This is a genomic window from Pantoea sp. Mb-10 (assembly GCF_021272205.1).
Lineage (GTDB): Bacteria > Pseudomonadota > Gammaproteobacteria > Enterobacterales > Enterobacteriaceae > Pantoea.
Map to the genome: position 1 here is coordinate 1 of NZ_JAJSDX010000003.1, position 56,592 is coordinate 56,592.

Annotated in this window: 58 protein-coding genes, 5 tRNA genes and 1 other annotated feature (1 of these 64 only partly in view); of the genes, 21 read left to right on the forward strand and 42 right to left on the reverse strand. The window is 55.2% G+C overall.

Going from position 1 to position 56,592, the window contains the following annotated elements; all coding sequences use genetic code 11:
• Positions 1-337: 337 nt before the first annotated feature.
• From clpB to rluD, 3 genes are all read right to left on the reverse strand, one after another.
• Positions 338-2,911, reverse strand: a complete 2,574-nt coding sequence (gene clpB, locus LU196_RS06050) for an ATP-dependent chaperone ClpB (RefSeq protein ID WP_232758889.1) — start codon at positions 2,909-2,911, stop codon at positions 338-340.
• Between the two features lie 124 nt (positions 2,912-3,035).
• Positions 3,036-3,764, reverse strand: a complete 729-nt coding sequence (gene yfiH / locus LU196_RS06055) for a purine nucleoside phosphorylase YfiH (RefSeq protein ID WP_232758888.1) — start codon at positions 3,762-3,764, stop codon at positions 3,036-3,038.
• Positions 3,761-4,741, reverse strand: a complete 981-nt coding sequence (rluD, locus tag LU196_RS06060) for a 23S rRNA pseudouridine(1911/1915/1917) synthase RluD (protein ID WP_232758886.1) — start codon at positions 4,739-4,741, stop codon at positions 3,761-3,763. Before rluD ends, yfiH begins: the two co-directional genes overlap by 4 nt.
• A gap of 130 nt (positions 4,742-4,871) precedes the next feature.
• Between rluD and bamD the strand changes: the two genes are divergently transcribed.
• From bamD to pheA, 4 genes are all read left to right on the forward strand, one after another.
• The gene (gene bamD / locus LU196_RS06065; protein ID WP_232758884.1) at positions 4,872-5,600 is read left to right on the forward strand and encodes an outer membrane protein assembly factor BamD; all 729 of its coding nucleotides are present in this window, start codon (positions 4,872-4,874) and stop codon (positions 5,598-5,600) included.
• A 257-nt stretch (positions 5,601-5,857) separates the two neighbouring features.
• Positions 5,858-6,184, forward strand: a complete 327-nt coding sequence (gene raiA / locus LU196_RS06070; protein ID WP_232758882.1) for a ribosome-associated translation inhibitor RaiA — start codon at positions 5,858-5,860, stop codon at positions 6,182-6,184.
• Positions 6,185-6,280: 96 nt separating this feature from the next.
• Positions 6,281-6,405: a sequence feature (Phe leader region), on the forward strand.
• Positions 6,282-6,329: a pheA operon leader peptide PheL gene (gene pheL, locus LU196_RS06075; protein WP_232758919.1), complete on the forward strand. Its 48-nt coding sequence runs from the start codon at positions 6,282-6,284 to the stop codon at positions 6,327-6,329. It overlaps the preceding feature by 48 nt.
• Before the next feature lie 22 nt (positions 6,406-6,427).
• Positions 6,428-7,591: a bifunctional chorismate mutase/prephenate dehydratase gene (pheA, locus tag LU196_RS06080; RefSeq protein WP_232758880.1), complete on the forward strand. Its 1,164-nt coding sequence runs from the start codon at positions 6,428-6,430 to the stop codon at positions 7,589-7,591.
• A gap of 35 nt (positions 7,592-7,626) precedes the next feature.
• Here the strand turns inward: pheA and tyrA are convergent, their stop codons facing one another.
• The 7 genes from tyrA to ffh form a co-directional block, all read right to left on the reverse strand.
• Positions 7,627-8,745, reverse strand: a complete 1,119-nt coding sequence (tyrA, locus tag LU196_RS06085; RefSeq protein WP_232758877.1) for a bifunctional chorismate mutase/prephenate dehydrogenase — start codon at positions 8,743-8,745, stop codon at positions 7,627-7,629.
• 6 nt (positions 8,746-8,751) lie between these two features.
• Complete coding sequence (locus LU196_RS06090) at positions 8,752-9,831, reverse strand: 3-deoxy-7-phosphoheptulonate synthase (RefSeq protein ID WP_232758875.1); 1,080 nt, start codon at positions 9,829-9,831, stop codon at positions 8,752-8,754.
• A gap of 514 nt (positions 9,832-10,345) precedes the next feature.
• Positions 10,346-10,693: a 50S ribosomal protein L19 gene (gene rplS, locus LU196_RS06095; protein WP_031374778.1), complete on the reverse strand. Its 348-nt coding sequence runs from the start codon at positions 10,691-10,693 to the stop codon at positions 10,346-10,348.
• A 42-nt stretch (positions 10,694-10,735) separates the two neighbouring features.
• Positions 10,736-11,500: a tRNA (guanosine(37)-N1)-methyltransferase TrmD gene (gene trmD, locus LU196_RS06100; RefSeq protein WP_232758873.1), complete on the reverse strand. Its 765-nt coding sequence runs from the start codon at positions 11,498-11,500 to the stop codon at positions 10,736-10,738.
• 35 nt (positions 11,501-11,535) lie between these two features.
• Positions 11,536-12,084 (reverse strand): ribosome maturation factor RimM, encoded by a 549-nt coding sequence (gene rimM, locus LU196_RS06105; RefSeq protein WP_232758871.1) that lies wholly within the window; start codon positions 12,082-12,084, stop codon positions 11,536-11,538.
• An 18-nt stretch (positions 12,085-12,102) separates the two neighbouring features.
• Entirely contained in the window at positions 12,103-12,351 is a 249-nt protein-coding gene (gene rpsP, locus LU196_RS06110) for a 30S ribosomal protein S16 (RefSeq protein WP_007893313.1), read from the reverse strand.
• A gap of 142 nt (positions 12,352-12,493) precedes the next feature.
• Entirely contained in the window at positions 12,494-13,855 is a 1,362-nt protein-coding gene (gene ffh / locus LU196_RS06115; protein WP_232758870.1) for a signal recognition particle protein, read from the reverse strand.
• Between the two features lie 165 nt (positions 13,856-14,020).
• On the opposite strand from ffh, the gene LU196_RS06120 reads away from it, so the two are divergent.
• A complete protein-coding gene (locus LU196_RS06120) occupies positions 14,021-14,815 on the forward strand; it encodes an inner membrane protein YpjD (protein WP_232758868.1) in 795 nt (264 codons plus the stop codon).
• A gap of 12 nt (positions 14,816-14,827) precedes the next feature.
• A complete protein-coding gene (locus LU196_RS06125; protein ID WP_232758867.1) occupies positions 14,828-16,114 on the forward strand; it encodes an HlyC/CorC family transporter in 1,287 nt (428 codons plus the stop codon).
• Positions 16,115-16,167: 53 nt separating this feature from the next.
• On the opposite strand, the gene luxS is transcribed toward LU196_RS06125, so the two are convergent.
• The 17 genes from luxS to mltB all read right to left on the reverse strand — a co-directional run bounded on the left by luxS (position 16,168) and on the right by mltB (position 28,727).
• Complete coding sequence (gene luxS / locus LU196_RS06130; RefSeq protein ID WP_232758865.1) at positions 16,168-16,683, reverse strand: S-ribosylhomocysteine lyase; 516 nt, start codon at positions 16,681-16,683, stop codon at positions 16,168-16,170.
• 150 nt (positions 16,684-16,833) lie between these two features.
• Positions 16,834-18,438 (reverse strand): glutamate--cysteine ligase, encoded by a 1,605-nt coding sequence (gene gshA / locus LU196_RS06135; protein WP_232758863.1) that lies wholly within the window; start codon positions 18,436-18,438, stop codon positions 16,834-16,836.
• A gap of 31 nt (positions 18,439-18,469) precedes the next feature.
• Positions 18,470-18,871: a YqaA family protein gene (locus LU196_RS06140; RefSeq protein ID WP_255697790.1), complete on the reverse strand. Its 402-nt coding sequence runs from the start codon at positions 18,869-18,871 to the stop codon at positions 18,470-18,472.
• Between the two features lie 23 nt (positions 18,872-18,894).
• On the reverse strand, positions 18,895-19,461 hold the full coding sequence (gene yqaB / locus LU196_RS06145; protein WP_232758860.1) for a fructose-1-phosphate/6-phosphogluconate phosphatase: 567 nt from the start codon (positions 19,459-19,461) through the stop codon (positions 18,895-18,897).
• Positions 19,462-19,813: 352 nt separating this feature from the next.
• Positions 19,814-19,890: transfer RNA gene (locus tag LU196_RS06150), tRNA-Arg, on the reverse strand.
• A 57-nt stretch (positions 19,891-19,947) separates the two neighbouring features.
• Positions 19,948-20,024, reverse strand: a tRNA-Arg gene (locus LU196_RS06155).
• A gap of 56 nt (positions 20,025-20,080) precedes the next feature.
• Positions 20,081-20,157 (reverse strand) — tRNA-Arg (locus LU196_RS06160).
• Positions 20,158-20,231: 74 nt separating this feature from the next.
• Positions 20,232-20,308 (reverse strand) — tRNA-Arg (locus LU196_RS06165).
• 9 nt (positions 20,309-20,317) lie between these two features.
• A tRNA-Ser gene (locus tag LU196_RS06170) sits at positions 20,318-20,410 on the reverse strand.
• A 318-nt stretch (positions 20,411-20,728) separates the two neighbouring features.
• Positions 20,729-20,914: a carbon storage regulator CsrA gene (csrA, locus tag LU196_RS06175; RefSeq protein ID WP_067433158.1), complete on the reverse strand. Its 186-nt coding sequence runs from the start codon at positions 20,912-20,914 to the stop codon at positions 20,729-20,731.
• 247 nt (positions 20,915-21,161) lie between these two features.
• Positions 21,162-23,789 carry an alanine--tRNA ligase gene (alaS, locus tag LU196_RS06180; protein WP_232758858.1) on the reverse strand — a complete coding sequence of 876 codons (2,628 nt, stop codon included), beginning with the start codon at positions 23,787-23,789 and terminating at the stop codon, positions 21,162-21,164.
• 135 nt (positions 23,790-23,924) lie between these two features.
• A complete protein-coding gene (locus LU196_RS06185) occupies positions 23,925-24,437 on the reverse strand; it encodes a regulatory protein RecX (RefSeq protein ID WP_232758856.1) in 513 nt (170 codons plus the stop codon).
• Positions 24,438-24,543: 106 nt separating this feature from the next.
• On the reverse strand, positions 24,544-25,611 hold the full coding sequence (gene recA, locus LU196_RS06190; RefSeq protein ID WP_232758854.1) for a recombinase RecA: 1,068 nt from the start codon (positions 25,609-25,611) through the stop codon (positions 24,544-24,546).
• Between the two features lie 94 nt (positions 25,612-25,705).
• Positions 25,706-26,200 (reverse strand): nicotinamide-nucleotide amidase, encoded by a 495-nt coding sequence (pncC, locus tag LU196_RS06195; RefSeq protein WP_232758852.1) that lies wholly within the window; start codon positions 26,198-26,200, stop codon positions 25,706-25,708.
• A 98-nt stretch (positions 26,201-26,298) separates the two neighbouring features.
• Positions 26,299-27,078, reverse strand: a complete 780-nt coding sequence (gene tam / locus LU196_RS06200) for a trans-aconitate 2-methyltransferase (RefSeq protein ID WP_232758850.1) — start codon at positions 27,076-27,078, stop codon at positions 26,299-26,301.
• A gap of 143 nt (positions 27,079-27,221) precedes the next feature.
• A complete protein-coding gene (locus LU196_RS06205) occupies positions 27,222-27,557 on the reverse strand; it encodes a zinc ribbon domain-containing protein YjdM (RefSeq protein ID WP_232758848.1) in 336 nt (111 codons plus the stop codon).
• A gap of 84 nt (positions 27,558-27,641) precedes the next feature.
• Positions 27,642-28,727 (reverse strand): lytic murein transglycosylase B, encoded by a 1,086-nt coding sequence (gene mltB / locus LU196_RS06210; protein ID WP_232758846.1) that lies wholly within the window; start codon positions 28,725-28,727, stop codon positions 27,642-27,644.
• Between the two features lie 468 nt (positions 28,728-29,195).
• On the opposite strand from mltB, the gene LU196_RS06215 reads away from it, so the two are divergent.
• Genes LU196_RS06215 through LU196_RS06275 form a run of 13 tightly spaced genes read left to right on the forward strand, consistent with a single transcriptional unit; the run spans position 29,196 to position 39,822 of the window.
• Positions 29,196-29,660 carry a hypothetical protein gene (locus LU196_RS06215; RefSeq protein ID WP_232758845.1) on the forward strand — a complete coding sequence of 155 codons (465 nt, stop codon included), beginning with the start codon at positions 29,196-29,198 and terminating at the stop codon, positions 29,658-29,660.
• A gap of 32 nt (positions 29,661-29,692) precedes the next feature.
• Positions 29,693-30,172 (forward strand): type II secretion system protein N, encoded by a 480-nt coding sequence (locus tag LU196_RS06220; protein ID WP_232758843.1) that lies wholly within the window; start codon positions 29,693-29,695, stop codon positions 30,170-30,172.
• Positions 30,173-30,191: 19 nt separating this feature from the next.
• Positions 30,192-32,156 (forward strand): type II secretion system secretin GspD, encoded by a 1,965-nt coding sequence (gene gspD, locus LU196_RS06225; protein ID WP_232758841.1) that lies wholly within the window; start codon positions 30,192-30,194, stop codon positions 32,154-32,156.
• A complete protein-coding gene (gspE, locus tag LU196_RS06230; protein ID WP_232758839.1) occupies positions 32,153-33,619 on the forward strand; it encodes a type II secretion system ATPase GspE in 1,467 nt (488 codons plus the stop codon). Before gspD ends, gspE begins: the two co-directional genes overlap by 4 nt.
• Entirely contained in the window at positions 33,619-34,806 is a 1,188-nt protein-coding gene (gene gspF / locus LU196_RS06235; RefSeq protein ID WP_232758837.1) for a type II secretion system inner membrane protein GspF, read from the forward strand. The genes gspE and gspF overlap by 1 nt, the downstream gene beginning before the upstream one ends.
• A 32-nt stretch (positions 34,807-34,838) precedes the next feature.
• Positions 34,839-35,273, forward strand: a complete 435-nt coding sequence (gene gspG / locus LU196_RS06240) for a type II secretion system major pseudopilin GspG (RefSeq protein ID WP_304622730.1) — start codon at positions 34,839-34,841, stop codon at positions 35,271-35,273.
• Positions 35,260-35,748 (forward strand): prepilin-type N-terminal cleavage/methylation domain-containing protein, encoded by a 489-nt coding sequence (locus LU196_RS06245; protein ID WP_232758834.1) that lies wholly within the window; start codon positions 35,260-35,262, stop codon positions 35,746-35,748. The genes gspG and LU196_RS06245 overlap by 14 nt, the downstream gene beginning before the upstream one ends.
• Positions 35,745-36,104 (forward strand): type II secretion system minor pseudopilin GspI, encoded by a 360-nt coding sequence (gene gspI, locus LU196_RS06250; RefSeq protein WP_232758833.1) that lies wholly within the window; start codon positions 35,745-35,747, stop codon positions 36,102-36,104. Before LU196_RS06245 ends, gspI begins: the two co-directional genes overlap by 4 nt.
• Positions 36,101-36,652 carry a type II secretion system minor pseudopilin GspJ gene (gene gspJ, locus LU196_RS06255; protein WP_232758831.1) on the forward strand — a complete coding sequence of 184 codons (552 nt, stop codon included), beginning with the start codon at positions 36,101-36,103 and terminating at the stop codon, positions 36,650-36,652. The genes gspI and gspJ overlap by 4 nt, the downstream gene beginning before the upstream one ends.
• Positions 36,649-37,536, forward strand: a complete 888-nt coding sequence (locus LU196_RS06260; protein WP_232758829.1) for a type II secretion system protein GspK — start codon at positions 36,649-36,651, stop codon at positions 37,534-37,536. The genes gspJ and LU196_RS06260 overlap by 4 nt, the downstream gene beginning before the upstream one ends.
• Before the next feature lie 3 nt (positions 37,537-37,539).
• Positions 37,540-38,592 carry a type II secretion system protein GspL gene (gene gspL, locus LU196_RS06265; RefSeq protein ID WP_232758827.1) on the forward strand — a complete coding sequence of 351 codons (1,053 nt, stop codon included), beginning with the start codon at positions 37,540-37,542 and terminating at the stop codon, positions 38,590-38,592.
• The gene (locus LU196_RS06270; RefSeq protein WP_232758825.1) at positions 38,589-39,053 is read left to right on the forward strand and encodes a hypothetical protein; all 465 of its coding nucleotides are present in this window, start codon (positions 38,589-38,591) and stop codon (positions 39,051-39,053) included. The genes gspL and LU196_RS06270 overlap by 4 nt, the downstream gene beginning before the upstream one ends.
• A complete protein-coding gene (locus LU196_RS06275) occupies positions 39,043-39,822 on the forward strand; it encodes an A24 family peptidase (protein WP_232758823.1) in 780 nt (259 codons plus the stop codon). Before LU196_RS06270 ends, LU196_RS06275 begins: the two co-directional genes overlap by 11 nt.
• Here LU196_RS06275 and gspS read toward each other — a convergent pair.
• Positions 39,812-40,150, reverse strand: a complete 339-nt coding sequence (gene gspS / locus LU196_RS06280) for a type II secretion system pilot lipoprotein GspS (RefSeq protein WP_232758821.1) — start codon at positions 40,148-40,150, stop codon at positions 39,812-39,814. The two genes, LU196_RS06275 and gspS, sit on opposite strands and share 11 nt — an antisense overlap.
• 281 nt (positions 40,151-40,431) lie before the next feature.
• On the opposite strand from gspS, the gene gbpA reads away from it, so the two are divergent.
• On the forward strand, positions 40,432-41,865 hold the full coding sequence (gbpA, locus tag LU196_RS06285; RefSeq protein ID WP_232778280.1) for an N-acetylglucosamine-binding protein GbpA: 1,434 nt from the start codon (positions 40,432-40,434) through the stop codon (positions 41,863-41,865).
• 222 nt (positions 41,866-42,087) lie between these two features.
• Positions 42,088-44,643 (forward strand): DNA mismatch repair protein MutS, encoded by a 2,556-nt coding sequence (gene mutS, locus LU196_RS06290; RefSeq protein ID WP_232758817.1) that lies wholly within the window; start codon positions 42,088-42,090, stop codon positions 44,641-44,643.
• Positions 44,644-44,718: 75 nt separating this feature from the next.
• Here the strand turns inward: mutS and rpoS are convergent, their stop codons facing one another.
• From rpoS to LU196_RS06360, 14 genes are all read right to left on the reverse strand, one after another.
• Entirely contained in the window at positions 44,719-45,711 is a 993-nt protein-coding gene (gene rpoS, locus LU196_RS06295) for an RNA polymerase sigma factor RpoS (RefSeq protein WP_232758816.1), read from the reverse strand.
• A gap of 50 nt (positions 45,712-45,761) precedes the next feature.
• The gene (gene nlpD, locus LU196_RS06300) at positions 45,762-46,928 is read right to left on the reverse strand and encodes a murein hydrolase activator NlpD (RefSeq protein WP_232758814.1); all 1,167 of its coding nucleotides are present in this window, start codon (positions 46,926-46,928) and stop codon (positions 45,762-45,764) included.
• A gap of 165 nt (positions 46,929-47,093) precedes the next feature.
• Complete coding sequence (locus LU196_RS06305) at positions 47,094-47,720, reverse strand: protein-L-isoaspartate(D-aspartate) O-methyltransferase (protein WP_232758812.1); 627 nt, start codon at positions 47,718-47,720, stop codon at positions 47,094-47,096.
• Entirely contained in the window at positions 47,714-48,475 is a 762-nt protein-coding gene (gene surE, locus LU196_RS06310; protein WP_232758810.1) for a 5'/3'-nucleotidase SurE, read from the reverse strand. Before surE ends, LU196_RS06305 begins: the two co-directional genes overlap by 7 nt.
• Positions 48,476-48,681: 206 nt before the next feature.
• Entirely contained in the window at positions 48,682-49,725 is a 1,044-nt protein-coding gene (truD, locus tag LU196_RS06315) for a tRNA pseudouridine(13) synthase TruD (RefSeq protein ID WP_232758808.1), read from the reverse strand.
• A complete protein-coding gene (gene ispF / locus LU196_RS06320) occupies positions 49,722-50,195 on the reverse strand; it encodes a 2-C-methyl-D-erythritol 2,4-cyclodiphosphate synthase (protein WP_304622731.1) in 474 nt (157 codons plus the stop codon). Before ispF ends, truD begins: the two co-directional genes overlap by 4 nt.
• Positions 50,195-50,911, reverse strand: coding sequence for a 2-C-methyl-D-erythritol 4-phosphate cytidylyltransferase (gene ispD, locus LU196_RS06325; protein ID WP_232758805.1), 717 nt, complete (start codon positions 50,909-50,911; stop codon positions 50,195-50,197). The genes ispF and ispD overlap by 1 nt, the downstream gene beginning before the upstream one ends.
• A 3-nt stretch (positions 50,912-50,914) precedes the next feature.
• Entirely contained in the window at positions 50,915-51,232 is a 318-nt protein-coding gene (gene ftsB, locus LU196_RS06330) for a cell division protein FtsB (protein WP_232758803.1), read from the reverse strand.
• Between the two features lie 159 nt (positions 51,233-51,391).
• Positions 51,392-51,712: a DUF3561 family protein gene (locus tag LU196_RS06335; RefSeq protein ID WP_232758801.1), complete on the reverse strand. Its 321-nt coding sequence runs from the start codon at positions 51,710-51,712 to the stop codon at positions 51,392-51,394.
• A 54-nt stretch (positions 51,713-51,766) separates the two neighbouring features.
• On the reverse strand, positions 51,767-52,372 hold the full coding sequence (cysC, locus tag LU196_RS06340) for an adenylyl-sulfate kinase (protein WP_232758799.1): 606 nt from the start codon (positions 52,370-52,372) through the stop codon (positions 51,767-51,769).
• Positions 52,372-53,799 carry a sulfate adenylyltransferase subunit CysN gene (gene cysN / locus LU196_RS06345; protein ID WP_232758798.1) on the reverse strand — a complete coding sequence of 476 codons (1,428 nt, stop codon included), beginning with the start codon at positions 53,797-53,799 and terminating at the stop codon, positions 52,372-52,374. The genes cysC and cysN overlap by 1 nt, the downstream gene beginning before the upstream one ends.
• A 10-nt stretch (positions 53,800-53,809) precedes the next feature.
• Positions 53,810-54,718, reverse strand: coding sequence for a sulfate adenylyltransferase subunit CysD (cysD, locus tag LU196_RS06350; protein ID WP_232758797.1), 909 nt, complete (start codon positions 54,716-54,718; stop codon positions 53,810-53,812).
• 9 nt (positions 54,719-54,727) lie between these two features.
• On the reverse strand, positions 54,728-56,143 hold the full coding sequence (cysG, locus tag LU196_RS06355; protein ID WP_232758796.1) for a siroheme synthase CysG: 1,416 nt from the start codon (positions 56,141-56,143) through the stop codon (positions 54,728-54,730).
• 418 nt (positions 56,144-56,561) lie between these two features.
• Positions 56,562-56,592: the final stretch of a phosphoadenylyl-sulfate reductase gene (locus tag LU196_RS06360; protein WP_232758795.1), read on the reverse strand. It continues 704 nt past the right edge of the window; 31 of the gene's 735 nt are visible here — the last part of the coding sequence; its start codon lies beyond the right edge, outside the window; it ends in the stop codon at positions 56,562-56,564.

A 56,592-nucleotide genomic window follows, 5' to 3' on the forward strand; every position in this document is an offset into this window, starting at 1 on the left:
ACAGATTGTCTGATAAATTGTTAAAGAGCAGTGCGACGCGGCGTGGAGCCTGCTGTCGCGAGGTGGCGTATATTACGCTTTCCTCCTTCAGAGTCAAACACTTTTTTCAGCGTTTTTCTCCGGCGGGCCGAATCACTCCGCGCCCTGCTGAGCCGTCTGCGTTGCCGCTTTGCCGTCTCAGTGGTGGCGCATTATAGGGCGTTAATTCCGGCTGACAAGTGCTAATTTAAAGTTTTTGCTCAACCGCTCACTTTCCAAACAACACGCTTTAAAAAGCAACATAATGGGATTCATCACACAAAAAAACGGGCCGGTTGGCCCGTTTTGTACGCTGCATTTATTGATGAGCAACGATTTCCCCCGCTTCCACATCCATTTCAATCGGTTTCCCCGGGACAAAAGCGCCTGAGAGGATCTTCTGCGCCAGCGGGTTTTCAATTTCTTGCTGAATGGCACGCTTCAAGGGCCGAGCACCATAAACCGGGTCGTAGCCATTTTTGCCCAGTAGCTTCAGCGCCTCATCGGTGATGTTTAACTGATAGCCCCGCTCTTCCAACCGTTTATAAAGACGCTGCAGCTGAATTTGTGCGATAGACGCAATATGCTGCTCACCCAGCGGATGGAAGACCACGACCTCATCAATACGGTTAATGAACTCCGGCCGGAAGTGATTACCGACCACCGACATCACCACCTCTTTCATGGCTGGATAATCCAGCGTGCCAAAGCGTTCCTGGATCAGATCCGAGCCGAGGTTCGATGTCATGATCACAACCGTGTTCCGAAAATCGACGGTGCGTCCCTGTCCATCCGTCAATCGACCATCGTCCAGCACTTGCAACAGAATATTGAACACGTCCGGATGCGCTTTCTCGACTTCATCCAACAAAATCACCGAATAAGGGCGGCGGCGTACGGCCTCAGTGAGGTAGCCTCCCTCTTCATAACCCACGTAGCCGGGAGGCGCACCAACCAAGCGCGACACCGCATGTTTTTCCATAAACTCCGACATATCGATACGCACCATCGCATCGTCACTGTCGAACAGGAAGTTGGCCAGCGCTTTACACAGCTCGGTTTTACCCACCCCCGTCGGCCCCAGGAACAGGAAAGAACCAATGGGTCGATTGGGATCGGAGAGCCCCGCGCGGCTGCGTCGAATTGCGTTTGATACCGCCTCGACGGCTTCGTTCTGCCCAATGACGCGCGCGTGCAGATCGCTTTCCATGCGCAGCAGCTTGTCGCGCTCACCTTCCATCATTCGCGCCACCGGAATCCCGGTCCAGCGCGCCAGCACATCGGCGATCTCTACCTCTGTCACGCGGTTGCGTAACAACTTCATGGTTTTGCCTTCAGACTGTGTTGCAATGGCGAGCTGCTTTTCTAACTCAGGGATCTTGCCATATTGCAGCTCTGACATCTGACCAAGGTCGCCCACGCGTCGCGCCTGCTCAAGTGAAAGGCGCGCCTGCTCCAGTTCCGCTTTTATGTTTTGCGTACCGGTTAGTGCGGCTTTCTCCGCGCGCCACTCCTCTTCGAGGCCCGCATAGTCGCGCTCTTTTTGCTCCAGCTCTGATTCGAGCATCTCTAGCCGCTTCACGCTGGCATCGTCTGACTCTTTCTTCAGCGCCTGCTGCTCTAGTTTGAGCTGAATAATACGCCGCTCGAGGCGATCCAACGGTTCAGGTTTTGAGTCAATCTGCAGACGGATGCTGGATGCCGCCTCGTCTATCAAGTCAATGGCTTTGTCCGGCAGCTGGCGATCGGCGATATAGCGGTGCGACAGCGTAGCGGCAGCAACAATGGCCGGGTCGGTAATCTGCACATGGTGGTGCAGTTCGTAACGCTCTTTCAGCCCACGCAGAATCGCGATGGTGTCTTCCACGCTGGGCTGGGCGACAAACACTTTTTGGAAGCGACGCTCAAGCGCGGCATCCTTTTCGATGTATTGGCGATATTCATCCAAGGTGGTAGCGCCAACGCAGTGAAGTTCACCCCGTGCCAGCGCGGGTTTCAACATGTTTCCCGCGTCCATTGCGCCGTCGGCCTTACCCGCCCCCACCATGGTATGCAGCTCATCAATAAACAGAATGACATTACCTTCCTGTTTAGCGAGGTCGTTCAGCACACCTTTCAAGCGTTCTTCAAATTCACCGCGGTATTTTGCTCCTGCCACCAGCGCGCCCATGTCCAGAGCCAACACTCGGCGGCCCTTCAATCCTTCCGGCACTTCGCCGTTGATAATGCGCTGCGCCAGGCCTTCAACGATGGCAGTTTTACCCACACCTGGCTCCCCGATCAGAACCGGGTTGTTTTTGGTGCGCCGTTGCAGGACCTGAATAGTGCGTCGAATTTCCTCATCTCGCCCAATAACCGGATCCAGCTTGCCTTGTTCCGCACGCTCGGTGAGATCAATGGTGTATTTTTTCAACGCCTGACGCTGATCTTCAGCCCCTTGGTCGTTCACGCTGTCTCCTCCACGTAATTGTTCGATCGCTTGCGTGATTTTGTCCGTGGTGGCGCCAGCGGATTTCAGCAGATCGGCCAGCGACCCACGCGAATCCAGCGCAGCCAGAACAAAGAGTTCAGATGAGATAAAGTTGTCACCGCGTTTTTGCGCCAGCTTATCGCATAAATTAAGCACGCGGATTAAGTCGGCCGAGGGCTGCACATCGCCGTCCGTGCCTTCCACTTGCGGCAGACGACTCATTGCCTGTTCGATACTTGTGCGCAGCGTGGCGATATCAACACCCGCATTGCGCAGCAGCGGCAAGACAGATCCGCCTTCCTGATTAAGCAATGCGCTCATCAAGTGAAGGGGTTCAATGAATTGGTTATCATGTCCCAGAGCAAGGGACTGTGCATCGGCGAGGGCCAACTGGAATTTATTGGTAAGACGATCCAGACGCATAATTCCTCCAAAACAGGTCAGAATGCTACTGGAGATTAAAATGAGGTCATCCCTCAAATTTTCAAGTTTAATGACCTGCGCTGTGAGCGAAAAATACGCTACTGGATCGTCTTGCGGCGTAAGGTTATCTCAGCCAGATTAAAGTTGCCATACGTCCGGTGACGCCATCGCGTCGCCAGGAGAAAAAATCATCGCTTTCGGTGTAAGTACAACGCGTCACGCCACTGATGGCATTCACGCCCGCCGCGCTAAGCCGCTGGCGCGCCAGCAGCCATAAATCGGCAAAATAGTTGTCTCCAACTGCGCGGAAAGCCTGCTGTGCTGCGGGGTCAAACGTCATGAAAGCGTCGCGAACTTCCTCGCCGACCTCAAACGCCTGCGGGCCAATAGCGGGCCCCAGCCAGACCAAGATATCTGCAGGTGAACAGTGAAACTGCGCCAGTGTCTTTTCAAGGACGCCGTTGCACAGGCCGCGCCAGCCTGCGTGGGCAGCCGCCACTTCCTTACCGTCTTTGCTGCAAAACAGCACGGGCAAGCAATCCGCCGTCATCACCGCGCACACGACGCCCGATTCACGCGTTATGGCTGCATCTGCATCAGGCAAGATAACTTCAGAGGGCAAACGCACCACATCCGTACCGTGTACCTGGTTTAACCACTGCGGCATAGACGGCAGCAGTGCCTCAACGACCAAGCGCTGGCGGTTTTCTCTCACGTGGCTTTCTATATCCCCCACGTGCACCCCAAGGTTGAGCGAATGCCAGGGTTCGGCACTTACGCCGCCGTGACGCGTGGTGGAGCATGCCCGGACGCACGCGGGAGCCGGCCAGTCCGGGATGATCCAATGACTCACAGCCAGTCCATCTGATCGCGAAACTCATCGGTGTCGGCTTTCAATGCGTCAATCAACGCAACCATGTCCTGCGGCAATGGTGCGTGCCACTCCATTTCAATACCGGTTATTGGATGATAGAGACGGAGCATGGTGGCGTGCAGCGCCTGGCGATCAAACCCGCGCAGCGCAGTGATAAATGCTTCAGACGCGCCTTTGGGCGGGCGCGGACGGCCGCCATACAGCGGATCGCCCACCAGCGGATGGTTGATGTGCGCCATGTGTACGCGAATTTGGTGGGTACGGCCGGTCTCTAAGCGTAAACGCAGACGCGTATGGGCACGGAAGTGCTCCATAATGCGATAATGCGTTGTTGCCGGTTTGCCCATGGGATGCACGGCCATGTGCGTGCGTTTGGTGGCGTGCCGTGCCATCGGCTCATTGACGGTGCCGCCCGCGGTCATCGTGCCGATGGCTACCGCTTCGTATTCACGCGTGATTTCACGCAGCTGCAACGTTTCCACCAAATGCGTTTGGGCGGGGACGGTTTTTGCCACCACCATCAGACCGGTGGTGTCTTTATCAAGACGGTGCACAATGCCCGCGCGCGGCACATCGGCAATCGGCGGATAGTGATAAAGCAGTGCGTTAAGTACCGTGCCGTCTGGATTGCCTGCACCGGGGTGCACCACCAAATCGCGCGGTTTGTTGATCACCAGAATATCGTCATCTTCATAAACGATATTGAGGGGAATATTTTGCGCCTCCCAGCGCTGCTCTTCTTCGATCTCCGCCTCGATCACAACGTGCTCACCGCCCAACACTTTCTCTTTGGGTTTATCGATGATGGCACCGTTGACGCTGACCCGGCGCTCGAGGATCCACTCTTTTATGCGAGAGCGTGAATAATCAGGGAACAATTCCGCCAAAGTTTGATCTAAGCGTTGTCCAAGTTGTGCTTCGGACACCGTTGCGGTGAGGTGAACTTGTTGTGCCATATACAGCTTCTTCGTTAACGTTGGGTTTTCACGGCGATGCCGTTTAATATAATGTGCTATCGTACCTGGTAATAACCGGGAGCTATACGGACAGCTTCCGCCATAACATTTTGAGGATAATCATTTCGTCATGACGCGTATGAAACATCTGGTGGCTGCTGCCACATTGAGCCTGGCACTGGTGGGTTGTTCTGGCTCATCTGACCCAGTCCCAGACAGCCCGCCGTCTGAAATCTATGCCACAGCCCAGCAAAAGCTGCAGGACGGTAACTTTAAAGCGGCGATTAAGCAACTGGAAGCGCTCGATAACCGCTATCCCTTTGGTCCCTACTCGCAGCAAGTACAGCTGGATTTGATCTACGCGTATTATAAAAATGCTGACCTGCCGCTCGCGCAAGCAGCGATCTCTCGCTTTATGCGCCTGAACCCGACGCATCCTAACATCGATTATGTGATGTACATGAAAGGTCTGACGGACATGGCGCTGGATGATTCGGCGCTGCAGGGCTTCTTTGGTATTGACCGCTCCGATCGCGATCCTACCCATGCACGCGACGCCTTCCGGGATTTCTCCCAGCTGCTGCGCAACTACCCGAACAGCCAATACGCAGCTGATGCGCAAAAGCGCCAAGCCTTCCTGAAGGAGCGTCTGGCGAAGTATGAACTTTCGGTGGCGCAATTCTATACCAAACGGGAAGCATATGTCGCCGTTGTTAATCGCGTGGAAGCCATGATGAAGGATTACCCTGACACAGACGCAACGCGTCAGGCACTGCCATTAATGGAAAACGCGTACCGCCAGCTGCAGTTAACTGCAGAAGCCGATAAGGTTGCAAAAATTATCGCTGCAAATCAGTAACGATAACAGGCCCACAAAAAAGCAGCCCTTATGGCTGCTTTTTTTTATTCCGCTCAAGTATTTTCGTTCCGGTTAACTCGTCAATCTTGCCGCCTAATGACTGCACTTTCAAGGGAATTCCCTGTGTTTCCGAGCCTCTCTCACAATTCATCTTGATTGACAAAAAGTGACATTTTTTTGTGATCTAAATCACATAAAAATGTCATCTTCGCGGTATGCTGGATCTACCAAGACGGAAATGACAGAGAGGTTTAACGATGATTCTGAACATTACCAGCAAACAAATGGAAATCACTGCGGCAATCCGCAACCATGTCGAAGACCGTCTCGCCAAGCTAGAAAAATGGCAAACTCACCTGATTAATCCGCACATTGTGTTATCGAAAGAGCCGAAAGAATTTGTGGCCGACGCCACCATCAATACACCTAACGGCACGCTGGTTGCCAGCGCGAAACACATTGATATGTACACCGCCATCAATGACTTGATTGCGAAGCTGGAGCGACAGCTCAACAAAGCTCAGCATAAACCTGAAGCGCGTCGCGCCACGGCCAGCGTGAAAGATTTTATTCCAGCCGAATAAATCACTCGGTTCTACCCACGCGCCTCCGGGCGCGTTTTTTATTGACAGCGTGAAATCCCAGCGGTTAATCTCAATCCACTTTTACCAGGAAATCACGATGAAATCTCAGCCGTTCTTCTTCGCCTTCTTTTTTACCTTCCCCTGACTGGGAGGCGATGCGTCGTGCGAAAATGAAAGCGAAGACGAACGACAAAGCCTCCCAACCGGGAGGCTTTTTTATTGAATATTTTACAGGTGAGCATCATGACCCCCGATAATCCCTTGTTGGCCCTGCGCGATAAGATCAGCGCGGTTGATGAGAAACTCTTGTGCCTGTTGGCTGAACGACGCGCGCTGGCCGTTGAGGTTGCTCAAGCGAAGCTGGCTACCCACCGGCCGATCCGTGATGTTGAACGCGAGCGCGCCCTGCTGGAAAATTTGATCACTTTGGGAAAACAGCACCAGTTAGATGCCCACTACATTACTCGCCTGTTCCAGTTAGTTATCGAAGATTCCGTGCTCACTCAACAGGCTCTGCTGCAAAAAAACCTCAACCATCCTCATGCACACGCGCCTCGTATTGCGTTCCTTGGCCCTAAAGGCTCTTACTCTCACCTCGCCGCACGTAAATACGCGTCACGCCATTTCGACTCCATGGTCGAGATGGGTTGCCAAAAGTTTGTGGATATCATGCATCAGGTGGAAAGCGGTCAAGCGGACTACGCGGTTATGCCGCTGGAAAATACCAGTTCTGGCTCCATCAACGACGTCTACGACTTATTGCAGCATACCTCCCTCTCTATCGTGGGCGAGCTAACCATTCCTATTGAACACTGCGTGCTGGTTAACGGTACCACCGATCTGCAGCAGATTAAGGTGGTTTACAGTCATCCCCAGCCTTTCCAGCAGTGCAGCCAGTTCATCAACCGTTTTCCACACTGGAAAATCGAATACACCGAAAGCACGGCAGCAGCGATGGAGAAAGTGGCTGCGATGAATTCGCCGCAGGTGGCCGCGCTGGGCAGTGAGGCTGGCGGTGAACTTTATGGGCTTCAGGTGTTGGAACGCAATCTGGCAAACCAGCAGCAAAACCATACGCGTTTCATTGTGCTGGCCCGTAAACCGATTGACGTTTCCAGCCAGGTGCCGGCAAAAACCACGCTGATCATGGCTACCGGTCAGCAAGCGGGCGCTCTGGTTGAAGCACTGCTGGTGCTGCGTAAACATAACTTGATTATGAGCAAGCTGGAAAACCGTCCCATTAACGGTAATCCTTGGGAAGAGATGTTTTATATCGATGTGCAAAGCAACCTGCAGTCAGAGAGTATGCAACAGGCGCTGGATGAGCTGGCCGGGCTTACGCGCTCACTGAAAGTATTAGGCTGTTATCCGGGCGAAAATGTCGTGCCGGTGGAACCGCGCTTGTAATAAAAAAGGCATCCCACGTGGATGCCTTTTTTAACTTACCGGCTGTCGTTAGCCGAACGCAGCATACTGCGACTCTCAATCAGGAAACGCGGAGCGTAATCACCGAACCAGTGAGATACCCGTTCGAAGCTCGCCACAAACGCCTGTTTGTCACCGTGCTCAAGCAAATGAATAGCTTCACCAAACCGCTGATAGTAACGCTTAATCAGCGCGAGATTATTCTCGGACGACATGATGATGTCAGCATAAAGCTGCGGATCCTGCGCAAATAGCCGCCCGACCATCGCCAGCTCCAGCCGATAGATTGGCGAAGAGAGCGCCAGCAGCTGCTCGAGATCGACATTCTCTTCAGCCAAGTGCAATCCATACGCAAATGTCGCGAAGTGGCGCAGCGCCTGGATAAACGCCATGTTTTGATCGTGCTCGGTCGCGCTGATCCGATGAAGCCGTGCGCCCCAGACCTGAATTTGTTCTAAAAACCACTGATACGCTTCCGGCTGGCGCCCATCGCACCACACAACAACTTGCTTCGCCAGGCTGCCGCTGTCAGGCCCAAACATGGGATGTAATCCCAATACTGGCCCGTTGTGCGCGGCTAACATTGCCTGCAGCGGTTGGTTTTTCACCGAGGCAATGTCCACCAGAATACAGTCGTCCGGCAGCCGCGGCAGCGAGGCGATAATCTGCTCGGTCAGGTGGATAGGCACGCTGATAATAACCATCCCCGCCCCTTCAAACAGCGTATCCGCCTCATCCCAGTTGTCTTTATCCAGGATCCGTACCTGGTAACCGGAGAGCGTCAGCATTTTTTCAAACAGCGAGCCCATCTTGCCTCGCCCGCCGACAATCACCACTGGGCCAAGCGTGGGGCATAGCGTTTTAAAGCCTTTGTCGTTTTCATGCGCGTATGACTCACGCATTAAGCGCCGCAGCACATCTTCAATGAGATCCGGCGAGACGCCCAGCGCTTCCGCTTCTTGACGACGTGAGGCCAACATACTCGCCTCACGCTCCGGGACATAAATAGGTAACCCGTGGCGGCTTTTAACGTCGCCCACCTCGGCTACCAGCGCCAGTCGTTTAGCCAATAGGCCAAGCAGGGCTTTATCCACTTCATCAATTTGATCGCGCAATGCGTTCAGTTCAGCCACCATGAATCATTACACCTCGTGTGACAGACGCGCCGACAGCACACCTTGCAGATCCTGATGCAGTTCACGCAGCAGCATCTCGGTGGTTTCCCAGTTGATGCAGGCATCCGTAACCGATACACCGTATTTCATTTCGCTACGCGGTTGCTCGGAGGATTGATTTCCCTCGTGCAGGTGACTTTCCAGCATCAGGCCGATGATCGAGCGATTACCATCTTTGATCTGCGCGATAGCCGATTCGGCTACGCCAGGCTGGCGACGGTAGTCTTTGTTAGAGTTACCATGGCTGCAATCTATCATTAAGGCCGGACGGAGTCCTGCTTTGACCATCTCTTTTTCACACTGCGCGACATCTTCCGGGCCGTAATTGGGCGCTTTGCCGCCGCGAAGAATCACATGCCCGTCGGGGTTCCCCTGCGTTTGTAGCAGACACACTTGCCCTGCCTGATTAATCCCCACAAAGCGATGCGGCATCGCCGCGGCGCGCATGGCGTTAATGGCCGTTCCCAGGCTGCCGTCAGTGCCATTTTTGAACCCAACCGGCATGGAAAGCCCTGACGCCATTTCACGGTGCGTTTGTGATTCCGTGGTGCGTGCGCCAATCGCGGACCAGCTAAAGAGATCGCCGAGGTATTGCGGACTATTAGGATCGAGGGCTTCGGTCGCCAACGGTAAGCCCATCTCGACCAAATTCACCAGCAGCTGACGCGCAATATGCAGACCCGCTTCCATATCAAAGGAGTTATTCATGTAAGGATCGTTGATCAGCCCTTTCCAGCCAACGGTGGTACGGGGTTTTTCAAAATAGACGCGCATAACGATATACAGCTGATCCTTCAACTGCTCAGACAAATCTTTCAACAGACGCGCATACTGAAGCGCCGCTTCGGTATCGTGAATAGAACACGGCCCGCATACCACGAGCAAGCGCGGATCGCGTCCCGCAATGATATCTGCCACCGTTTGACGCGACGCGGCAATTTGCGCTTCCTGCGCCGCCGTCAGCGGAAACTTCGCTTTGAGCGCTTGGGGGGTGATCAGTATTTGTTCGTCTGCGATGTGCACATTATTCAGCGCGTCTTTTTGCATGGTGGCGATCCTTTTGTACTCGTTAGGCGGTTTGCGATCCTTATGAAGGACAACGTCACTCTACCAAACTATGTACATTTTGCAATCCATAGGTGTACACATTTATTACCAATCAATAAGACGCTACTCATTTATTATTAATAAATATATAAAATTCATAATCTTAAACTAACAATAACCCACCAACCCGCCGCCGCATAGGTGTAAACATTAAATTACATCAGCAACTCTGACGCAATCTCACTCACTTACAATGTGATTTGCGATTAACACCTTAACCTGGATAAGGCAAGGCAGGTTTGAAGGCTGGCCACGCTCTCAAGCGCTCATTCACACGCCGCCAGAATGGATGTGCTAGCAAGACGCCTTTTTTCACCCCGCAGACACCAGAGAAAGAGAACGGCAGGCGTTTCTGGAGAAAAGGACCTTTGCATAAACGCGCATAAAAAAGGGGCTGGCCAATCGGCCAACCCCTTGTTTGCTATTAACTTTGAGAAGTCGCTTACGCGAGCTCTTAGTTAAGACGCTCTTTAATACGAGCAGACTTACCAGTACGCTCACGCAGGTAGTACAGTTTGGCTTTACGCACAGCACCACGACGTTTGACAGTAATGCTGTCAATTACCGGAGAGTGAGTCTGGAAGACACGCTCAACGCCTTCGCCGTTAGAAATCTTGCGAACAGTGAATGCAGAGTGCAGACCGCGGTTACGAATAGCGATAACCACGCCCTCGAATGCCTGCAGACGTTTTTTAGAACCTTCAACGACCCACACTTTCACTTCCACGGAATCACCCGGACGGAATGAAGGTACGTCCTGCTTCATCTGCTCTTGTTCAATTTGCTTAATAATGTTGCTCATAATTAAATCTCATATCCTGGGTAAACTGATAGTCAGGGAAGATTACTCTTCCACCTCATCGTTTTGTTGCTGCTGATGTTCCCGCTGGAACTCACTTAGCAACCTTGCTTGCTCTTCAGTCAGAGCCAGGTTTTCCAGAAGTTCAGGTCTTCTTAGCCAGGTACGGCCTAGCGACTGTTTCAGACGCCAGCGGCGAATGTCAGCATGGTTTCCCGACAGTAACACTGGCGGTACTTCCATCCCTTCTAACACTTCAGGTCGGGTATAGTGAGGGCAATCCAGCAACCCATCCGAAAAGGAGTCCTCATCGGCTGATGCCTGCTTCCCCAGTACGCCGGGTATAAACCTGGCGACTGAATCAATCAGCGTCATCGCGGGTAGCTCACCACCGCTGAGCACGTAATCACCGATTGACCACTCTTCGTCAATCTCAGTGTGAATCACACGCTCATCGATCCCTTCATAACGACCACAAACCAAAATCAGCTTCTGGTGGGTCGCCAGCTCGCAAACGCCCGATTGGTCCAGTTTGCGGCCCTGAGGTGAAAGATAAATCACCTTGGCGCCATCCCCCGCCGCTGCTTTCGCTGCGTGGATGGCATCCCGTAAGGGTTGCACCATCATCAACATTCCCGGTCCGCCGCCGTAAGGACGATCGTCCACGGTACGGTGCCGGTCGTGCGTGAAGTCACGAGGACTCCAGCTTTCAATGTTGAGCAGGCCATTTTTTACTGCCCGGCCAGTTACCCCGTACTCGGTAATAGCGCGAAACATCTCTGGAAACAGGCTAATAACACCAATCCACATCGCGTTCGCCGTTGCGTTACCGGAATGTCCGGAGATCAAAAACCAGGATCCCAATCTACTTCAATCGTGCCAGTAGAGAGATCGACTTTCTTGATAACCTGTTCATCAAGAAACGGGATTAACCGCTCTTGTGCACCGAATGCATCTTTCAGGTTTGCCTTAACGACAAGCACGTCGTTTGAGCCGGTCTCCATCAAATCAATGACTTTGCCCATCTCATAGCCCTGAAGGTTTACCACTTTGCAACCCATAAGGTCTTTCCAGTAGTAATCGCCTTCTTCCAGGGCTGGCAGCTGCGTCGAGTCAACCGTGATTTCGCAATTGGTCAACTGAGCGGCAGCATCCCGATCGTCAATGCCTTTGACTTTGATGATCAGGTCCTGATTGTGGTGCTTCCAACCCTCAAGCTCTACCTGCTGCCATTTACCGACGTGCTGGATAAACCAGGGTTGATAGTCGAAGATACTTTCAGCGTCTTCAGTGGAGGAAAACACTTTGAGCCAACCCCGAATTCCGTAAGCGGCACCCATTTTGCCCAATACGATTGGGTTAACGGGAGGCTGTGCGGCAGGTTTACTGCTCATGCTCACCACCGTGACAGATTAAGCTGCTTTCTTTGCTTCTTTGATCAGCGCGTTAACGCGATCAGAAAGCGTTGCGCCCTGGCCAACCCAGTGCTCGATACGGTCCAGATCCAGACGCAGACCTTCAGCCTGACCAGAAGCGATCGGGTTGAAGAAACCTACGCGCTCGATGAAGCGACCATTACGTGCATTGCGGCTGTCAGTGACGACGACCTGATAGAACGGACGCTTTTTCGCGCCGTGACGTGCCAAACGAATTGTTACCATAACATCCTCATTAGTTAATAAAGCACTCGGGCCCCATCGAGGAACGGGGCCCGAGCACGATATAAAAAGCCCGAAAATTTTACTCATTTTGGCGTAAAAAGCAACCTATGAGCGTCAAATTTCCGTCTTTATCGGTGGTCGCTTAGCGACCAGGGAAGCCGGGCGGCATCATGCCTTTCATGCCACGCATCATTTTGGCCATACCGCCCTTCTTCATTTTCTTCATCATGCGCTGCATGTCGTCGAACTGCTTCAGCAGACGGTTGACATCCTGCACCTGCATTCCCGACCCCGTCGCGATGCGACGCTTGCGAGAACCTTTGATGATCTCGGGTTTTTCGCGCTCTTTGCGCGTCATCGAATTGATGATGGCTTCCATGCGCACCAGCACTTTGTCATCCATCTGCGACTTCACGTTGTCAGGCAGCTGACCCATACCGGGGAGCTTGCCCATCAGGCTTGCCATGCCACCCATGTTGCGCATTTGCTTGAGCTGCTCAAGGAAGTCATTGAGATCGAAGCCGTCGCCCGTTTTCAACTTCTTCGCCAGCTTCTCGGCCTGATCGCGATCGACCTTACTTTCGATATCTTCGATCAGCGACAGTACATCGCCCATGCCAAGGATACGCGACGCGATACGCTCAGGATAAAACGCCTCCAGCGCATCGGTTTTCTCGCCCATCCCCATAAACTTGATGGGCTTGCCGGTGATATGACGAATAGACAGCGCGGCACCGCCGCGCGCGTCACCGTCAACCTTGGTCAGAATCACACCGGTTAACGGTAGCGCTTCGTTAAAGGCTTTGGCGGTGTTCGCCGCATCCTGACCGGTCATGGCATCAACCACAAACAGCGTTTCCACCGGATTGATCGCGGCGTGCACCTGTTTGATTTCATCCATCATCGCTTCATCAACGTGCAGACGGCCGGCGGTATCCACCAGCAACACGTCGTAGAACTGCAAACGGGCTTCTTTCAGCGCGTTTTGAACGATATCAACCGGCTTCTGGCTCAAATCAGAGGGGCAGAAATCCACGCCCACCTGCTGGGCCAAGGTCTCCAGCTGTTTAATCGCCGCTGGACGATAGACGTCGGCAGAAACGACCAACACCTTCTTCTTGTGTTTCTCACGCAGGAACTTACCCAGCTTACCGACGCTGGTCGTTTTACCTGCGCCCTGCAGGCCCGCCATCAGCACAACGGCAGGCGGCTGCGCATTAAGCGCGAGCGCGTTGTTTTCTGCGCCCATTGCCGCAACCAGTTCGTTACGGACAATTTTGATGAATTCTTGACCCGGCGTCAGGCTTTTGTTGACGTCATGCCCCACCGCGGCTTCTTTAACGCGGTTAATGAACTCACGCACCACCGGCAGCGCGACGTCAGCTTCAAGCAATGCCATGCGCACTTCGCGCAGCGTGTCTTTAATGTTGTCTTCGGTCAGCCTTCCACGGCCGCTGATGTTGCGCAGGGTTTGCGACAAACGATCGGTTAAATTATCAAACATGCTCTCTCACTTAAGACCCGTAGCGAGGCCGCCAGAGCGGCACAATGCGGCGGATTATAACACGAAGCCCGGCCGATCTCTGCAATTGACCTTCAGATCGTTTGGAGCCTGCTTCGGCTGGCGCTATACTTCTTTTCCTTGTTTGACCGAGACCTGAAAGGATCTATGTCCGTTTTTGCGATCGTAGCGCTGTTCGCCTACTCACTCAGCCTTGCGCTGATTATCCCCAGCCTGCTTAAACGCAATAGCGGCTGGCGCCGTTTTGCCGTGCTCTCCGCCTGTGTAGCCCTTATTGCCCATGCCGTGGCGCTGCAGCAGCGTATTTTCGCCGTGGATAACGGGCAAAACCTCAGCCTGCTGAATATCGGTTCATTGGTGAGTTTGCTGATCTGCGCCATCATGACGATTGTCGCCTCGCGCAATCGCGGCTGGCTGCTGTTGCCCATCGTTTATGGCTTCGCCCTGATTAATCTCGCTTTTGCCACCTTTGTGCCAAATGCTTTTATTACGCATCTTGAAACCACCCCGGGCATGATGGTCCATATTGGCCTATCGTTATTTGCGTACGCCACGCTGATTATTGCTGCGCTTTATGCGCTGCAGCTGGCGTGGATTGACTACCAGCTGAAAAATAAAAAGCTCGCGTTTACGCAAGATATGCCGCCGCTGTTGAGCATTGAGCGCAAAATGTTTCATATCACGCAAATTGGCGTCGTGCTCCTGACGCTGGTGCTCTGCACCGGGCTGTTTTTCATGGATAACCTGTTTAGCGCGGAAAATATTGATAAAGCTGTACTTTCTATCATCGCTTGGTTCGTCTATATCGTTTTGCTTTGGGGTCATTACCGCGAAGGCTGGCGAGGACGGCGTGTCGTGTGGTTCAACTGCGGCGGCGCGCTTTTACTGACGATGGCCTATTTCGGCAGTCGTATGCTTCAGCACCTGCTCACTTCTCATTAAAGGAACTTTGCGTTGGAACAGGTTTCAACCACCACGTTGATCATCATTCTGGTCATCATGGTGCTGGTCTCTGCCTATTTCTCCGGGTCAGAGACCGGCATGATGACACTAAACCGCTACAAGCTGCGCCACAAAGCCAAAAGCGGTAACCGTAGCGCGCGTCGCGTTGAAAAGCTTCTACGTAGACCGGATCGCCTGATAAGCCTGGTGCTGATCGGTAATAACCTCGTCAATATCCTCGCGTCGGCACTGGGCACCATAGTCGGCATGCGACTGTATGGCGATGCGGGCGTTGCCATCGCAACCGGTATTTTGACTTTTGTTGTGCTGGTGTTCGCAGAGGTGCTGCCGAAAACCATTGCCGCGCTCTATCCCGAAAAAGTGGCCTACCCCAGCAGCTTTTTACTGACGCCGCTGCAGTATGTGATGCTGCCGCTGGTGTGGCTGCTCAATACCATTACGCGCTTTTTAATGCGCATGGTAGGTATCAAAACCGAAGGCTCCGTGAGCGCGGCGTTAAGCAAAGAAGAGCTGCGTACCATTGTGTATGAGTCGCGCAGCCTGATCTCTCGCCGTAATCAGGACATGCTGCTGTCCGTGCTCGATCTCGAAAAAGTAAACGTGGATGACATTATGGTGCCGCGTAACGAGATCGTGGGCATTAACGTCAACGACGACTGGAAATCCATTGTGCGTCAGCTGAGTCACTCTCCACACGGACGCATTGTGTTGTTCCGCGACTCTCTGGACGACACCGTCGGTATGCTGCGCGTGCGCGAAGCCTGGCGCATGATGACTGAGAAAAAAGAGTTTAATAAAGACCGCCTGCTGCGCGCTGCTGACGAAATTTACTATGTGCCAGAAGGCACCGCGCTGAACGTGCAGCTGGTGAAATTTCAGCGCAACAAGAAAAAGGTCGGTCTGGTGGTCGACGAGTATGGTGATATTAAAGGCTTGATCACCATCGAGGATATTCTGGAAGAGATCGTCGGTGATTTTACCACGTCTATGTCGCCATCGCTGGCAGAAGAAGTGATGCCGCAGAATGACGGCTCCGTGCTGATTGAAGGCAGCGCAAACGTGCGTGAAATCAATAAAGTTTTTAACTGGTCACTGCCAGAAGAAGAAGCGCGTACCATCAACGGCATGCTGCTTGAAGCGCTGGAGGAGATCCCGCGCGTGGGCCGCCGCGTGCAGGTCGGCAAGTACGATATCAATATTCTTGATGTGCAGGACAACATGGTGAAGCAGGTGCGCATTACGCCGCATCAGCCGCTGAAGTCGTCAATCGGTTCCTGACGGCCACATAGAAAAAAACGCCGCTGAATCAGCGGCGTTTTTTTTGTCTGCTATTAGAGATGCAGCTCTTTTAGCTTTTCAGCAGGCAACGTCAAATCTTCGTTGCGGTTGACGCCAATATCGTGCGCCAGCACATTACGTGCGATCTGCTGCGCTTCGTCGAGGGAGTGAAGCTTGTAGCTGCCGCACTGATACTCGTTCAATTCTGGAATCTGGTTCTGATCTTTTACTTTCAGTACATCTTCCATCGCGCCTTTCCAGGCTTTTGCCACGCGCTGCTCGTCCGGTGCGCCAATCAGGCTCATGTAGAAGCCGGTGCGGCAACCCATTGGCGAGATATCAACAATCTCAACGCCATCACCGTTCAGGTGGTTGCGCATAAAGCCAGCAAACAGATGCTCCAGCGTGTGGATGCCGCGCTCGGTCAAAATATCAATGTTCGGACGGCAGAAACGCAGGTCAAAAACGGTGATGGTATCGCCATGCGGAGTTTTCATGGTCTTTGCCACGCGTACGGCTGGCGCATTCATGATGGTGTGATCAACGGTAAAACTGTCCAGTAGTGGCATACGTCACCTCCTGTTTTGAGAATTTTTAAAAAAAGATGAAACTTTTCCGTTTGCCCAGCGTCTGAATATATGAAAGACGCGCATTTGTTATCATCATCCCTAACAACAGAGATGTTACTTTTGGCCACAGTGATGTGGCCATTTTCTTTTTTACCCTTCCCGCGTCGCAAGGTACGCTTCGAAATCAAGCGTGTCGCTCTTCTCTAGCTTCTCCTGCGCCTGCACGGATTCTTTCGCCTGACGGCTGAAGTCGTCTTCCGTCAAAATCTCATACGCTTCTTCGCACAGCATATGATGATACTGTTCTGCCAGCGCGGCGCCTGCACCTGTCAGACCATTCTCTTTAATCGCATGGAGAATGCGCGCCGAATAGGTTAGCTCAGGATCGTCAAACGACGCTACCAGTTGATCGCTTACCTGCTGATACTGCGTGTCATTGTGGTGGCTGTCCAATACTTCCGCCACGCGACGGAGATCGGCAAACAGCGCTTTACCCACGTCATCTAACGCATGCTCCGTTTCACTGCATCCTACGCCAATCATCAGGCCAGGCTTGCGCCCTTCCATCACCACGCGGTTCCAGTTTTTACGGCTGCACAGCAGTTCATCTGCACTCATTTCTGGTGCATCAGCCAGCGTACACCATATCAGGAAGAGATCGAGGAAACGTGCTTGATCGGCGTCCACGCCCACCGGCGAGAATGGGTTGATGTCGAGCGAGCGCACTTCGATATATTCAATGCCACCGCGCAGCAGCGCATCAGAAGGCGCTTCGCCGGAGCGTGTCACGCGTTTCGGACGGATAGGTGCATAAAGTTCGTTTTCGATCTGCAACACATTGGTGTTCAACTGGCGCCAATGACCGTCTGCATCTTTGACGCCCATTGCGGCAAACTCTTCCGACGGCGTCTTAATAGCCGCTTTAAGGGCAGCCACGTAGCCGTCCAGTGAATTGAAGGTAATTCCCAAACCGCTTTGCGATTTGTTGGTATAGCCCAAATCGCTCAGGCGCAGTGAGGTGGCATACGGCAGCCAGAGCGTGTCTTTGCCATCGGTTTCAAACGGCAGCTTACTGACGCGGCCCTGCAGGAAAGAGCTGCTGATCGCGGGCGAGGCGCCAAAGAGGTAAGGGATGACCCAGCCATAGCGATAATAGTTGCGGATCAGCCGCAGATAACCCGCAGAAATCGTCTCTTTACCGCTTTCCGCGTCTTTAACGTCGGCCCATTCTTGCCAAAAAGAGAGCGGCAGCGAGAAGTTATAATGCACGCCGGAAATGATCTGCATCAGGGCGCTGTAACGATTCTTAAGCCCTTGCCGATAGAGCGTTTTCATTTTGCCGATGTTTGAGCTGCCGTATTGCGCCAGCTGGATGTTTTCCGCATCCTCAACGTACCCTGGCATACTGAAGGGCCACATCCGCTCATGCCCGAGCTCACGCGCCACATGGCGGTGAATATCGCGCAGGAAGGCCAGCGATCGATCGATGTCTTGATCCACTGGCGTAATGAACTCCAGCAGCGTTTCCGCGAAGTCAGTGGTAATCCAGTCGTGTTTTAACGCTGAACCCAGCGACGCGGGATGACCCGTGGTCGCAAGTCGGCCATCAGGATCAACACGCAGCGTCTCACGTTCGATGCCACGACCAATCCCCTTTAACGCGTCAGGATGCGCCTCAAGCCAGGCGAGCGCTTTAGATACGTCCGGGATCACATTACCCTCCCGCTGTGCGAATAATTTATTTTTGTTCAGCATAATGTTAAACGTAGCCTCGAATCTGTGCGAATCAATGCCACCATTCCATACCTTGTAAAGTGGCGATCGCGATAACGCTATAACGCAGGGTTTTACCCAAAGCGAGAAACAGTACGGTGGGCAGCCATGCAAAACGCAGCCAGCCTGCCAGAACGCACAATAAATCGCCCACTACCGGCAACCAGCTAAAAAGCAGTGCTGCAGGCCCCAGTCGGTGTAACCACGTCATTGCTGTGTCATGCCATCGCCCTTGAGTTTTAAGCGGCAGAAGGCGACCAAGTAAAATGTTAGTAAGACCACCCAGCGTATTTCCCACTGATGCAGCCAGTAATAATCCGGAGACCGATCCTTTTTTGGCGACCAGTAAAGCAACCAGGACGGCTTCTGAACTTCCGGGGAGCAGCGTGGCGCTTAAAAAACTACTGCCAAACAGTGCGCCATAGCTCAGGAGTGCGCTCACAGTGAACGGACATCAACAACGTCCATGCCCGCTGCTTTAGCCGCCTGAATCCCAAAATCGGCATCTTCGAATACCACACATCGCGTGGGATCAACGCCCATAAGCTGTGCGCAGCGCAGAAACGTATCAGGATGAGGTTTGTGGCGCGTAACATCATCTGCACCGACCACGGCATCGAATAAGTGATAAACATCCAAAGCGTCAAGCAGCATTTTCGCCAGGCTGTGTTCACTGCCGGTACCCACTGCCAGAGGACGGTGACCGTGCCAGGCTTTCACTACATCCATTAGCGGTAACGGACGGACATCATCCAACAGCATGGTTTTCAGCGCTGTGGTTTTTTCCGCCGCTAACGCATGAGGATCGAGCGAAGCATTATTGAGATCAATGATGAACTGCGCCAACTGCCATGACGGCGCACCATTGAAACTCACCATTTTTTCTTCATCCATGGTGAGATCGTAGCGGCGCAGCACGTGCTGCCAGGCTTTTCGATGTGTCGGCTCAGTATCAAGAAGAGTGCCGTCCATATCGAAAATCAGGGCATCATATTGGTCGTACATTTTTGCTCCGTCCTGCACCACAAAATGAGACCTTACTTTAGCGTAATGCGCTCAGGTTGTCGCCAGGGGCGATTAACCGCAAATGCTTTGAATGCATTAGCTATTTTCCTTTTCAGAAAAAGGTCAGAGCGCGATACCAGGGATAAATGGCGGTAAAATCAACAATTTCAATCGGCCCGAGTAAAGAGGTCGCTTAGCGCAGCCTGCATCGGCCCCGGGGTAAAAGCGTCATTTTGCGGCGATTGAGACGGGGTAGACGCACTGGCAAAACTCGCGGCACACGACAGGAAGGGCTGCATAAAGGCGTAAAACGACATGGAACATGACAAGAGGGATGATTCAAAACGGAAGATGGTGCATCCAGGAGGATTCGAACCTCCGACCGCTCGGTTCGTAGCCGAGTACTCTATCCAGCTGAGCTATGGATGCATTGAGAGATTATTCGCGATGCTGTACCGCAACGAATCTAAGGGTATGACGAGAAGATGGTGCATCCAGGAGGATTCGAACCTCCGACCGCTCGGTTCGTAGCCGAGTACTCTATCCAGCTGAGCTATGGATGCATTGATGTTTTTTCTAACGATGATTTACTGCTGACAACCTGAGAACGTGACGAGAATGGTGCATCCAGGAGGATTCGAACCTCCGACCGCTCGGTTCGTAGCCGAGTACTCTATCCAGCTGAGCTATGGATGCATTGGATAATTCTTGTACAGCGCAGGGTGATTGCAACTCACCATGAAAGGGATAACCTTTTTTGTTTTTCCGAATGGTGCATCCAGGAGGATTCGAACCTCCGACCGCTCGGTTCGTAGCCGAGTACTCTATCCAGCTGAGCTATGGATGCATCGGAAAATGGCGGTGAGGCGGGGATTCGAACCCCGGATGCAGCTTTTGACCGCATACTCCCTTAGCAGGGGAGCGCCTTCAGCCTCTCGGCCACCTCACCTTACGCGTTCTTGCGAACCGTGCTTCTGAACGTTGTTTCTGCTCATCGGCACTGCGTGGCGCACATATTACTTTCCCGGACTTATAAGTCAAACAATTTCTCCCGACTTTTTTCCAATACGCGTTTGTTTGAACAAATGACGCTCAATCCGCATGATTTAGCGGCAAAAAGGTTGATTTATCAACAGCAAAACAGGCGCTACGCAAATAAACAACGAGGAAATAAAAGACGGGATTAACAGAGAAAATGCGTGCGAAGAGTCAAAACAGTAGCGCCTCGCCAGAGGGCGAGGCGCTGAATCCGTTTACAGCGGTTAGCTTAGAAGCTTGTCTGCTGCGTTTTCTCGGCCTGAATGCGCTGATAAATTTCTTCGCGGTGAACAGACACTTCTTTTGGCGCATTGACGCCTATACGGACTTGGTTACCTTTAACACCCAGCACCGTTACAGTCACCTCATCGCCAATCATGAGGGTTTCACCAACTCGACGAGTTAGAATAAGCATTCTTTGCTCCTTGAAAGATTAAAAGAGTCGGGCCTGTAGGGCTCCCGGCCATATCCATCATATAACGCTGAACAATGCCTATGACAAATACACCATTGTGTTTCGCCATGCCAATACATTCTGCTGATAGTTAGTTTAGCCGAAATACACTACATCAACCGGACTTTGTCGTTACCTGGTGTGCATTGCGTTAAAAAGCGCCAGTACCGGAGGTGCTGACGCCTGATCGCTACTTAGTTTTAATTCTTTACAACCGATGACTTACCCATGCTGATACGCCTGCCAGCGCCTGCGCGAGCGCGTGCGCATCGGTGCCGCCAGCCTGGGCCATATCAGGACGACCACCGCCCTTCCCGCCTACTTGAGCCGCTAATTCACCCACCAGTTCGCCCGCCTTAACGCGGTCGGTGAGATCCTTCGTTACGCCTGCAATCAACGACACTTTGCCATCCACGACGGTGGCCAGAACAATGATTGCCGATCCCAACTGATTTTTAAGATCGTCAACCATGGTACGCAGCATCTTCGGCTCAACGTTACGCAATTCGCTGACCAGTAACTTCGCGCCTTTGATGTCTACAGCACTGTTGCTCAGTGAAGCGCTCTCCTGTGCCGCCTGCTGATCGCGTAACTGCTGCACCTCTTTCTCAAGCGAGCGCACCGTATCGACCAGTCCGCGCACCTTTTCGTTGAGGTTACTGCTGTTGGCTTTAACCACCTGGGCAATCTCATGCAGCTGGTCGCTCTGGGCGTGCAATTGCGCCAGCGCGGCTTCACCGGTTAATGCTTCAATACGACGAATACCGGCCGCAGTGCCGGATTCTGATTGAATACGGAACAGGCCAATATCGCCGGTACGCGCGGCATGGGTACCGCCACAAAGTTCAACGGAAAACTCGCCCATGCTCACCACGCGCACGCGCTGGTCATATTTTTCACCGAACAGCGCCGTTGCGCCGCGCGCTTTGGCTTCTTCCAAATCCATCTCGTCGGTTTGGATGAGCAAATTGCGGCGAATCTGCGCATTGACGATATCTTCCACCGCACGAAGCTGCTGAGGCTTCACGGCTTCCGTATGTGAAAAGTCGAAGCGCAGATATTTATCGTTGTTCAATGAGCCTTTCTGTCCAACGTGATCGCCCAGCACCTCACGCAACGCCGAGTGCATCAGGTGCGTGGCGGAGTGGTTGAGAATAATGCGCGCGCGGCGTTCTTCATCAACCTGCGCGTGCAAGCGATCGCCCACACGCAATTCACCCTGCGCTAGCTTACCGATATGGCCAAAGGCTTTGCCATACTTTTGCGTATCCTGAACGTTAAATTCAGCATTCTTCCCTTTCAGCGTACCGGTATCGCCCACTTGACCACCGGATTCGCCGTAGAACGGCGTTTCGTCAAGAATCACAACCGCTTCCTGACCGGCGCTGATGTGTTCGACTTGCTGTCCTTCAACAAACAGCGCCTGAACGGTACCGTCCAGCTGCAGGTGGTCATAGCCTTTAAAACGCGTCACCGCGTCAATGCGGATAACGTTGTTGTAATCAGTGCCGAAGCCGCTGGCCTCGCGGGCGCGCTGACGCTGCTGCTCCATCGCCACTTCGAAGCCTGCTTCATCGATTTTCAGATTACGTTCACGGCAGACATCCGCTGTGAGATCGGCTGGGAAGCCAAACGTGTCATACAGGCGGAAGACAGTTTCGCCGTCCAGCGTATCGCCGCTGAGTTTGGCCAACTCGTCATCAAGCAGCGCCAAGCCGCGCTCCAGCGTTTTAGCAAACTGCTCTTCTTCGTTTTTCAGCGCGTTCTCCACGTGCTGCTGCTGACGCTTGAGGTCTTCCCCTGCCGCGCCCATAACGTCAATCAGTGGCGCCACCAGCTTATAGAAGAACGCCTCTTTCGCGCCCAGCATGTTTCCATGACGTACCGCACGACGAATAATACGGCGCAGAACGTAGCCGCGATTTTCGTTAGACGGGATCACGCCATCCGCAATCAGGAAGGCACACGAGCGAATATGATCGGCAATAACGCGCAGAGATTTGTTGTTGAGGTCAGTTGCGCCCGTAACGTCAGCCACCGCTTTGATCAGCTTGGCAAACAGATCGATTTCATAATTGGAATTAACGTGCTGTAACACCGCCGCAATGCGCTCAAGGCCCATGCCGGTGTCCACCGACGGCTTCGGCAGCGGCTGCATGGTGCCATCCGCCTGGCGATTGAACTGCATGAACACGATGTTCCAGATCTCGATATAGCGATCGCCATCCTCTTCTGGGCTGCCCGGCGGGCCTCCCCAGATATGATCGCCATGATCGTAGAAAATTTCAGTGCACGGGCCGCAGGGACCCGTGTCGCCCATTTGCCAGAAGTTATCGGAGGCGTAAGCGCTGCCTTTGTTGTCACCGATACGAATGATGCGCTCGCGCGGTACGCCAATTTCGTCGGCCCAGATGTCGAACGCTTCGTCATCGGTTTCGTATACGGTTACCCAAAGGCGCTCTTTGGGCAGTTTAAACCACTGCTCACCGGTCAGGAGCTCCCAGGCGTAAGCAATCGCTTCTTTTTTGAAGTAGTCGCCAAAGCTAAAATTGCCCAGCATTTCAAAGAAGGTGTGGTGACGCGCCGTGTAACCCACGTTTTCGAGATCGTTATGTTTACCGCCCGCGCGTACGCAACGCTGTGAAGTGGTAGCACGGGAGTAATCACGCTTATCCTGGCCAAGGAAAACGTCTTTAAACTGCACCATGCCGGCATTGGTGAACAGTAAGGTCGGGTCGTTATTCGGTACGAGGGAGCTGCTGGCTACAACCTGATGTCCCTTGCTATGAAAAAAGTCGAGAAACGCTTGACGGATCTCAGCAGTGCTCTTGCTCATAAAATTCCTGGAATCACGCTAACGAACGTTCCCTTTCGCAGGCCAACCGTATCCTCACGGCCCACCGCTGAGTAAGGAACAAAAAGTGGGAATAAGATAAATTTTCTTCCGTGCGAAGTAAAATCCCATCGCCTTTCAGTCATCAATATTTCTGAAAATGGCTTGGATATCCTCCATCATGAAGCCTTTCGACAGCAAAAATCGTTGTATTTTACTTTTCTCGGCCCACGTTTGCGGCAAGGGCTCGCCAAACTTTCGCTTCGCCAGTTCCGCTGCGCGCTGGCTCCAGTCCACATCGGTCTCGCTTATTGCTTGATGAATCGCGTCACGGTCGATGCCTTTCTGCTTTAGCTCCATCCGCACACGCTGCGGACCGTATCCTTTGCGCGCACGACTTTGAATAAAGCGTTCGGTAAAACGCTCATCGTTGAGCCAGCCGTTTTCCTGACACCAGTCGAGCACTTTTTCCAGTAATACGTCGGGTATCGGCTCGTTATCCTGTTGCTTTAGCCACGCTGCGCGTTGCGAAGATAACTGAAGCTTGCGCTTTAGCTCATCGCGACTGTGATCGCGCTGGGCCAATATACGCATCGCGCGGTCAAGCAAACGGGAAAAAGTGGGTGGCGAAGCCGGAGAAGATGATGTCATGGGACTTACCTTGTTCTGACGAATACGCAGGGTAAAGCAAGAGAAGGCGGAGGAAAAGCGGGTGTGGGGAATGCGAAAACGGGAGCATCGCTGCTCCCGTGGATAATTAGAACTCTTCGTTGGACTCGCTGGCTTCTTCAACTTTCTCAGCAGAAGGATCGTTGTCGCCGTTGGCGGTCGCACCGGTCAGCAGCATGTCACGCAGCTTAGTATCAAGCTCGTTGGCAATGGCCGGATTTTCTTTAAGGAAGTTGGTCGAGTTTGCTTTACCTTGACCAATCTTATCGCCGTTGTAGCTGTACCACGCACCGGCCTTCTCAACCAGTTTGTATTTCACGCCCAGATCAATCAGCTCACCAAAGGTATTGATACCTTCACCATACATAATCTGGAATTCAGCCTGCTTGAACGGCGCTGCAATTTTGTTCTTAACCACTTTAACACGCGTTTCGCTACCGACGACTTCGTCGCCCTCTTTGATGGCACCGATACGGCGAATGTCGAGACGAACGGAAGCATAAAACTTCAGTGCGTTACCCCCCGTCGTGGTCTCAGGGTTACCAAACATCACACCAATTTTCATACGGATCTGGTTGATGAAAATCAGCAGCGTGTTGGATTGCTTGAGATTACCGGCCAGCTTACGCATGGCCTGGCTCATCATACGTGCCGCCAGCCCCATGTGTGAATCGCCAATTTCACCTTCGATTTCGGCTTTTGGCGTCAGGGCGGCAACGGAGTCGACGATGATCACATCAACAGCACCAGAACGCGCTAAGGCATCACAAATCTCAAGCGCTTGCTCACCCGTGTCCGGCTGAGAGCAAAGAAGATTATCGATATCTACGCCCAGCTTTTTCGCATAAACCGGATCCAACGCATGCTCGGCATCGATAAAGGCACAGGTTTTGCCTTTGCGCTGCGCAGCCGCAATAACCTGCAGCGTCAACGTCGTTTTACCGGAAGATTCAGGGCCGTAAATCTCAACGATACGGCCCATCGGCAGGCCACCGGCACCCAGCGCGATATCCAGCGACAGGGAACCTGTTGAGATAGTTTCTACATCCATCGAACGGTCTTCACCCAAACGCATGATGGAGCCTTTGCCAAATTGCTTCTCAATTTGGCCCAGTGCGGCAGCTAAAGCTTTCTGTTTGTTCTCGTCAATCGCCATTTCTACTCCTAATCATGCTGGGTAAACCGACATCGAAATATGCCAGCTCGTTCTGTTGCGGATAATTATACTGTATGACCATACAGTATCAAGTTTAATTTATCAGAAATTCATCAAGCAGCGTTTGGAGTGCAAACGCCACGGACTGACGACGTACCGCCTCGCGATCGCCCGTAAAAACGCGCCGCTGGGTTAGCATTTCTCCGTCAGGACCTGCAATGGCAAACCAGACTGTGCCCACCGGCTTCTCTGCGGTTCCGCCCTCTGGCCCCGCAATGCCGCTTACCGCAATACCGTACTCTGCCGCCGCCGTTCGACAGGCGCCGGCGGCCATTTCGCGCACGGTTTCTTCACTTACCGCACCATGGCGCGCCAGCGTGTCCGCCTGCACGCCCACCATTTGCTGTTTGGCCTGGTTGCTGTAGGTCACGAAGCCTTGTGCAAACCAGGCGGAACTGCCGTTGATGTCCGTAAAAACTTTGGCTATCCAGCCGCCGGTGCAAGATTCAGCTGCCGTTACGGTAGCCCGACGCTGTACTAACTGTTCGCCAACGCGGCGGCTCAACTGCTGGAGCTTCATGTCGTCCATGGCTTTCTCCAAGTGGTGGCATTTAAGGTAAGCAATAGATAGTGGGGACACGCAGGCTTTTCAAGCGCAACGACCGCTTTTGCGACCACCGTGCCACATTATTTGGGCTGTTTTACCGCAATCATAAACAGACGCGGGAAGGCCAATAATGCTTGTCCATTCGCACGCGGCGGGTATGCGGGCAACAAAGCCTGATGATAGTCGTGCAAAAACGCCGTCTGCTCAGTGTCATTCAGCGCAGCAAGATAAGGGCGTAATCCCGTTGCCTTCAGCCAGGTGATGATCGCCTGTGCATCCGCCATGGGATGGTAATAAGTGGTACGCCAGATATCCACATCGCACCCCGCCTGGCTAAGAAGATCAACGTACTGCTCCGCCGTTAGCAAGTGCTTGCGCTCCGCACTCTGCGGCGCGATTCGGTCGCGCCAACGCTCGCTGGCCGCCACCTCGCGCATCAGCCGATGCGAGGCTTCCTGCAAGTTGTCAGGCATCTGCACCGCCAGCACGCCATCGCGATCGAGCTGCTCAACCAGATGGGGCAGCAGCGTCTCGTGATCCGGTATCCACTGCAGAGACGCATTGGCATAAATAACCTTTTGCGGCTGTTGTGCCTGCCACTCCCGGATATCTGCCAGCTGGAATGTACAGTCAGGTAATCGCGCGCGCGCCTGGGCAAGCATGTTCGCTGAGCTATCGATGCCGATGACATGCGCAGCAGGCCATTTTTCCGTGAGCAACTCGGTACTGTTACCCGGTCCGCAGCCTAAATCAGTCACGCGAAGTGCGTGAGGGAGGGGAATGCGATCCAGCAGCTCTCGGGCAGGGCGCGTACGTTCCGCTTCAAATTGACGATAAAGAGTGGGGTTCCAGTCTTGCATGCGCATGCTCCTGTGTGAGGGAAGCATCTTACATTACGCCGATTTCTGAACTGTGCCGAAAAGAAAAGCGCGAGAAGACACTTTTTGCGACAGGACGCTTTACTGAAAGAAAGGGCATAGGACGGCGCAACGCCGTCCAGATATTAGCTCTTTTTAACGAACGCGGATTTGAGTTTCATCGGGCCAAAGCCGTCAATTTTACAGTCAATATCGTGGTCGCCCTCGACTAATCGAATACCTTTTACTTTGGTGCCGATTTTCAAGGTGGAGGAGCTGCCTTTGACTTTCAGATCTTTGACCACGGTCACATCATCCCCGTCTGCCAACAGATTGCCGTTAGCATCACGCACCACCAGCCCCTCCTCCACAGTATCTGAAGCCGCAGACCAAATATGGCCGCATGAGGGACAGTTAAGGTTTTCACCGTCTTGCCAGGTGTAATCCGCCTGGCAAACCGGACAGGCTGGTAATGGGGTCATAAATCATCCTTAGAAATCGTGTAAAGCCGTAACGGCACCGCAAAAGGGCGCCATCTTATACCCTCACACTTTATAAGGACAGCGCTAAAGCAGATTGCCCTGCCGCGCTTTCGCGACGGCTTCACCCAGCTGCCATACAGCCATGGCATAGTGCGTACTGTGGTTGTAACGGGTGATGACATAGAAGTTAGGTAAGCCATACCAGTATTGATAGCTGGTGCCTAAATCGAGACGCAGCAAGCTGGCCTGATCGTTACCGTCTAACGGACCTTGCGGCGTTAACCCGTTTGCCATCAAGGTTGCCACCGGATAGCGCGTTTTGAAGCCGTTTTCCAGCGCAGGTGCCTGTCCACTTGCAGGCACGGCTACCGTTTCTCCGGCGCGCCAGCCGTGCGCTTTGAAGTAGTGAGCTACGCTGCCAATTGCATCAACGGGATCCCACAAATTGATGTGTCCATCGCCGTTGAAGTCCACCGCAAATTCTTTGTACGACGAAGGCATAAACTGACCGTATCCCATTGCACCGGCAAACGACCCGCGCAGATCGAGCGGATCATCCTGCTCGGTACGCGCCATAAGCAGGAAGGTTTCCAGTTCGCTGCTGAAGTAATCTGCACGACGTGGATAGCTGAAAGAGAGCGTCGCCAGCGCGTCCAGGAGCCGCGTTTTTCCCATCACTCGGCCCCAGCGCGTTTCAACGCCAATGATGCCGACGATGATTTCTGGCGGCACGCCATAAACCTGCTGCGCACGCTGCAGCGCATCCTGGTATTGATTCCAGAACGCTACGCCATTTTGCACATTATCCGGGGTAATAAATTTGTTTCGATAGCGGATCCAGGCACCGTTTGGCCCCGCGGGCGGGGTATAGCTTGGGGCCTGCTGATCCATCAAACGCAACACGTAATCAAGACGCTTCGCCTGGCCAATCACTGCATGTAACTGGTCGCGGTTGAAACCATGCTTAGCAACCATTTGATCGATAAAACGCTCAGCGGCAGGATTACCGGCAAAATCGCCAAACATCGGCTGGATTGCGTGAGAAGGCTCAAGCAAGAATCCCCCCTTTGGTGCAGGCACAACCGCGGCGGTTTGCGGATGGGAAGCGGGCTTACTGCTGCAGGCGGCAAGCAGAACAATGAGCGGAAGCAGTGCTGTCTTAAAGCGCATTCGTTATCCCTGGAAACGCGGAAGAAAAAGAGAGTGAATGATGATAGTCACTCACTCACGGGATAAACAGAGTAAAACGCAAAAATCCCCCCTATCGCCGTGCAGCCTGCCGGAATAACGGTTCCCCTTTCCCATGCGCCGCACGGGGAATCAAACGCATATTGATTGGGAGTTTGAGACCGTTCTTAAAGGGACGAGTAGCGCATGAAAGGATAATAGACTCAACGAGTTAAATAGCATGTCTATGCTAATCAATTAAACAGACCACTAAGGATATTTCAGCATGAAAATCTCTTTCCTTAAGCAAGGCGCCAAGCGAAAAGCTGAAGATCACAAGATAAATTTTAACATTAAAAAAATGCCGCTGATTTAAGTTGTCTGAATAAAGTGTCGACATAGTTCGAATGAGCCCTACCGCCTTATTGATTAATCATTTGATTAACGAGCAACCACCAGGGAGGATAACCGGTGCCAAGCACGGAAAAATGCGCGACATTAATGGCGTTAAAAAAGATTGACTACGAGCAGATATTCACCCTTGATTGTCAATTAAATACGCTATTCTTTCCAACGCTTTCATTACGTATTGCTCTCAATGAGACCCAAAAGCGGTTATTACTGTGCCTGCTTAATGGCATCAATATTAAACGTGAAATTATCGCGCTGGTTTGGCAGGAGAATCATCAGCGAATTAACGATAATAATTACCATCAGCTGGTGTTTCAAATGCGGGCGCTCTTTCAACGTAATGGATTGCCTGGCGAGCTGATTATCACTATTCCCAATTACGGTCTTAAACTCAATGAGCAACTGCTTCACTCTCTGGTTGAATGTTCGGCAGAAAACGAGGCGTATGACGACGAAAAGGCATCCTCGACAAAACAGGGCGCATTACTCCCTCGCTTGTTAGCCTTTGCCCGCTCGATCTTTTAGCGTTACATCCTTCACCGGTTAACGTAACGATCATGTTCAAGCAGCGGATTGAGAAACATAAAATAGGCTTAACGTACTGCGCAGCGGCAGGCGCTGTGGGCGCATTGCTGCTCTTTTGGACCGTGGCCGTGGTCTCTCAAGAACGGTTATCCGCCCACGAGCAGGCATTGCTGCCTGCCCCTCTTGCCGCCCGCAAATCGGTCGACAAGGTGCTGATCCCTTTATTCCAGGAAAACGGTCGTCGTTCGCCTTTTAATTTAGCCGACATGTCGCCTGACGATATTCGATTAAAAGCCGCGCCAGTAACGCGTCTACCCGTAACGGCGACCGGCATTGTATACAGTTCAAAAGCCGATCGTTCTTTAGCGATCCTGTTATCAGGCGGCACACAGCACACGCTCAAAACCGGCGAAAAACTCCCCGGCACTGAAGCGCTTATCGCCCATATTTATCCTGAGCACATCATTATTCAGCACAAGGATAACTATGAATCGCTTCATTTAACATTTTGATAGCAGGTCAATAAGAACAATGCTTTTTTATCAGAAAATATGCGATTATATCGCTTACCCACTCGCCGGGGCGTTATGTATTTTTTTCCTGTTATTTAGCGCCTCGCTGCGTGCTGAAGACTTTGAAGCCAATTTTAAAAACACCGACATCGGCGAGTTTATTAATACCGTAAGCCGTAACCTGAATAAAACGATTATTCTCGACCCCACGGTTAAAGGTAACGTCAGCGTGCGCAGTGATAAACACCTCTCTGCCGACCAATATTATCAATTCTTTTTGAGCGTGCTGGAGGTCTATGGGTTCGCGGTGATTCCCATGGACAACAATTTGTTGAAGGTTATTCCCGCGAAAAATGCGAAAAGCAGTCCGCTTCCTTTGGTCAGCGCATCAGGTGCGCGGGCAGGTGACGAGCTTGTCTCGCGGGTGGTGCCACTGCGGCATGTCACTGCCAAAGATCTTGCGCCGCTGCTGCGCCAACTCAACGATGTCGCGGCCGGCAGCGTTGTTCATTACGATCCCACCAACGTGATTTTAATGACGGGCCGCGCGGCGGTCATCGATCACCTCGCGGCCATCATTGAAAGCGTGGACCAGGCACCCGATGATGCGGTGGAGCGTCTCGTGCTGGAAAATGCGTCGGCATCACAGGTGGCCGAGCTGCTCAATAATCTGGCAGACGATCGTCCAGGCGCACGGGCTCCCGCCAAAGCCGTGGCGGACAGTCGCACCAATACGCTGCTGATTAGCGGACAACGTGCCTCCCGTGATGCCCTCAGCCGTGCTGCGCGGGCGTTAGACGGTAAAAACGGTCAGCGCAGCAGCGCCAGGGTCATTTACCTCCAGCACGCCAAAGCAGAAAATTTGCTTGAAGTGCTTACCGGCATCAATACCCAGCCAGGTAATCAGACTGCGGCCCCACTGACTCAGACCGCCATCACCATGCTAAAAGAGGTGGTGGTGAAGGCGGACAAGCATACTAACGCCCTGGTCATTACTGCACCGCCCGATGTGCTGCGCGAAATGGAAAGCATTATCCACCAGTTGGATATCGATCGCGCTCAGGTTCTGGTTGAAGCGATTATTGTCGAGATTCAGGATGCTGAGGCTCAGGCACTCGGTGTTCAATGGTTTAATACCCAAAGCGGTGGAACCTTCTTTCCAGGCACAGGTTCATCCGTGATTGGCTTAACCACGGGCACGCTGGGCCAAGCGCTGGCGAAAACACATGGCCTGGCGGCAGGCTTCTATCGGGGCAACTGGGCAGGTTTATTCACCGCGTTACAAACCCACAGCCGCAACAATATTCTCGCTACCCCAAGCATTGTCACGCTGGATAACGTCGAAGCGGAATTCAACGTGGGGCAAGACGTCCCCGTGCTCACCGGTTCACAAAGCGCCAGCGGTAACAGCATCCTGCAAAGTGTCTCCCGCCGTACCGTTGGCATTAAGCTCAAGGTTAAACCGCAGATTAACACCGGCGACGCCGTATTAATGGAGATTGAGCAGGAAGTTTCCAGCGTTTTGGAAGAGAGCAACAATAATACGCTGGGCCCCACGTTCAATACCCGCACGGTGCGCAATTCTGTCAGAGTTGGCAGCGGAGAGACCGTGGTGGTCGGCGGTTTACTGGATAACAGCGGCTCGTCAGGCAGGAACAGCGTACCGCTGTTGGGTAAAATTCCGCTGATTGGCGCGCTATTTCGTGCCAGCACGGAGAAAGACAGCAAACGGAATTTGATGCTGTTTATCCGCCCCACCATTATCCGCTCTGCGCGCGACTTTAGCGCCACTACGCGGCTGCAGCACAGCAAGCTTTCGGCAGACGTCGCTCAAACAGTGCCACTGCGTCGCGCACAGGATGGGGAGATGCGTACAGCGGTTGAAGGCATGTCGGACGTGCTTTTCTCCCGCCAAAGCACGCACCGCGCTGTGCAGGAGACCACGCGCCTGATCGACGACTTTTATCAGGACCGCGCGCGATGAACGATCGTCGGTTTCCCTGGCCGTGGGTGGAACAACACGGTGTGGTATTGCTTAGCGACGCCAGCGGCATGCGCCTCTGTTATCGCGCAGATGCCGCGCTATTTGCCCTTGCGGAGGCGCGCCGCGTGGCGCCAGATGCCACGCTCATTCCGCTCTCACCGGCAGCGTTCCAGCGCGAGGCCGCTGCGCACTATCAACAACATGGCGCCTCGCAGCAAATGGTGGAAGCATGGGAACACGCGCTCGATCTCTCAGCGCTGGTCGATGCGCTACCCGATGACAATGATTTACTGGACAGCGACGACGGTGCGCCAGTGATCAAAGTTATCAATGCCATTCTCAGCGAGGCAGTGCGCGAAGGGGCCTCGGATGTTCATTTAGAACCCTTTGAAAAACACCTTAGCGTCCGCTTTCGTATTGACGGCATGCTGCGGCAGATTTTATCACCGCCGCCACAGCTAAGCCGGTTTCTGATCTCACGCATTAAAATCATGGCACAGCTCGATATCGCCGAGCGTCGCTTGCCGCAGGATGGACGTATCACGCTGCGCGTTGGGGGCCGAAGCGTAGACGTGAGGGTCTCTACCCTTCCCGCTCGTCACGGCGAACGCGTCGTGCTACGTATTCTGGATAAAAACGGCATGCCTCTTCATCTGGAGAAGACCGGCATGCACGCATCTCTTCAGCAGCTATTGCGCCAGCAGCTCGCTCTGCCGCACGGCATTATTCTGGTCACAGGGCCAACGGGCTCAGGCAAAAGCACCACGTTATACGCTGCGCTGCGGGAGATCGGCTCGCCCGGTAAAAATATCCTCACCATTGAAGATCCCGTGGAGTATGAGTTAGAGGGGGTGGGTCAGACCCAAGTAAATGCCAAAGTCGAGATGACATTTGCCCGCGGGTTACGCGCGATTTTACGTCAGGATCCCGATGTCGTGATGATCGGTGAAATACGCGATACCGAAACGGCGCGCATCGCCGTTCAGGCCGCACTGACAGGACACCTGGTGCTCTCCACGCTGCATACGAACAGTGCACTTGGCGCAATTGAGCGTCTGCGCGATATGGGCACCGAGCCCTATTTGCTGGCGAACGCGCTGCGTGCGGTGCTCGCACAGCGGCTGGTGCGTAAACTCTGCCTTTCCTGTCGCCAGCCCGTACAACAACCTCGACATTTACTGCCCTTCGCCCTCTCGGAGACGCTGCCGGAAACGATCCCGCTCTACCGTGCCAACGGGTGCGAAGCCTGTCATCACACCGGTTATCGCGGACGTGCAGGTATTCATGAGCTGGTGGTGATTGATGAGGCGCTGCGCGTCGGCATCAGCGCTGGAGAAAGTGAGCACACACTGCAGCAGCGCGCACGAGATCGCGTGCCGCTGCTGCAAAACGGGTGGCAAGCCGTATTAGCAGGCACCACCAGCCTGGAAGAGCTACTGCGCGTTACGCGGGAGGGTGCGTAATGCGGTTTCGTTACCGGGCGCTGGATGCGCAGGGGCAGCGGCGCGTTGGCACGCTGGAGAGCGAATCTGCGCGCCATGTGCGGCAATGGCTACGTGAACAGCAGCTGCAACCACTCAGCATCACTGAGTCAAAAACACTTGTCCGCCAGCGCCCCGCGTTTAACCCGCGCGAGCGCGCCGCGTTTATGCAGCAGTTGGCCACCCTGATACGCGCTCGCTTACCGCTGGATCAAACCCTTCAGGCGCTGGCCCAGCAACACCATAAACCCGCACAGCGCGCCATGCTGCTGGATATGCATCGCCGCGTTTGCGAAGGCTGCTCGCTGGCCGAGGCCATGACCGAGCACCGTCAAACCTTTCCTGCGCTTTACGCCACGATGATCGCAGCCGGCGAATCCACGGGTCAGATGGGTCATGTCCTCAGCCAATTAGCGGAGTACAGCGAAAAAACCCAGGAGATGCGGAGCCGTATTCTTCAGGCGCTGATTTATCCGGCGCTGTTGCTGGTGGTGGCCTGCGGCGTGGTGGTGATATTGCTCACAGCGGTCGTGCCCGATGTGGTTGCGCAGTTTACCCACATGCAGCATGCGCTGCCGTGGACAACGCGCGTGCTCATGCTGTTGAGTGACACGCTGCGAGCCAGCACGCCGCTATTGGCTGCGATCTTCATGGTGACCGCTGTCGCGCTGCTGCTGGCACAGCGACACGCCGCATGGCGGCACCGCTGGCATCGCTGGCAATTGCGTATCCCCATCTGGGGTCGCCTGCTGCTGGCGACCAGCATGGCGCGCTATGTTCGCACGCTTAGCATCATGACCCAGAGCGCGGTGCCATTGCTGGAAGGAATGCGCCTCAGCGCCACCGTGACACAGAATCACCACATGCAAATGCAGCTTTATCACGCCGCGGAACGCGTGCGCGAAGGCACGTCGCTCACGCAGGCGCTTGAACACACCGGACTGCTCCCCACCATGATGCATCACATGCTGGCAAGCGGCGAAAGCAGCGGCGAATTGGACATCATGCTTAGACGCGCCGCTGATATCCAGGAGCAGACAATGTACAGCCAGATGCGCGTGGCCATCGGCCTTTTTGAGCCGCTGATGACGGTGTCCATGGCGTGCGTAGTGCTGTTCATTATCCTCGCCATTTTGCAACCGATATTGCAACTCAACTCATTGTTATAAAGGAGAAGAATATGGAATTGTGTCAACCAGCATTGCATCGTCAGCGCGGATTTACCCTGCTGGAAATTATGGTTGTCGTGGTGATCTTGGGCGTATTGGCCAGCATGGTTATTCCCAATTTAATGGGGAATAAAGATCGAGCAGATCGGCAAAAAGCCGTCAGCGATTTGGTCACGCTGGAAAATGCGCTGGAGATGTACAAACTCGATAATGGTCGCTATCCCACGCTGGAGCAGGGACTCAATGCGCTGACCACCAAATCTGACCTTGCCCCGGTGCCCCGCAACTATCGCGAGGGGGGTTATTTGCGCCGCTTGCCGCGCGACCCGTGGGACAACGACTACCAGCTGAGCTTCAGCGCCGGACATGGCGCGATCTCGGTGCTTTCGCTGGGTCCGGATGGCCTGCTTGATACGGATGATGACGTCGTAAGCTGGCAGCTCGACAGCCGTGATGATGCCCGCTAAACCGCACGGTTTTACGCTAATGGAAATGATGGTGACGGTGCTCATACTCGGCACAATCGCCCGGCTGGCCGTGATGGCGCTGCCCCCCCGCTCGCCTGGCGATCCTTTTGCTGCCGTGGTGCACAGCGCGCGCTGGGCCAGCCGTCTTGCGCAAACGGAGGGTGTCCCCTATCGCCTGCATATTTTTGCTCAGCGCTGGTATCTCACCCGCCTGGTCGCTGGCAATCAGGGCGAACCCGGTTCGCTGCCGAATACCGTCTGGCAGAAAGTGTCGTTTCGCGGCGCGGAAGGACGTCTAACGCACGGCGCTTTTTTTGATGCGTCGCCCACCGCCTTGCAACGCACACCGGCACTTATCACTTTCTCACCGGAAGGTGAAACCGATGACGTCACGTTAGCCTTCCAGCCCCCCCATGGCGATCCTTTATCGCTGCCGATTACCGCTGCCCTCATTACCCATCAGGGAACGCCATGAAACAGTCAGGCATGACGCTACTGGAAGTCATGGTCGCCATGGCCATGCTGGCTATTGCCGGCGTGGCTATGCTCAGCAGTAGCCAGCAACAGCTTCGCTTTCAAGGTGAACTCACGCGGAAGCAGCTGGCGATCTGGGTCGCTGAGAATCAGCTGGCGCTGACACGCTTAGCATCGCCGCGCGCAGCGCAGAATCAGCAGGGTGAAGCGTGGATGGCAGACCAGCGTTGGTACTGGCGGCAGCAGGTGCGTCCTACCGATCGGGCTGGCGTGTACGGCATTGAAGTTTCGGTTGCCGAGGATGCACGCTTCAATACCGTACTGGCGCAGCTTCATGGCTGGCAGCAAGTGCCATGAAGCTGGCGAAACAGCGCGGCTTTACGCTGCTGGAAATGATGTTGGCCTTAACACTTTTTTCACTGGTGGCGCTTGCGGGTTATCAACTGCTGCAAACGCACCTGCGCAGTCAGGCTCAGCTGGTGGAGGATGTGGCGCGCATGAGCTTCCTAACCCGGCTTTTTTCGCTGCTGGAGCGCGATCTGCAACACGCCCTCATTCCAGCCAATGGCGGGATCGCCTTGGCAGAGCCGTCGTTTGTCGCAGGCATAGGCAATGATTTACTGGCGCTGGTACGCCGTAGTAGCGTGAATTCAAACGCCGCGCTTCAACGCGTTCGCTGGCGATTATCCAACACCACACTGAGCCGTTACAGCGGCGATCCCTTGCAACCGACTGCCCACTTCAACGACGTGACTGCCGTGAACCTGCGCTTCTATTCAGCGGGGCGCTGGCAGGCGCGCTGGCAGGCGGGCTTCGCACTCCCTGAGGCCATTGAGGTCACCGTCACGCTGCGCAACTCAGGAGCGCTACAGCGTATTGTCTTGCTCGGCGCGGGGGGCAAATGAACACACACCGGGGCATGGCACTGATTACCGTGATGGGGATTCTGACGCTGATGGCGACAGTGACGCTGAACATGCTGCGTGACAGCACGGCGGCGCGCCAGCTTGCACAGGGACAACGCTTTAAACACCAGGCAAAGTGGACGCTGGACGGCGCGGAACACATTATTCTCAACAGCACCACGTCCCCTCGTCCAGGCAATGAACAGTCTCTACGGCTGGAAGAGCACGAGGTGCGCTATCGCTGGCATGACAGGAATACCTGCTTTAATCTCAACGCACTGGTCGTGCCCGCCGCAGACAGCAGTGCATCTGCGCCCGGTCTGACAGCAGCCCAGCGCGTGTTTGCCGCGCTGCTGCAAAACTATGGTATGAACAGCGCGCAAAGCGCACTGCTGACGCAGGCCATCAGCGCGCGCCTGTTTGCACAATCCGCCACTCGCCCCTTGCCGGTGCTGGACACCCCCTCGCAACTGCGCCATTTCGGGCTGATTCCCAGCGCGCTTTGGCCGCTGCTGGCGCAGCAGCTGTGCGTGCTGCCAAGTACGACGCTCTCTCTCAATCTTAATGCTCTGACGACAGCCACTGCACCGCTCTTTCGGGCGCTGCTGCTGGGGCTGCTCGACGATGCAGAAGTCGCACGCATTATCGCGCAGCGTCCGGCGCAAGGCTGGCATTCACGGGAGGCATTTTTGCAAGCATTACCGCGCCCACTGCCCGCATTAAGCTCTCATCTACAAAGCGTCACACGTTTCGACAGCCGCGAGTGGGAGTTGGAATTGTGGATGCGATCGGCCAGCGCATTTGCCGTACAGCGCACACGTCTTATTCAGCGCGATCGCGCGTTCGAGATTCGCTACCGACTGTATGGCTTAACCGGAGAGTAGATCATGAATCTCAAAACAAAAAACAGACACTGGCGGGTGATTTATTTTCCGTCCAGCGGTGCGTCAGAGGTGCGCTGGTACGATCAACAAACAGGCTTATTCGGCGACGGATTTGACAGCCTACCGCCGCCCCACGGCGCGAATACGCTGCTATTGCTGCCGGGAGAAGCGCTAAGTATCACCTCTGTAACGCTAAAAGCGGCCAACGCGCAGCGTATTCAGTGGCAACTGGAACCCCGCATGCTGACGCCGCCAGAGCAGCTGCACACGGTTATATTAGCCTCTTCCGGTAATACCCATCTGGTGGCCAGCATTGACGCCGCACAGCTCCGGACGCGCCTTGAGCAGCTACGCGAAAAAGGCTATGAACCCACGCGGGCGCTCTCTGACACACTTGCGTTAGCGGTCGGAACGGCCATGAAGGTCAGCGGTCGGTGGATTATCCATACGGCAGCAGGCGAGCGTTGGGCGCTACCGGAAGCCTGCATCGCGCCATACCGGGATACCGGGTCAGATTTACACGCTCTGCGCTGGCAAGAGAACGAAGACTTCGTGGCGCTGGCTGAGGCGGCCATTTCCACCCCCTATAATCTACTGCGCGGCGCGTTTGCACCGCCGCGCCGCGCCGTAATTGCGCAAAAGATCGCCCTGAGCGCCTCGCTGACGCTGCTGCTTTCAATACTGCTCTTTCCGCTCTGGCAAGGCTGGCAATACACGCGCGACATCGCTCATCTGCAACACCTTTGGCTCAGTCGCTACCAGCGCTATTTCCCCGGTGAAATACCGGACAAACCGCGCTGGCAATTTCAGCAGACCGTGCAAACGCACCAGCGGAATCAGGCCACACACTCCCTGCCCACGGTGCTGCAGGATATCAGTCCAGTGCTGGCTGCGTTGACGGATAATCCGGTTCGGGCGCTGCGCTGGAACAGTGCGGAAAAACGTCTCAGGTTGACATTCAGCCAACCGGTTCGCGCGGATCTGCCGCAGCAGCCTCCGCCGGACCTCACGATGAACATCACGGGTCACGACATCACGATAGGTCGGTCACAATGAAACGTTTGGCACGCTGGTGGCAAAAACAGGATAAAAAACAGCACCACCGCCTACGGGTAGGCGCGGCGATCCTAAGCCTGTTACTGCTCACCCGCCTTTATCAGTGCGGCGCTCTCTGGCGAGATAACGCCTGGCAGACGCTGTTGAGTGAACAGCGCGCGCTTCAGCAGCTCCCCCAACTTGAACAGGCGCTCTCGCAGTTTAAAAGCGCACCGCAAGCAACCGCCGATGGGTGCTTTTCCCCCCAAAGCTGCGCGGAGGTGCACCGTTTAGCCATCAAGCTGAAAGAAGAGAATGGCGTTACGGTGTTGGTTGAGCCTGCCCGCATTTCATTCAACGACTGGGTAGTTTGGCTGCAAGAACTTGAACGTCGCTTCCAACTGTATGCCACCCAGGTGGAGATCACCCAGCATTCTTCCTACATCCTGTTAGAGCAAATGGAGTTGCGCTATGCAAAATGAGATGGCGGCCTGGCTATGGTTCACGGCAGCGGGCCTGTGCGTCGGGAGCTTTTTGAATGTGGTGATTTATCGCCTTCCTAAAATGATTCTGGCGCCTGAGCCGGGTTATTCCCTCCTGCTGCCGCGCTCACACTGCCCACATTGTCAGCAGGGCGTGCGGTTAAGCGATCTTATCCCGGTGGTGAGCTGGTTAATCTTGCGCGGTCGGTGTCGCACCTGCGGGCATGCCGTTTCGGCGGCGTATCCCCTCATTGAGGCCGCCACGGCGGCGATCACCCTGCTGCTGGCCTGGGCACTGCCGTGGAATAGCCTGCTGTTGGCAGCCCTGCTTTTTAGCTGGATGCTCCTGGCGCTGACGCTGATCGACGTGCATCATCAGCTGCTGCCCGATGCGCTCACGTTAAGTCTATTGTGGCTTGGTCTGGCGCTGCAGACCGGCGGAATCTTGCCCGCCATCACGCTGGGTGACGCGGTTGCAGGTGCCATTATCGGCTATCTAAGCTTTTGGATACTCTCTACGGCGTATCGCGTGATTCGACACAAAGAGGCACTGGGCGGGGGCGATGCCAAATTGCTGGCCGCGTTGGGGGCTTGGCTGGGCTGGCAAGCACTGCCCATGGTGGTGATGATTGCCTCATCAGCGGGCCTGGCGACCGCCCTCATCGCGCGCCTGGTTTGGCAGCGTCCTTTACACCTTGCGCTGCCGTTTGGTCCTTATTTGGCGCTGGCTGGCATCACTCTTTTTCTAAATAATGCCGTCAACGGTTAATGCCTTGCAAAAAAGGGGCGCTGGCACGGTTGAGTGCCCCACATTTATTTACGGGTGTCATTTCATCGTCGCGGATTGCCAGGTAGCGTGCCCGGATGTCCTGCGGAAGCTTTTGCTGATTGATATTTTTCATCATCCAGCCTTTTTTCTCAGCCTGCGCCAGCGCGTGCGCGATGACCCTGGGTTCAGCAGGAATATCTAATCGATGGCAGTGGTCGCGCAGCCAGTTTGCCGAGGCAATCAGTGCGGCCAGCTGTTGACGCTGCGTGTGGCTATCAGGGACGTTCTGGCGAGCACTTTCACAACCGCTTAATATTAAGGAACTCATGAACAGCATTGATTTTAATTTACGGCACAACGGCATTTTTCTCTCCTGATAAATATTACAGACATCGCATTACAATCGCGCTAATGCGAGATGACTTTATTATTGAATGCGTCATTGATTACCATCCACTTAAAACCAACACAACCCAATTCTCATTAAAAATAAAATTAATGACTTTAATAAAGATTAAGTCATTCCCTGCTTTTTCATTACTTACTCTCAATACGCGAAGTATTAAACGCATCACTATGTCGCAATAATGGAAGAGAAAGAGAGGAATGATGAAGCTCAAAAAAATGGTATTGGCAATATCGGCGCTGACGTTCAGCGGGGGTGTCATGGCGCACGGCTATATTAGTGAACCCGCCTCGCGTGACGAAATGTGCCGCAATCCATCCACACCTAACGTGAACTGCGGTCAGGCGCAATATGAACCGCAAAGTACCGGAGAAGGCCCGGATGGTTTTCCTGCTGCGGGTCCAAAGGACGGTGAACTGGCCAGCGGCAGCGGCGCGACAAACTGGATTGGCGAAGCGTTAAACCAGCAGAGCAGTGACCGCTGGGTTAAACACAAGGTGGCACCGGGTCCGCTGGATATTACCTGGCACTTTGAGGCAGCGCATCCGATTGCCGACTACCGCTACTACATCACGAAGCAGGACTGGAATCCCAACCACCCTCTGACGCGCGATGCGTTCGAATTGACGCCATTCTGCGTGATCCCCGGCGGCCCGGCGGAAACCAGTGGCGAGGCCACCCATACCTGTAACCTGCCGGAACGCCGTGGCTATCAGATCATTTATGGCGCATGGGATGTGTCAGATACCGCCGCCACGTTTTATAAAGTGATCGACGTAGAGTTTGATGATGTCGCCTCCGAGTGGAAACGCACCGTAGGGACAATTCAACCTTCACGTAACCTCAGCGCAGGTGACAGCGTAAAAGCACGCCTGTTCGATGCTAAAGGTGAACGACCAGACCTCAGCGTAAGCGTCGCGATCGACAGTGAGCAAGCAGGTCAAGCTAATGCCTGGGCACTGGCGCTGGCGCAGAAAATCAATGCCACTTACGATCACGTGCGTGCTGGCGTGAAGAACAGCGAAGGTGAAGTGGTTCCGGCAGCAGGCACCAACACGCTCTATGCGCGTGCAGATAGCCCCATTGTGCGTATTGAAATCGAAGTGAATGCGCAGAGCGATAGCCACCCAGGCATTACCCTGACCGAGACGCCGGCGCAATATACGCTGACTGAAGGCAAAAATGCGCTGCCTATCAAGGTTAAAGCCGTGGGTAAAATGATTATCAACGCCCGACTGTACAATGATAAGCAAGAAAACGTGGGCTTTGGTACCGCCTTGCTGGAAGATAACGAGCAAACCGTCGTGGTGGATCTGTGGAAAGCACTCCCCGGTAAACACACCTTTGTGGTAGAAGGGCGTGCGCCAACGGGTATCAATTATCAACAGTCGTTTGATACGACACTGGTGCAAGAGGGCGCGGGTAACGCGGAGTACACTTATCCGGAAAACATTGAAAAATATGCGGCTGGCACCCGCGTGCTACAGCCCAAAACCAAACAGATTTTCGAATGTAAGCCGTTCCCATACGCTGGCTGGTGCAAAATCTACAGTGCCACCGCGAATCAATTTGAGCCCGGCATCGGCTCAAATTGGCAGGATGCCTGGATCTTGGTAGAGGGTACGCACGCGCAATAAATTATTCGGAGGCGGCTGGTGTGCCGCCTCTTGAACTTCCCCACTCGTCTCACACCGATACCGCATTGCCCCACGCTTTACCTGCACGTTTCCCCGCACGAATAAGCTTCCGCACTGGTTTTCCTCCCCAGCAGACTCCGTTATCATGCCCTGTCGTCATGACAGCAACGCCGTTGTTAAGCCGTACGCGCTACATTTCAAGGTAATGGATATCACAGGCCGATGAGTACATTAGAAAACTTAGCTTCCCACACCCCAATGATGCAGCAGTATCTGCGACTGAAGGCCGAACATCCCGACATCCTGCTGTTTTATCGCATGGGCGATTTCTACGAGCTTTTCTTTGATGACGCGAAGCGTGCCTCGCAGCTGCTGGAAATCTCTCTGACAAAGCGCGGCGCCTCCGCCGGTGAGCCCATTCCCATGGCTGGCGTGCCTTACCACGCTGTGGAAGGCTACCTGGCGAAGCTGGTGCAGTTGGGTGAGTCGGTGGCCATCTGTGAGCAAATTGGCGATCCCGCGCTGAGCAAAGGCCCGGTAGAGCGCAAAGTGGTGCGCATCGTGACGCCTGGCACTATCAGCGACGAAGCGCTGCTGCATGAGCGTCAGGACAACCTACTGGCTGCCATTGTGCAAACCCCGCGCGGCTTCGGCTATGCCACGCTCGATATCAGCTCCGGCCGCTTTCGCCTGAGCGAACCGGCGGATGAAGAAGCGATGGCAGCGGAGCTGCAGCGCACCCATCCTGCAGAGCTGCTCTACCCTGAAGATTTTCATGCCATGGCGCTGATTGAGTCGCGTCGCGGTTTACGGCGGCGCCCACTGTGGGAATTTGAAATTGATACCGCCCGCCAGCAGTTAAACCTGCAATTTGGCACGCGCGACCTCAGCGGATTCGGTGTAGAACAGGCGCACTTGGCGCTGCGCGCCGCTGGCTGCTTGCTTCAGTATGTAAAAGATACCCAACGCACCACCCTGCCGCACATCCGTTCATTGAGCATGGAGCGCCAGCAGGATAGCGTGATCATGGATGCGGCCACGCGTCGCAACCTTGAAATCACCCAGAATCTCGCGGGCGGTACTGACAATACGCTGGCGGCGGTGCTGGATAGAACCGTGACGCCGATGGGCAGCCGCATGCTGAAGCGCTGGCTGCATATGCCGCTGCGGAATGTGGACACCATTCGGCAGCGACAAACCTCCATTGCGGAGCTGCAGCCGCTGAGTCAAGCGCTTCAGCCCGTACTGCGTCAGGTGGGCGATCTGGAGCGTATTTTGGCGCGTCTGGCGCTGCGCACCGCCCGCCCGCGCGATCTGGCGCGAATGCGTCATGCCTTCCAACAGCTGCCTGAGCTTAACCAGCTATTGGCCGAGGCGGACGCGCCGCATCTGAAAACGCTGCGCAGCCAGATGGGCGACTTTAGCGCCCTACGCGCGCTACTGGAGCAGGCGATTATCGAATCCCCGCCCGTTCTGGTTCGCGACGGCGGCGTTATCGCCCCTGGCTACAATGCGGAACTGGATGAGTGGCGCGCGCTGGCGGACGGTGCCAGCGATTATCTGGACAGGCTGGAAGTACGAGAGCGTGAAAAGCTGGGCCTTGATACGCTCAAAGTGGGCTTTAATGCCGTTCACGGCTACTACATTCAGGTCAGCCGTGGGCAGAGCCATCTGGTGCCGATTCACTATGTCCGACGTCAGACCCTGAAAAACGCCGAGCGCTATATCATTCCCGAGCTGAAAGAGTATGAAGACAAGGTCCTCACCTCTAAAGGCAAAGCGCTGGCGCTGGAAAAAAGTTTGTACGAAGCGCTGTTTGATCAGCTATTGCCGCACCTGGAAGCGCTGCAGCTGAGCGCAGCGGCGCTGGCGGAACTCGACGTGCTGGCCAATCTGGCGGAGCGCGCATGGACGCTCAACTACTGCTGCCCGACGCTGCAGGAGAAGCCGGGAATACGCATCACCGCGGGTCGCCATCCGGTGGTTGAGCAGGTGCTGAAAGAGCCGTTTATTGCCAATCCGGTTTCTCTTGCGCCGCAGCGCCGCATGCTGATCATCACCGGCCCCAACATGGGCGGTAAAAGCACGTACATGCGTCAGACGGCGCTTATTGCGCTCATGGCGTGGATCGGCAGCTTCGTGCCTGCGGATGACGTGGCTATTGGCCCGCTTGACCGTATTTTTACGCGCGTCGGCGCGGCGGACGATCTCGCCTCTGGCCGATCAACATTTATGGTGGAGATGACGGAAACGGCGAATATTCTGCATAACGCCACGGAACATAGCCTGGTGTTGATGGATGAAATTGGTCGCGGCACCTCAACCTATGATGGCTTATCGCTGGCTTGGGCCTGCGCGGAGAGTCTGGCAAACCGTATCAAAGCCATGACGCTATTTGCGACGCACTATTTCGAACTGACCACGCTGCCTGAAAAAATGGAAGGCGTGGTGAATGTGCATCTGGATGCCGTTGAGCACGGCGACACTATTGCCTTTATGCACAGCGTGCAGGACGGCGCCGCCAGCAAAAGTTACGGTCTGGCCGTGGCCGCCTTGGCAGGCGTGCCGAAAGAGGTCATCAAGCGCGCGCGCAATAAGCTTAAAGAGCTGGAAACGCTGTCTGGCAACTCTGCCACCTCTACGGTGGAAGGATCGCAGCTACCGCTGCTGGCGGCGGAAAGCTCCCCTGCGGTTGAAGCGCTGGAAGCGCTTGATCCCGACAGCCTGACGCCCAAGCAGGCGCTGGAGTGGATCTATCGGCTGAAAACGCTGATTTAAACGCGCCTGGTGCGGTTTAAAGCATAAAAAAAAGGTGACCCGCTGAGGTCACCTTTTTTATTTACCGATTATGGCTTATTCACGAAACAGTGCTTCAATGTTGAGGCCCTGCGTCTGCAGAATTTCACGCAAACGACGCAACCCTTCAACCTGAATCTGACGCACGCGCTCACGGGTTAAACCGATTTCACGGCCCACGTCTTCAAGCGTTGCCGCTTCATAGCCCAACAGGCCGAAACGACGCGCCAGCACTTCACGCTGCTTGGCATTGAGTTCAAACAGCCACTTAACGATGCTCTGCTTCATATCATCGTCTTGCGTGGTGTCTTCCGGACCGTTGTCTTTTTCATCGGCCAGGATATCCAACAGCGCTTTTTCAGAATCGCCACCTAACGGTGTATCAACTGAGGTAATACGCTCGTTGAGGCGCAGCATACGGCTGACATCTTCAACGGGCTTGTCCAGCTGTTCAGCAATCTCTTCCGCACTCGGCTCATGATCGAGCTTGTGAGAAAGTTCACGCGCGGTACGCAAGTAAACGTTCAACTCTTTTACGATGTGGATCGGCAGACGAATAGTACGGGTTTGGTTCATGATAGCCCGTTCAATGGTCTGACGAATCCACCAGGTGGCGTAAGTCGAGAAGCGGAACCCACGTTCTGGGTCAAATTTCTCTACGGCGCGAATCAGGCCGAGATTACCCTCTTCAATCAGATCCAGCAAAGCCAGACCACGATTGCTATAACGGCGGGCAATCTTTACCACCAAGCGTAAGTTACTTTCGATCATGCGGCGACGAGATGGGATGTCACCTCTCAGTGCGCGACGGGCAAAGAAAACTTCCTCTTCCGCCGTAAGCAATGGAGAATAACCAATCTCACCAAGATAGAGCTGTGTCGCATCCAACACGCGTTGCGTCGCACCTTGTGACAGCAGCTCTTCTTCTGCTACTTCGTTATCACTAGGTTCGTTCTCAACGAGAGCCTTCTCATCAAAAACCTCAGCTCCGTTCTCGTCGAATTCCGCATCATCATGTAACTCGTTTACTTTCAGCGTATTCTGGCTCATAAGCGGCTCCTACCCGTGATCCAAGGGCAGAACACCAAGGTTCTGCCGGATTATCGCTGCGGTAAATAACGCAACGGGTTTACGGATTTCCCCTTGTAACGAATTTCAAAGTGTAATCGTACTGAACTGGTGCCGGTGCTACCCATCGTAGCGATTTTCTGCCCCGCCTTAACTTCCTGTTGTTCCCGGACCAGCATTGAATCGTTATGGGCGTAGGCACTCAGGTAATCATCGTTGTGCTTAATGATGATCAAATTACCGTACCCGCGGAGCGCGTTGCCTGCGTAAACCACCCTTCCCGATGCGGTAGCCACCACAGGTTGTCCACGCGACCCGGCGATATCGATCCCTTTGTTGCCGCCTTCTGCGGCAGAGAAGTTATCGATAATCTTCCCATCGGTCGGCCAACGCCAGCTTCCCACTGGGGTTGTGCTGGTGGTTGTGCTGCTAACCGTAGGGGGTGCGGTAACAGGAGCTGTGGTCGTTGCCACATTATTTGCTCCTTTCGACGGCAGTAATTTACTGCCTGTCGAACCCGAATCATCAGAATACGTAATAACAGGTTGCTGTGCAACAGGAGCCGATTTAATTTGCGTCTGGGCATTTGTCCCAGGCACACCGCTTTGCGTTGCATCCGCTGCGGTTATCGCGTTGCCGCCGGTGATTGTTTGACCATTACCGTTGCCTACCTGAAGCGTCTGCCCGGCTTCAAGGCTGTAGGGCGCCGAGATATTATTGCGTTGAGCGAGATCGCGGAAATCGTTGCCGGTGATCCAGGCGATATAGAACAGCGTGTCGCCTCGCTTCACGGTATACGTCTCACCGCCATAGCTGCCTTTCGGAATATTCCCATAGTTGCGGTTGTACACAATACGACCGTTTTGCGTGGTCACATTATTATTGCCGCTTATCATTCCGCCTGAGGGCGCTGCGGATGCAGTACCGCCGCTAATCATTCCCCCTGCGGGCGCTGCTGCAGGCGTACCGCCGCTCAACATGCCGCCGTGCGGCATGGCCGGAACGGTGCTGTTTTGCGAAGCCATCATGCCGCCGCTGGGAGCGTTCGCCGGGGCTGACATACCGCTGTCGCCACCGCTGCCAATCTGGCTTATGGGCGCTTGGGTGTTATCACCAGAGCTGCAGCCTGCCAGCCAAAAACCCACCAGTGAAAGTGTCGCCAGACGGCGTAATTGAAAAGTTGTGCTTCCCGTGCTCATTAATCCCCCGTGATGGCCAACCTGAATAAAACGATGTAACGTTCTTGACCGCATTTTTCACTGCGCATACGCGCAAACGCGGTCTTTTACATTGATTAACAAGGATAGTAACAATATCAACTGCGCCGTGCTATGTAACAGTTGTGTCGATTTGCTTAAGGGGGGTCAGGCAAGATCGCCCTGCACCAGAGGCACAAAGCGCACCGGCTCGATAATCTCTTCCCGCAGTTCCCCGCCTCGGCGATGAAGCCGCTTAAGCACCTGTTGATCCTCGCCAACCGGTAGCACCATTTTGCCTCCTTCACCCAATTGCGCTATCAGCGCAGTCGGAATTTCAGGCGGGGCTGCGGTGACAATGATGGCATCAAAGGGGCCACGCGCAGCCCATCCTTGCCAACCATCACCGTGGCGCGTCGAGATATTGTGGAGATCCAGCTGTTTCAGGCGGCGCTTGGCCTGCCACTGCAGCCCTTTAATGCGCTCAACGGAATAAACGTGATCCACCAAATGCGCCAGAATGGCCGTCTGGTAACCCGATCCGGTGCCGATTTCTAACACGCGTGAATGCGGATTCAATTCCAGCAGCGCCGTCATACGCGCCACCATGTAGGGCTGGGAGATGGTTTGCCCACTGCCGATGGGCAGCGCGACGTTCTCCCACGCTTTGTGTTCAAACGCTTCATCAATAAAGCGTTCGCGCGGGACATCGGCAATAGCTTTGAGCAGCGGTTCATCATGAATCCCCTGCTTGCGCAGCTGTTCGAGCAGCGCCTCGATACGCCGGTTCACCATGCGAGCGTTACCTCGGCCTCGCGTAACCAGTCGTGCAGCACGTCGTGGGCGGCATGCGCCGTAAGATCCACGTGCAGCGCGGTGAGCGACACGAAGCCTGCGTCAACGGCGGCAAAATCGGTATCCGGGCCTGCATCCAATTTGCCTCCGGGCGGTCCGATCCAGTAAAGCGGCTGGCCGCGCGGATCTTCGGTACAAATCACCTGATCGGCAGGATGACGGCTACCGCAGCGGGTAATGCGCCACCCTTTGATCTCAGCAAGCGGCACATCGGGCACATTGATGTTAAGAATACGGCCGGTTCGCAGCGGCGTACGCGCTAGCGCGCGCAGGAGCGTGCAGGTCACCGCCGCCGCAGTGGCGTAATGTTGGTGACCATTGAGCGACACCGCTAAAGCGGGCAGACCCAGATGGCGCCCCTCCATCGCGGCGGCGACCGTGCCGGAGTAAATCACGTCATCGCCCAGGTTCGGCCCCGCATTGATGCCGGAGACCACGATATCAGGACGCGGCTGCATGAGGTGGTTAACGCCGAGGAAGACGCAGTCGGTGGGCGTTCCCATCTGCACTGCAATGTCACCATTGTCATGCGTAAAGGTGCGCAAAGGCGTTTCCAGCGTCAGCGAATTGGACGCGCCGCTTCGATTACGATCGGGCGCGACAACCTGCACCTCGGCAAACTCACGCAGCGCGCGCGCCATCGTTTGAATACCTGGCGCGTGGATTCCATCGTCGTTGCTCAACAATATCCGCATCTGTACCTGACCTTTATGGATTCAACTGTCCCTAAGCCTGCCCGAGTGATGGCTGTTGTGACACTCTGCGGCACCCGCGAGGCAAAGATGTTTGCATTCTAGCGGCGGGGCGCAGGAAGTGGTAGACGAAAATCATGTGACCCAGGGTGCGTGCCGCACGCCTGCGCAGGAGAGCGGCCCGACGCACAGGCCGGGCGCAAAATACGTTACTCGTCGCCCAGTTCGGCGCTGGCACCGTTGCTCAGCAATTCACGCACCACGCTGGTGGCGAAGCTGCCCGCGGGTAGCCAAAACGCCAGTTCCAACGTGGCATCATCACGCCACGTCCAGCGCAACGAGGAGGGCACCACCAGCATCGCACGCCGTGCCGCATCAACGCGTTCGCGCGCCAGCAGGTCAAGCAGCGCGGTTTCGTGGGCCAACTGGGCTTGCTCAAAGGCCAGCGCCTCGCTCTGGGTGCCGGGTTCACCCCGACCCGCTAGGGGTGCGGTAATGCGCAATTCGTGGTTATCCACGCGCTGCTGCAAGATCGGCAGCTCTTCTGCCGTCGCCACAAACCAGCTACCGCGCCCGGTCAGCTGCAAAGCGTCACCCGTCAGCACGTGACGCAAGGTGCCCTGCTGTTCAAGACGCGCGCTGGTGATCTGATTAAACAGCTGACTGCGCACCGCCGAGAGTAAAATGCCCTTCATGCTGCGGTCGCGTGGACGAAAAGTTTCTTCTGCCCAGCGTTTCGCCTGAGTGAGATTATTGCCACCGCGACCAAAACGCTGTTCGCCAAAATAGTTTGGGACACCCTGCTGCTGAATCCGCTGCAGCCGGGTTTCGACGTCAGCACGATCGGAGACCTCGCGCACCACCAAACGAAACGCGTTGCCTGCCAGCGCGCCAATGCGCAGTTTACGCTTGTGGCGAATCACCTGCAGGATCTCCACGCCTTCCAGCGTGAAACCGGCCAGATTCGGCATCGCGGTGCCCGGCACGCGAAAACAGAGGGTTTGCTCGGTCACCGCGTGACGATCTTTCATGCCGGCATAGCTGAGATCGCGCGGCGGCACGCCCAAAAACTTGGCGATGGCCTCCGCGACAAAGCGCGTGTTACAGCCGGTTTTGCGCACGCGGACCAGCACCTGTTCGCCTTCGCCATCGTAGGGATAACCCAGATCTTCGATGACCACGAAATCTTCCGGCTGAGCCTTAATAACGCCAGTGGCGCGCGGTGCCCCGTGCAGGTAATGCAGTACGGTCATGCCTTCACCAACAGGGCTACCGCTTCGCAGGCAATGCCTTCACCACGCCCGGTAAAGCCCAGTTTTTCGGTGGTGGTGGCTTTGACGTTGACCTCGTCCATATGGCAACCGAGATCCTCAGCGATATTAATGCGCATCTGCGGCACGTGTGGCAGCATTTTGGGCGCCTGGGCGATGAGGGTGACGTCAACGTTACCGATACGGTAGCCTTTCTGCTGAATGCGCTGCCAGGCTTCACGCAGCAGCCCACGGCTGTCCGCCCCTTTGTAAGCGGGATCGGTATCCGGGAAGAGTTTACCAATATCCCCCATGGCCACGGCGCCCAGCAGCGCATCCGTGAGCGCATGCAGCGCAACATCGCCGTCAGAGTGCGCTAAAAAACCCTGTTCGAAGGGAATTCGCACCCCGCCAATCACCAGCGGACCCTCGCCGCCAAACGCGTGAACGTCAAAACCGTGACCGATACGCATCATGCGCTCTCCTGTAACTGAATCTGTGTGAGATAAAAGGCCGCCAGCGCCAAATCTTCCGGCCGCGTTACCTTGATGTTGTCGCTGCGCCCGCTCACCAACAGCGGATGATAGCCGCAATACTCCAGCGCCGAGGCTTCATCGGTGATGGTTGCACCTTCGTGAAGCGCACGCGTCAGGCAGGCAGTGAGTAGCGCACGGGGGAAAAACTGTGGCGTGAGCGCATGCCACAACGCTTCGCGCTCAACAGTATGGGCAATGGCCGGTTGACCCGGCTCCGCGCGCTTCATGGTATCGCGCACCGGTGCCGCAAGAATGGCGCCGACCTGGCTGTGCTCACGCACCGCCAGCAGTCGCGCTAAATCGTCGGGATGCAGGCACGGCCGCGCAGCGTCATGCACCAGCACCCACTCGCCGTGCGCAATGGCCTGCAGGCCAGCGAGAACGGATTCAGCCCGCGTCTCACCCCCGGTCACGCGCAGTATACGCGGGTCGCGCGCCAGCGGCAGCGACGCGAACCAGCCGTCGTCGTTGCTCACGGGCACCACCACCTGTTTCACCGACGGATGGGCCAGCAAGCGCGCCACGCTATGCTCCAGCAGCGTTAATTCGCCAATGGTTAAATATTGTTTAGGGCAGGCCGCCTGCATGCGGCTGCCGACGCCCGCGGCAGGCACCACGGCAATGACATCCGCATGAGAAAAGAGTGGATTCATGAGTTATCGTTGTTGGTTCTGCGCGGCTTGCTGCGCATTACGTTTGTTTTGGTCTGGCACCAGACGATAGAAAGTCTCGCCGGGTTTAATCATGCCCAGCTCGCTACGTGCGCGCTCCTCGATCGCCTCTGAGCCGCCATTGAGATCGTCAATTTCGGCAAACAGCTGATCGTTGCGTGCTTTAAGTTTGGCGTTATTCGCCTGTTGTGCCGCGACGTCTTCGTTGACGCGCGTATAGTCATGGATACCGTTCTTGCCCAGCCACAGGGAATATTGAAGCCATCCCAGCAGCACGAGTAACAGTAACGTCAGCTTTCCCATCCCCGCCCCCTGAAAAACGGCTCAATCATCCCATAAGTTCACGCCGGACTCCACAGTGGCGGCGAAAATGCCGCTGCCGGGCAGCGAGAAACAGGATAGCAGACGGTATGGCAGGTAAAGTTTTGTAACCGGAGGATGCGTTTGCTCATCACCCGCGCGTTACCAGCCCGACAGAAAAGAGAACAGCAGCCAGAAGAGACAGATAACGGTGGCAGCGGTAACCAGGGCGCTCCACAGCAGATGGGCGCGGATGATCAGGCTCAGCACGATGCCAATCAGCACCGACACCGGCAGCAGCGCAAGGAAAAATGGCCAGGTATACAAGAAGAAAAACAGCGTGTTAGAACCGTAAAGCAAGAACGGAATGGCCAGCGCGCCCCAGTACGAGAGAAAGCCGATCACGCCCCCCGGCAGCGACGATCGTGGCTCATCGGGGGTACGTTCATCTTTACGGGCCAGCATAGGGGTAACGTTTTGCATAGAGATCCTGTTGACGCTGCAGCGCGGCAAACCGCTGGGTTTGCCGCTGTCGGTTCAGGATCTGATGATATCGCGGCGGCGAAGCAGGTCTAACAATTGGCCGGTCAAGTTTGTAACCAATTGTTCCCCTTCCAAATGGATTTCTGGCGCCTCCGGGGCTTCATAAAGGCTATGAATTCCGGTGAAATTCGCCAGCTCGCCGGCGCGGGCTTTTTTATATAAGCCTTTGGGATCGCGCGCCTCACATACCGCCAGCGGGGTATCCACAAACACTTCGATAAAGCGATCGTTGCCAATCAGATCGCGCACCATCTGACGCTCCGCGCGGTGCGGTGAAATAAAGGCGGTCAACACCACCAACCCGGCATCCACCATCAGCTTTGCCACCTCACCGACGCGGCGAATATTCTCTTTGCGATCCGGCTCGCTAAAGCCGAGATCGCGGCACAGGCCGTGCCGCACGTTGTCGCCATCCAGCAGGTAGGTGCTGACGCCCGCGCGGTGCAACACCTGCTCCAGCGCGCCCGCCACGGTGGATTTACCCGACCCCGAAAGGCCGGTAAACCACAGCACGACGCCTTGATGACCGTGCTGTTGTTCACGCGCGGCGCGCGTGACCGGATGGTCATGCCACACCACGTTCTCGTCATGCTGGGCCATCAGTCACGTCCCAGCAGATCGCGCGCCTGCCAATGCGGGAAATGGCGGCGCACCAGCGCGTTCAGTTCCAGCTCAAACGCGCTGAAGTCGCCGGTGCGGGCGGGTGCATCGTTCAGCGGCTGATTGATCATGCCCGCTCCCACGGTGACGTTGCTGAGGCGATCGATAAAGATCATGCCGCCGGTGACAGGATTCTGCTGATACGCATCCAGCACCATCGGCTCATCAAACGTGACGTTAACCAGACCGATGCCGTTCAGCGGCAGCGCGTCGGCGTCGCGTTTCTCCAGCGTGTTGATCTCCACCTGATGCACGATCTTCTCCACGCGCGCGCGGGTTTTCTTACCGGCGATTTTCACTTCATAACTCTGGCCCGGCTGCAGCGGCTGTTCCGCCATCCATACCACATCAACCAACGCCGATTGCACCGCCTGCAGTTCGGCGCTGGCATCCACCAGCAGATCGCCGCGGCTAATGTCGATCTCATCGTTCAGCACCAGGGTGATCGCTTCCCCGGCGCCCGCCTGCGGCAGATCGCCGTCAAAGGTGACAATGCGCGCAACGGTCGATTCCACGCCCGATGGCAGCACTTTGACGCGCTGTCCGACCGACACCACCCCAGAGGCCAGCGTGCCCGCGTAGCCGCGGAAGTCCAGATTCGGGCGATTGACGTACTGCACCGGGAAACGCATCGGCTGCGTGTCGACCACCCGCTTCAGCTCCACGGTTTCCAGCACATCCAGCAGCGTCGGACCGCTATACCACGGCATGGTGCTGCTGGGCGTGGCGACGTTATCGCCCTCTAGTGCCGACATCGGCACAAAGCGAATATCGAGATCCGCAGGCAGCTGCGTCGCGAAATCCAGATACGCCTGCTTGATCTGCTCAAACGTTTCTTGGCTGTACGCCACCAAATCCATTTTATTAATCGCCACCACCAGATGTTTAATGCCCAGCAGCGTGGAGATAAAGCTGTGGCGGCGCGTTTGATCCAGCACGCCTTTGCGCGCATCGATCAGCAAAATCGCCAGATCGCAGGTGGACGCGCCGGTTGCCATGTTGCGGGTGTACTGTTCGTGGCCCGGCGTGTCGGCGATGATAAACTTACGTTTTTCCGTGGAGAAATAACGGTAGGCCACGTCGATGGTGATGCCCTGCTCGCGTTCAGCCTGTAAACCGTCCACCAGCAGCGCCAGGTCGAGTTTTTCCCCCTGCGTGCCGTGGCGCTTGCTGTCATTGTGCAGTGACGAGAGCTGATCTTCATAAATCTGGCGAGTATCGTGCAGCAGACGCCCGATCAGCGTGCTTTTGCCATCATCAACGCTGCCGCAGGTGAGAAAACGCAGTAGGCTTTTATGCTGCTGCGCGGTAAGCCAGGCTTCCACGCCGCCCTGTTCGGCAATTTGTTGGGCAATTACGGTATTCATCTGCGTCTCCTTAGAAATAACCCTGACGTTTCTTGAGTTCCATCGAACCGGCCTGATCGCGATCGATCACGCGCCCCTGGCGTTCGCTGGTGGTGGAGACCAGCATCTCCTCAATGATGGCGGGCAGCGTCTGCGCGTCGGACTCTACCGCGCCGGTCAGCGGCCAGCAGCCCAGCGTACGGAAGCGCACCATACGCTGCGTGATCTCTTCGCCCGGCTGCAGGTTGATGCGGTCGTCATCCACCATCATCAGCATGCCGTCACGCTCGAGCACCGGACGCGGCGCGGCAAGGTAGAGCGGAACGATCTCAATGTTTTCCAGGAAGATGTACTGCCAGATATCCAGCTCGGTCCAGTTAGAGAGCGGGAAGACGCGAATGCTTTCGCCCTTATTGATCTGGCCGTTGTAGTTGTGCCACAGCTCTGGACGCTGATTTTTAGGATCCCAGCGGTGGAAGCGATCGCGGAATGAATAGATGCGCTCTTTGGCACGTGATTTTTCCTCATCGCGCCGCGCGCCGCCGAAGGCCGCATCAAAACCGTATTTGTTGAGCGCCTGCTTCAACCCTTCGGTTTTCATGATATCGGTGTGCTTCGCGCTACCGTGCACAAACGGATTAATGCCCATCGCCACGCCTTCCGGGTTACGATGCACCAGCAGCTCGGCACCCATGTTTTTCACGGTGCGATCGCGAAATTCATACATCTCACGGAATTTCCAGCCGGTGTCCACGTGCAGCAACGGGAAAGGCAGCGTGCCCGGGAAGAACGCCTTGCGCGCCAGATGCAGCATCACCGACGAATCCTTGCCGATGGAGTACATCATCACCGGGTTGCTGAACTCGGCCGCCACCTCGCGAATGATATGGATACTCTCCGCCTCAAGCTGGCGCAGATGAGTAAGACGATTTTGGTCCATAATTTTTCCTCAAGCCAAATTGACAACCGCGGACTCGCGAGCCCCGGGCTGTACCGAATGTTGGAACCACGCCAGCTGCGCGTGCAGATTCACCACTTCACCGATCACCAGCAGCGCCGGCGAAGGCGCCGCAGCGGCCAGTTCCTCAAGTTGTTCAAGCGTGCCGGTCAGCACCTGCTGATCCTGACGCGTGCCGCGGCCAATCACCGCTACCGGCGTGGTGGCCGCCCGGCCGTGGGCGATCAGCGCGCTGGCAATTTCTGCCGCTTTCACCGTGCCCATGTAAATGGCCAGCGTGTGCCGTGCGCGCGCCAGGGCCGCCCAGTCAATACCGTCGCCGTCGGCGCGGCAGTGGCCGGTAATGAACATCACGCTTTGTGCATAATCGCGGTGCGTCAGCGGAATGCCCGCATAGGCCGTGGCACCCGCCGCTGCGGTAATACCCGGCACTACCTGAAACGGAATACCGGCCGCTTTCGCCGCCTGCAGCTCTTCGCCGCCGCGCCCGAAGATAAAGGGATCGCCGCCTTTAAGCCGCACCACGCGCTTGCCCTGTTGCGCCAGCGTCACCAGCATCTGATTGGTCTCTTCCTGCGCCACCGAGTGCGCACCGGCGCGCTTGCCCACGCAGATGCGATCGGCGTCGCGGCGCACCAGGTCCAGCACCTCGTCGCTGACTAAATGGTCGTAAAGCACCACGTCAGCAAGCTGCATCACCTGCAGGCCGCGCAGCGTCAGTAAGCCGCTGTCGCCGGGACCGGCGCCCACCAGGGTAATTTCGCCCTGACGGTCATCGCTGTTCTCCAGTTCGCGATCCAGAGTCTGACGCGCTTCATTGACGTTGCCCGCCGCCATCTGGCTGGCAAACAACCCGTTGAAGGCGCGCTCCCAGTAGCGACGGCGATCGGACATGCGGCGATAGCGCTGTTTGACTTTATCGCGCCACTGCCCTGCCACTTCCGCCATTTGGCCAAGGTTGCCCGGCAGCAGTGCCTCAATTTTTTCCCGCAGCAGGCGCGCCAATACCGGCGCGGTGCCGCTGGAGGAGATCGCCACCACCAGCGGCGAGCGATCGACGATGGAAGGAAAGATAAAGCTGCACTTGGGCTGATCGTCCACCACGTTAACCAGACGATGGCGTGCATTGGCTTCGTCAAACACCTGGGCGTTGAGGGCGTTGTCGTCGGTCGCGGCGATCACCAGAAAGACGTCATCCAACTGGGCGGGTTCAAAGCGCGGGGAAATCCACTCAATCTCCCCAGTTTCCAGCAGCGGCTGCAGTTCTGGGCCGATTTCACGCGCCGCAACGCGTATGTGCGCGCTGGCGCGTCGCAGCAATTCAATTTTGCGTGCAGCGATGTCGCCGCCGCCGACGACCAGCACCGGGCGGTGTTTGAGATCGGCGAAGAGGGGCAGATAATCCACGTGAACCTTGCTAGATTTACAATAAGTTAACGCGACTATACGTCCCGGACTTCTGGCAGATGAAATTACGAATTGGCATTAGTAGTTACCGAATGGAATAACGCACCGGGATTGCTGATAACAATTTGTGCTTAACGGATGAAATTGCTGGTGTTTCGGGGCAGCGCACCGCATGTCATCGCGATGGCCTTCGCCTGCTGGCGGCCATTTTTTTCGTCCGATGAGATGCCCTAAAAAGCGCGGGCTCCCTGCTCCGCCGCTGGAGCGGCACAAAAGATGATGCCGCTGACAGGGCGCGTGTAGCCGCGGCATACGCCCTGCGCGCGCTTCGGTGCGCTGACAAAGCTCCGCTGATCTTCAGGCAAAAAAAAGAGCGCAGGTTCGCGCTCTTAGTTGAATAATCGCGGCGCCAGCCGCCTTACCCTTCGTGTAAGCCGCACTCGCGCTTG

Bases quoted from the DNA above. Each gene is read 5' to 3' on its own strand.
- LU196_RS06245 (WP_232758834.1), top strand. From the start codon at position 35,260: ATGATGCCCGCTAAACCGCACGGTTTTACGCTAATGGAAATGATGGTG.
- rluD (WP_232758886.1), bottom strand. From the start codon at position 4,741: ATGGCACAACAAGTTCACCTCACCGCAACGGTGTCCGAAGCACAACTT.
- ftsB (WP_232758803.1), bottom strand. From the start codon at position 51,232: ATGGGAAAGCTGACGTTACTGTTACTCGTGCTGCTGGGATGGCTTCAA.
- luxS (WP_232758865.1), bottom strand. From the start codon at position 16,683: ATGCCACTACTGGACAGTTTTACCGTTGATCACACCATCATGAATGCG.
- rplS (WP_031374778.1), bottom strand. From the start codon at position 10,693: ATGAGCAACATTATTAAGCAAATTGAACAAGAGCAGATGAAGCAGGAC.
- recA (WP_232758854.1), bottom strand. From the start codon at position 25,611: ATGGCGATTGACGAGAACAAACAGAAAGCTTTAGCTGCCGCACTGGGC.
- gspF (WP_232758837.1), top strand. From the start codon at position 33,619: ATGCGGTTTCGTTACCGGGCGCTGGATGCGCAGGGGCAGCGGCGCGTT.
- ispD (WP_232758805.1), bottom strand. From the start codon at position 50,911: ATGAATCCACTCTTTTCTCATGCGGATGTCATTGCCGTGGTGCCTGCC.
- ispF (WP_304622731.1), bottom strand. From the start codon at position 50,195: ATGCGTATCGGTCACGGTTTTGACGTTCACGCGTTTGGCGGCGAGGGT.
- gbpA (WP_232778280.1), top strand. From the start codon at position 40,432: ATGAAGCTCAAAAAAATGGTATTGGCAATATCGGCGCTGACGTTCAGC.
- nlpD (WP_232758814.1), bottom strand. From the start codon at position 46,928: ATGAGCACGGGAAGCACAACTTTTCAATTACGCCGTCTGGCGACACTT.
- LU196_RS06090 (WP_232758875.1), bottom strand. From the start codon at position 9,831: ATGCAAAAAGACGCGCTGAATAATGTGCACATCGCAGACGAACAAATA.
- LU196_RS06275 (WP_232758823.1), top strand. From the start codon at position 39,043: ATGCAAAATGAGATGGCGGCCTGGCTATGGTTCACGGCAGCGGGCCTG.
- LU196_RS06260 (WP_232758829.1), top strand. From the start codon at position 36,649: ATGAACACACACCGGGGCATGGCACTGATTACCGTGATGGGGATTCTG.
- rpsP (WP_007893313.1), bottom strand. From the start codon at position 12,351: ATGGTAACAATTCGTTTGGCACGTCACGGCGCGAAAAAGCGTCCGTTC.
- rimM (WP_232758871.1), bottom strand. From the start codon at position 12,084: ATGAGCAGTAAACCTGCCGCACAGCCTCCCGTTAACCCAATCGTATTG.
- mltB (WP_232758846.1), bottom strand. From the start codon at position 28,727: ATGCGCTTTAAGACAGCACTGCTTCCGCTCATTGTTCTGCTTGCCGCC.
- pncC (WP_232758852.1), bottom strand. From the start codon at position 26,200: ATGGACGACATGAAGCTCCAGCAGTTGAGCCGCCGCGTTGGCGAACAG.
- yqaB (WP_232758860.1), bottom strand. From the start codon at position 19,461: ATGTACGACCAATATGATGCCCTGATTTTCGATATGGACGGCACTCTT.
- gshA (WP_232758863.1), bottom strand. From the start codon at position 18,438: ATGCTGAACAAAAATAAATTATTCGCACAGCGGGAGGGTAATGTGATC.
- LU196_RS06335 (WP_232758801.1), bottom strand. From the start codon at position 51,712: ATGCAAAACGTTACCCCTATGCTGGCCCGTAAAGATGAACGTACCCCC.
- clpB (WP_232758889.1), bottom strand. From the start codon at position 2,911: ATGCGTCTGGATCGTCTTACCAATAAATTCCAGTTGGCCCTCGCCGAT.
- LU196_RS06305 (WP_232758812.1), bottom strand. From the start codon at position 47,720: ATGGTGAACCGGCGTATCGAGGCGCTGCTCGAACAGCTGCGCAAGCAG.
- trmD (WP_232758873.1), bottom strand. From the start codon at position 11,500: ATGTGGATTGGTGTTATTAGCCTGTTTCCAGAGATGTTTCGCGCTATT.
- gspE (WP_232758839.1), top strand. From the start codon at position 32,153: ATGAACGATCGTCGGTTTCCCTGGCCGTGGGTGGAACAACACGGTGTG.
- cysD (WP_232758797.1), bottom strand. From the start codon at position 54,718: ATGGACCAAAATCGTCTTACTCATCTGCGCCAGCTTGAGGCGGAGAGT.
- gspL (WP_232758827.1), top strand. From the start codon at position 37,540: ATGAATCTCAAAACAAAAAACAGACACTGGCGGGTGATTTATTTTCCG.
- ffh (WP_232758870.1), bottom strand. From the start codon at position 13,855: ATGTTTGATAATTTAACCGATCGTTTGTCGCAAACCCTGCGCAACATC.
- gspI (WP_232758833.1), top strand. From the start codon at position 35,745: ATGAAACAGTCAGGCATGACGCTACTGGAAGTCATGGTCGCCATGGCC.
- raiA (WP_232758882.1), top strand. From the start codon at position 5,858: ATGATTCTGAACATTACCAGCAAACAAATGGAAATCACTGCGGCAATC.
- gspD (WP_232758841.1), top strand. From the start codon at position 30,192: ATGCTTTTTTATCAGAAAATATGCGATTATATCGCTTACCCACTCGCC.
- bamD (WP_232758884.1), top strand. From the start codon at position 4,872: ATGACGCGTATGAAACATCTGGTGGCTGCTGCCACATTGAGCCTGGCA.
- gspS (WP_232758821.1), bottom strand. From the start codon at position 40,150: ATGAGTTCCTTAATATTAAGCGGTTGTGAAAGTGCTCGCCAGAACGTC.
- LU196_RS06205 (WP_232758848.1), bottom strand. From the start codon at position 27,557: ATGACCCCATTACCAGCCTGTCCGGTTTGCCAGGCGGATTACACCTGG.
- LU196_RS06270 (WP_232758825.1), top strand. From the start codon at position 38,589: ATGAAACGTTTGGCACGCTGGTGGCAAAAACAGGATAAAAAACAGCAC.
- cysN (WP_232758798.1), bottom strand. From the start codon at position 53,799: ATGAATACCGTAATTGCCCAACAAATTGCCGAACAGGGCGGCGTGGAA.
- tyrA (WP_232758877.1), bottom strand. From the start codon at position 8,745: ATGGTGGCTGAACTGAACGCATTGCGCGATCAAATTGATGAAGTGGAT.
- truD (WP_232758808.1), bottom strand. From the start codon at position 49,725: ATGACCGTACTGCATTACCTGCACGGGGCACCGCGCGCCACTGGCGTT.
- LU196_RS06220 (WP_232758843.1), top strand. From the start codon at position 29,693: ATGTTCAAGCAGCGGATTGAGAAACATAAAATAGGCTTAACGTACTGC.
- tam (WP_232758850.1), bottom strand. From the start codon at position 27,078: ATGCAAGACTGGAACCCCACTCTTTATCGTCAATTTGAAGCGGAACGT.
- csrA (WP_067433158.1), bottom strand. From the start codon at position 20,914: ATGCTTATTCTAACTCGTCGAGTTGGTGAAACCCTCATGATTGGCGAT.
- pheA (WP_232758880.1), top strand. From the start codon at position 6,428: ATGACCCCCGATAATCCCTTGTTGGCCCTGCGCGATAAGATCAGCGCG.
- cysC (WP_232758799.1), bottom strand. From the start codon at position 52,372: ATGGCCCAGCATGACGAGAACGTGGTGTGGCATGACCATCCGGTCACG.
- rpoS (WP_232758816.1), bottom strand. From the start codon at position 45,711: ATGAGCCAGAATACGCTGAAAGTAAACGAGTTACATGATGATGCGGAA.
- mutS (WP_232758817.1), top strand. From the start codon at position 42,088: ATGAGTACATTAGAAAACTTAGCTTCCCACACCCCAATGATGCAGCAG.
- LU196_RS06185 (WP_232758856.1), bottom strand. From the start codon at position 24,437: ATGACATCATCTTCTCCGGCTTCGCCACCCACTTTTTCCCGTTTGCTT.
- alaS (WP_232758858.1), bottom strand. From the start codon at position 23,789: ATGAGCAAGAGCACTGCTGAGATCCGTCAAGCGTTTCTCGACTTTTTT.
- surE (WP_232758810.1), bottom strand. From the start codon at position 48,475: ATGCGGATATTGTTGAGCAACGACGATGGAATCCACGCGCCAGGTATT.
- gspJ (WP_232758831.1), top strand. From the start codon at position 36,101: ATGAAGCTGGCGAAACAGCGCGGCTTTACGCTGCTGGAAATGATGTTG.
- LU196_RS06120 (WP_232758868.1), top strand. From the start codon at position 14,021: ATGTCCGTTTTTGCGATCGTAGCGCTGTTCGCCTACTCACTCAGCCTT.